A 56,445-nucleotide genomic window follows, 5' to 3' on the forward strand; every position below is an offset into this window, starting at 1 on the left:
TTTTTCTCGCCGATAAAGCCGATTTCGCGGCGATGAACAAAGCGTGGGATGCGTGGGTGGTGGCAGGCCATGCGCCGGTACGTTGCACCGTGCAGGCCGGGTTGATGAAACCGCAATATAAAGTTGAAATTAAGATTATCGCAGCGGCGTAATTACTCGTCGTCTTCGTCTTCAAAGCGCGCCACGATCCGCTCGCCGGTATGGCTGGCGCGCAACTCTTCCGCGACCTGGGCAATCGCCTGACCGCTGCTCATCCCCTGCGACATCAGTTCCTGAATACGCTCTACGGCTTGTTGCTGTTGCTCATGGGAGAGCGAAGGTAAACCTGCAAACATGACTGACTCCTGCTACATTATTGGCTGTAATTATTTCATGTCGCCCCGCCATTCACCAGTGGCCGGCAGACTTTATCGATCGAGGAAGATGTTGTCCCCTTCTATTATGACACTGCCCTGGCGTGAAGATGCCGCAGAACACTGGTTTTCTGCGCTCAGCGCGACGCCCTGGGCAATGCTGCTGCATTCCGGCTATGCCGACCATCCCTACAGCCGTTATGACATTGTGGTCGCGGATCCGCGCTGCACGCTGGTGACCCGAGGCGATACTACCACGCTGCGTCACGGCAGCGATGTGCGTGAATCCACCGAAGATCCGCTGACGTTACTGCAACAGGCGCTGGACGACTGCGGCATTTATCCGCCTGCTGATGAGGCGTTACCGTTTCTCGGCGGTGCGCTGGGGCTGTTCGGTTACGATCTCGGTCGTCGCTTTGAACACCTGCCGTCCGTTGCGGAAAACGACATCGCGCTTGCCGATATGGCGGTGGGGATCTACGACTGGGCGCTGATTGTCGATCACTCGTTAAAACGAGTAACGCTGTTAAGCTATGGCGATCCCGCTGCACGTCTGCAGTGGCTCGAATCACAAACGCGCCCGACTGAGGCGGATTTCGCCCTGACGTCGCCGTGGCGTTCTAATCTGAGCCGGGAAAGCTATGGCGAGAAGTTTCGCCAGGTGCAGGCGTATCTGCACAGCGGCGACTGCTATCAGGTCAATCTGGCCCAGCGTTTTCAGGCCCGCTGTGCAGGTGATGCCTGGCAGGCGTTTGTGCGCCTGAATCGTCAGAACCGCGCGCCGTTCAGCGCATTTTTGCGTCTTGACGACGGCGCAGTGGCGAGCCTCTCCCCGGAGCGCTTTATTCATCTGCAACAGGGCGCGATTCAGACCCGCCCTATCAAAGGCACGCTGCCGCGACTGAGCGACCCCGCGGCCGACAGCAAGCAGGCGGAAACGCTGGCGGCCTCACCGAAAGACCGGGCGGAAAATCTGATGATTGTTGACCTGATGCGCAACGACATTGGCCGCGTGGCAGTTCCGGGCAGCGTGAAGGTGCCGGAACTGTTCGTCGTTGAACCCTTCCCCGCCGTACATCATCTGGTCAGTACCATCACCGCGACCCTGCCTGCGCATCTGCATGCCACGGATCTGCTGCGCGCGGCGTTTCCGGGCGGGTCAATTACCGGCGCACCGAAAGTGCGGGCGATGGAAATTATCGACGAGCTTGAGCCGCAGCGGCGTAATGCGTGGTGTGGCAGTATTGGCTATCTCAGCTTCTGCGGCAATATGGACACCAGCATCACCATCCGCACGCTGACAATGATTGATGGCAATGTGTACTGCTCCGCAGGGGGCGGGATTGTCGCTGACAGCGAGGAAAGCGCGGAGTATCAGGAAACCTTTGATAAAGTGAATCGTATACTGCAACAACTGGAGTCGTAACAGATGCAATCCCCTGACCTCAGCCTGGACGATTTTATCTCCCGTTTTCAGTTGCTGCGCCCGCAGACGCGGCTCGGTACGCAGAATCAGCGACAGGCGGCAGTGCTGATCCCGGTGGTGCGTCGTGCGCAACCTGGGTTGTTACTGACTCAGCGTTCACCGCTGCTGCGCAAGCATGCCGGTCAGGTGGCATTTCCTGGCGGCGCGGTGGATAGCACCGATGCGTCACTTATCGCCGCTGCGCTGCGTGAAGCGCAGGAAGAGGTCGCCATCCCGCCTGAGACGGTGGAAATTCTCGGCGTGCTGCCGCCGGTCGACAGCGTGACGGGGTTTCAGGTCACGCCGGTGGTGGGGATTATTCCCCCGGATCTGCACTATCACGCCAGCGTCGATGAAGTCTCTGCGGTGTTTGAAATGCCGCTCGCCGAGGCGTTGCGCCTGGGCCGCTATCACCCTCTCGACATTCACCGGCGCGGAAATTCGCACCGCGTGTGGCTCTCCTGGTATCAGCACTATTTTGTCTGGGGCATGACGGCGGGGATCATCCGTGAGCTGGCCCTGCAGATCGGTGAAACTCCTTAGCTATACTTATCTTGTGATCCCGAAAAGGGCGGCATCTCAGCATTAGTAAAATCAGGGTTAAACATTAGTTTTATTCATGTGAATAATTGAGCTGATCCCGCCGTTCCCTCTTACACTATGCCCAGTGATTACATCGTTGCCGGAAGGTCCGGCAACCCTGTCAGGAGTGTTATCGTGATTAGTATATTCGACATGTTTAAGGTGGGGATTGGTCCCTCCTCTTCCCATACGGTAGGGCCAATGAAGGCCGGGAAGCAGTTCGTCGATGATCTGGTCGAAAAAGGACTGATTGATGACGTCACCCGTGTGGCGGTTGACGTTTACGGCTCGCTGTCCTTAACCGGTAAGGGCCACCATACCGACATCGCTATCATCATGGGTCTGGCGGGTAACCAGCCGGATACCGTGGATATTGACGCGATACCGGCGTTTATCCGCGACGTACAAACGCGCGGTCGTCTGCTGCTGGCGCAGGGGCGTAAAGAGGTGGATTTCCCGCCGGATGACGGCATGCGTTTTCGCAGCGACAACCTGCCGCTGCACGAGAACGGCATGACGGTTCACGCGTACGCGGGCGACAACGAAATCTACAGCAAAACTTACTACTCCGTCGGCGGGGGTTTTATCGTTGATGAAGAGCATTTCGGCAAAGACGTCGTCGGCGCAGTGGACGTGCCCTACCCGTTCAAATCGGCGCAAGAGATGCTCGGTTATTGCAAAGAAACTGGCCTGTCACTCTCCGGCATGGTGATGAAAAATGAACTGGCGCTGCACAGCAAAGACGAGATTGATGCGTACTTCGCCAACGTCTGGCAAACCATGCAGGCCTGTATCGACCGCGGTATGAACACCGAAGGCGTACTGCCTGGCCCACTGCGTGTGCCACGTCGCGCCTCGGCGCTGCGCCGCCTGCTGGTCTCCAGTGATAAGCTCTCCAGCGACCCGATGGTCGTGGTTGACTGGGTGAACATGTTCGCGCTGGCAGTGAACGAAGAAAACGCCGCCGGTGGCCGGGTGGTCACTGCGCCGACTAACGGCGCCTGCGGTATCGTTCCTGCGGTGCTGGCCTATTACGATCACTTTATCGAACCCGTCAGCCCGGAAATCTACACCCGCTATTTCCTCGCCTCCGGCGCCATTGGCGCGCTGTATAAGATGAACGCGTCGATCTCCGGTGCGGAAGTCGGTTGTCAGGGTGAAGTGGGTGTGGCCTGTTCGATGGCGGCAGCCGGTCTCGCGGAACTGCTGGGCGCCAGCCCGGAGCAGGTTTGCGTGGCGGCGGAAATCGGTATGGAACATAACCTCGGCCTGACCTGCGACCCGGTGGCCGGTCAGGTACAGGTGCCGTGCATTGAGCGTAACGCTATTGCGTCCGTGAAAGCGATCAACGCGTCGCGGATGGCGATGCGTCGTACCAGCGAGCCGCGCGTTTCTCTCGATAAAGTCATTGAAACCATGTACGAAACCGGCAAAGACATGAACGCGAAATACCGTGAAACGTCGCGTGGCGGCCTGGCCATCAAAGTACAATGTGACTGACCCCGCATCTTTCTCACGCCCGTCAACCTGACGGGCGTTTTTTTATCTCCTTCATCCTGCTCTTTTTTTTTAGCGCACTACACTTTCACTGTTGCGGTTGTTAATTCCCTTTACAGCACGATAACAGGCATCAGCAATGCAAAATGCTCAGCGGGCCATTAAACAGTACCGACAAAAGCGCATTATTATCTGTCTTGCGGTCGCGTTATTAACGCTATTAACCACACTGGCAGTGCGATTTATTTCGCAGCGCAGCCAAAATCAGCACCAGTTGCAAATTTCCGCGATTCACGCCGTAGAAACCATTGATAAGGTATTGTTACCATTAGAAAAACAACGTGCGGAATTGCTTCAGCTCGTCGGTCAGCCTTGCGCAGCGGTCAACCTGACATTGCGTACAGAAGCGGCTGCATTGCAGACGTTGCGTTCTATTGCGCTGGTGAAATCCGGCACGCTGTATTGTTCAAGCGTACTGGGTGAACGCAATGTCGTTATTCACGACGTGGTGAGCACGTTGCCCAGCGATTCGCCACAACTCCTGCTGTTTACCGATAACACCCTGATTAAAGGTCGTCCGCTGCTGTTGCAATGGTATCCCGCCGTAAATGATGCCGGTAGCGGCGTGCTGATGAGCGTGAATATTGATCTGCTCAGCACGCTGATGCTGGAGCCGCAAAAGCCGCTCATCAACAGCATCAGCCTGACGGTGAAAGACCGCCATCTGTCGGATGCGAGCGGCGTCATGACGGCGCTTAATGTGCCCGCGTCCGATCAGGTTTTTAGCCTGCCCTCGACGCATTTTCCGTTTACCGTCAATCTCATCAGCCCGGGCACCACCGAACTGGCGCTGAAATCCCTGCCCACCCAGTTACCGCTGGCGCTGATCCTCAGTCTGTTACTGGCGGGCATCGCCTGGCTCGTCACCGCCAGCCGGATGAGTTTTTCGTGGGAAATTAATATGGGGGTGGCGTCGCAGGAATTTGATGTCTGGTGCCAGCCGTTGCTGAATGCCGCCGACCACCAGTGCGTGGGTGTGGAGATCCTGCTGCGCTGGGACAACCCGCGGTTAGGGCCGATCCCGCCGGATGTGTTTATCCCGCTGGCGGAAGAACATCATCTGATTGAAACACTGACACGCTATGTGATTAGCGAGACCGTGCGGCAGATTGAGGTATTTCCCAAAAGCCCGCTGTTTCACGTCGGATTTAACGTGGCGGCGAGCCATTTCGTCGACGGTAAATTGCTGCGCGACCTGAATCATTACTGGTTCAGCGCCCATCCGCATCAACAACTGATTGTGGAGCTGACGGAGCGGAATGACATTCACGATGTGGATTACCGGTTGATCAGAGAATTGCATCGCAAAGGTATCAAACTGGCGATCGACGATTTTGGCACCGGCAACAGTTCGTTTTCCTGGTTGGAAAAACTGCGCCCGGACGTGCTGAAAATCGATAAGTCGTTTACCCATGCCATCGGCACCGACGCGGTGAACTCGACAGTGACGGACATTATTATCGCGCTGGGTCAGCGGCTGAAGATTCAACTGGTTGCAGAAGGGGTGGAAACGCAGGAGCAGGCGCAGTATCTGTTCCTGCATGGCGTACATATTCTGCAGGGGTATTTGTATGCGCGCCCGATGCCGCTGAGCGCGCTTCCGCAGTGGCTGGCAGAGTATCTGCCGCGGCTGCCGTCGCAGCATGAGGGGCATCCTGGCCCCTCAAGCCGCAGCATTGAGGATTACTCTTCTTCGTCGTCGTGATGCGCTTGCTCTTTAACAATACGCACGAGATCAACACGGTAGTCGTTTGCCGCCACAATGGTGATGCGCAGCGGCGGCAGTTCAATCATGTCGCCCACCTGCGGGATCTGCCCGTTGACGGCGATCACCAGCCCGGCGACGGTCGCCACTTCCTGGTCGTCATCAACCAGCGTGTCCATGCCCAGCATTTGCTGCAGAGCGTGGAGATCGGTGGAACCTTTGACCAGCCAGCCGTCGCCATCGGTGATAATTTCCGGCGTTTCGTCGGCATCCGGGAATTCCCCGGCAATCGCTTCCAGCACGTCCAGCGGCGTAACCAGCCCCTGTACCACGCCGAATTCGTTGGTGACAATCACAAAGCTGCCACGCGCCCGGCGCAACACCCCCAACAGGTTGATCGGGTCGAGGGTTTCCGGCACCACAATCGCCGGAGAAGCCGAGGCGATAGCGGCGACGTCTTCGCCGGCTTCCAGCGCCACCAGCATCTCTTTGGCGCGCACAATACCGATGATTTCATCCAGTTCGCCACGGCACACCGGGAACAGGCTGTGCGGCGACGAGAGCAGTTGCTCGCGGATTTCAGCGGTACTCAGGTTAGCATCAACCCAGCTTATTTCCCCGCGCGGGGTCATGATGCTGCGCAGCGAGCGCGAGGCCAGCGTCAGTACGCCGTTGATCATATAGCGCTCTTCTTCGGCGAACGCCCCTTCCGTGACCGGCACCGGCGACGACGGGCTGTCGGCATCATGCTGAGCGGAGGCCTGTTTGCGACCGCCCATCAGGCGCAGGATCGCATCCGCCGTTCTGGCGCGCAGCGGCAGCGTCGACTGGTGACGAATAAAGTTACGGCGGGCAATCTGGTTAAACAGCTCGATGATTATCGAGAAGCCAATCGCCGCATACAGGTAACCTTTCGGAATATGGAAACCAAAGCCTTCCGCCACCAGGCTGAGACCAATCATCAGCAGGAAACTCAGACAGAGCACCACCACTGTCGGATGTTGGTTAACGAAGCGGGTCAGCGGTTTAGAGGCCAGTAGCATCACTGCCATCGCAATCACCACCGCCGCCATCATCACCGGGAGATGGTTGACCATCCCGACCGCCGTGATGACCGCATCCAGTGAGAACACCGCATCCAGCACCACAATTTGCAGCACGACGACCCAGAAACTGGCATAGCCTTTGCCGTGGCCTTCGTCATGCTGGCGATTTTCCAGCCGTTCATGGAGTTCGGTTGTCGCTTTGAACAACAGGAATATCCCCCCGAGCAGCATGATCAGGTCACGGCCGGAAAAACTGTATTCCCAGATGCTGAACAATGGTCGGGTGAGCGTCACCATCCACGAAATCACGGAGAGCAGCGCCAGACGCATCACCAGCGCCAGTGACAGGCCGATCAGGCGCGCTTTATCACGCTGTTTTGGCGGCAGTTTGTCAGCCAAAATCGCGATAAACACCAGGTTATCGATGCCGAGGACAATTTCCAGCACCACCAGCGTCAACAGGCCGACCCAGATGGAGGGATCCATTAAGAATTCCATGTCTGACTCCTGCTATGGGCGCACGTTGTCGTTCCGGGAGTTCCGGCAGGCGTGACAAAAACGGGTGAGAAACGAGGCTGGCGCGAGGCGCCGGTTTGCCAGGTGGCGAAGCACCTGAAAGAGATGTGGCGTCGGTGACGGTCCATATAACGGGTTACCCCTGTACTCCTGTCTGATTAAACTGGAGGTAAACATATCAAAGAATATCGGTTTGACGCAAAGATTTACCTGAATTTGCAAAAAACACGATTTTTTGCACCGCAAAATTATTAATCGTCTATAACTAAATTACGGATCTTCATCACATTAATTATTTTTTCACTATCTAAAATAGTTCGCGGAAGTCTTAGTTTTTTATGCTCGAACCCTTGTCTGAATCGATTCGGTTACTGACAAAGTCTCAAGGTGCATCTAAAGGCAGTGGTGCATAAATAGATAATAAGAGGAGGTAGCAAGTGACGATTGCTATTGTGATAGGCACACATGGTTGGGCTGCAGAACAACTGCTGAAAACAGCAGAAATGTTGCTGGGCGAGCAGGAGAACGTCGGCTGGATTGATTTCGTCCCAGGCGAAAACGCAGAAACGCTCATCGAGAAATACAACGCGAAGTTGGCAAATCTCGACACCAGTAAAGGCGGCCGAAACCGGCAACCTGACAGCGCTCTCCTGGATCCACGTCTCTTCCCTCTTCCTGCAGGCAATGCGTATCGCCATCCCGGCGGTTATCGTGGCAATTTCTGTCGGCACGAGTGAAGTTCAGGGCATGCTGAACGCGATTCCGGAAGTGGTGACCAGTGGTCTGAACATCGCCGGTGGCATGATCGTGGTCGTTGGTTATGCGATGGTCATCAACATGATGCGCGCAGGCTACCTGATGCCGTTCTTCTACCTCGGTTTCGTCACCGCGGCATTCACTAACTTCAACCTGGTTGCTCTGGGTGTTATCGGCGCAGTGATGGCTATTCTGTACATCCAGCTGAGCCCGAAATACAACCGCGTCGCGGGTGGGTCAGTGCAGGCCGCTGGTAATAACGATCTCGATAACGAACTGGACTAACAGGTGAGCGAAATGGTTGATATCACTAAAACTACTACCGAGAAAAAACTCACTCCGGGTGATATTCGTGGCGTGTTCATCCGTTCTAACCTGTTCCAGGGTTCATGGAACTTCGAACGTATGCAGGCGCTGGGTTTCTGCTTCTCGATGGTACCGGCAATTAAACGCCTGTACCCGGAGAACAACGATGCGCGCCGTCAGGCGATTAAGCGTCACCTGGAATTCTTCAACACCCATCCTTACGTTGCGGCCCCGGTTCTGGGCGTTACGCTGGCGATGGAAGAGCAGCGCGCTAACGGTGCGGAGATCGACGACGGTGCCATCAACGGTATCAAAGTGGGTCTGATGGGACCGCTGGCCGGTGTGGGCGACCCGATTTTCTGGGGTACGGTACGTCCGGTATTTGCGGCGCTGGGTGCCGGTATCGCGATGAGCGGCAGCCTGCTCGGTCCGTTGCTGTTCTTCGTTCTGTTCAACCTGGTTCGTCTGTTGACCCGTTACTACGGTGTGGCATACGGTTACCGTAAAGGGGTGGATATCGTTCAGGACATGGGCGGCGGCTTCCTGCAGAAACTGACAGAGGGGGCGTCAATCCTCGGTCTGTTTGTCATGGGGGCGCTGGTTAACAAGTGGACGCACGTGAACATCCCGCTGGTGGTTTCTACCATCACCGGTCAGGATGGCCAGACGCGTGTCACCACCGTGCAGACCATCCTTGATCAGTTAATGCCGGGCCTGGTGCCTCTGCTGCTGACCTTCGCCTGTATGTGGCTGCTGCGTAAGAAAGTGAACCCGCTGTGGATCATCGTTGGCTTCTTCGTCATCGGTATCGTGGGCTACGCTATCGGCCTGTTGGGTCTGTAATCTGTTCGCTGTATGCCGGGGGCCCTGCGCCCCCGGTTTTTTTTATCCGGAGGCTTAATGACAATCACGGACTGGATACTGATTATTTTTATCGTCGCCCTGCTCGCTTACGCCCTCTATGATCAGTTCATCATGCCGCGCCGCAATGGTCCTCTGCTGCTTTCCATTCCCCTGCTGCGCCGTAACCGCGTGGACGGGATTATTTTTGTCGGTCTGGTCGCCATACTTATCTACAACAACGTGACACAACATGGCGCGATCGTGACCACCTGGCTGCTCAGCGCGCTGGCGCTTATGGGACTGTATCTGTTCTGGATCCGCACCCCGAGAATTCTGTTCAAACAAACGGGATTTTTCTTCGCCAACGTCTGGATAAATTATAACCGCATTAAAGAGATGAATTTATCTGAGGACGGCGTGCTGGTAATGCAATTAGAACATCGGCGGTTGCTTATTCGCGTTCGAAATATCGACGATCTGGAAAAGATATATAAACTTCTCGTTTCAACTCAATAAGTTAAAGACATAGCCATCGCTATATTTCACTGAATTTTCCGCGGTGAACAATATAGCAATGGCTATAACCCTCACGTTCTTTCCTCCTATTTTTTAACGATTTCATTACCAATAAATTTAAATGAAAATCGTTATCAATAAGTAATATAAATAATGATTTCCTGTTGTTGTTTTATATTCAAAAAATATGTTAAGGTTGCGCCCGTCGTTGGGGAGTAGCCGATTTCCTTTCCCGGAGATGTACGTATCAACATACTCGTTGCAAAACGTGGTACGTACGGATGACCAGCCCGCTGGTGATCAGGCGAGACCATAGACGCATCGACTGCTGTTTACTGGGGGCAGTGATGTGTCATATGGAGATACCCCGGTCAGGACACACCCATGAATTTGTCTGCCACTATTCTTCTCGCGTTTGGCATGTCGATGGACGCTTTCGCCGCGTCTATCGGGAAAGGCGCGACGCTGCATAAACCTAAATTCTCTGAAGCCCTGCGTACGGGTCTTATTTTTGGCGTCATCGAAACGCTGACTCCGCTGATCGGCTGGGGACTCGGCATGCTGGCGAGTCAGTTTGTGCTGGAATGGAACCACTGGATCGCCTTCGTGTTGCTGGTCTTTCTTGGCATACGAATGATTGTGGAAGGGGTTCGTGGCGATGATGACGAAGAAACGCTGGCACCGAACCGTCATGGTTTCTGGTTGCTGGTGACCACCGCGATTGCCACCAGCCTGGACGCCATGGCCGTCGGAGTGGGCCTCGCCTTCCTGCAGGTCAGCATTGTGACCACCGCGCTGGCTATCGGCTGCGCCACGCTGATTATGTCGACCCTCGGGATGATGATCGGACGTTTTATCGGCCCGTTGCTCGGCAAACGGGCGGAAATTCTCGGCGGGATTGTGCTGATTGGCATTGGCTCGCAGATCCTCTGGAGCCACTTCGCCGGTTAAGCGTCGCGCTGCCAGGCGTGGATTGCGAAATCGGTCTGGCAGTGGAATTGCGCCTGCTGTTGCAGCGTTTCCCAGACCTCTGGTCTGGCGCGCCAGGCAAACGGCGTCATCTGCAACAGCGCCACCGCTTCCTGACCTGACAGCGTCATCGGATACGCCACCTGTTGGTGCTGCTGCAGCGCGAAACCTTCCAGCTGTTCGCTGTGCGGCGCATGCAGATGAACTTCCTCGTAAATCAGCCCTTTTAATTCCATTAAATGACACGGCCCCGGCGTGGCAGTGAAAACCCAACCGCCAGGTCGGACGACGCGCGCCAGCTCCTGCGGATTGCAGGGCGCATAAATCCGCACGACCGCATCTATACTGTTATCACCAAACGGCAGGCGCTCACTGGAAGCTACGCAAAAATTCACCTGTGGATAACGCTTCGCTCCGGCGCGTATTGCCGCCTTTGAGACATCCAGCCCCCAGGTCTGCGGGACGATCGCCGCAAATGCGTGGGTGTAATACCCTTCTCCGCAGCCAATATCCAGCAGTTGCGTCGCGCCCGTCTGTGCCAGTTGCTGGCAGATGGCATCGCGCAGCGGCTGGTAGTGCCCGGCATCCAGAAACGCGCGGCGCGCGTTCATCATTTCTTCGCTGTCACCCGGATCACGCGAGCGTTTATGCTGAACGGGAAGCAGATTCACATAGCCCTCTTTCGCCAGATCGAACTGATGCCGTTGCGGGCAGATATAGCTGTTTTCACGGCGCGTCAGCGGGTCGTGGCAAAGAGGACAACGGTAAGACATGACAACTCCGGGGACATTCAACGAAGGGCGAAGTGTACCGCCATCGCGCGGTAATTTCGAGAAAATTGCGGCCATTAAAAAGCCCCGCAGATGCGAGGCTTTATGGCTGATGGTGCGCGTGGGACGCGCAACAAGATCAGTGGTGCTGGATTCAGATAGCAGTTACGTTAACTGCAGCCGGGCCTTTCTGGCCGTCCTGAATTTCAAACTCAACGTTCTGGCCTTCGGCCAGAGTTTTAAAACCATTACCCTGAATAGCAGAGAAGTGTACGAATACATCTTTGCTGCCGTCAGCCGGAGTAATGAATCCAAAACCTTTAGATTCGTTGAACCACTTAACTTGACCTTTAATCTTTGCCATTTGCAAAATTCCTTAGAGTGTTTTCTTCGCCCGAAGGCACTTACATAGATAAAACTGAGACATGACTGCATGAGGCACTAATTAAGGTTCGGCAGAGAAGCGGTATTCAACGTCAACGTGTTTACTCAGGACTTCTTTACTGAAAATGCCATACATAAACAGAACTGTACCTCGTTTAACCCAAAACGTGTTATCACACACAACGTTAATAATGGCAAGCCATTTTTAAACGTGTCACGATCGGTCGCACAAAATCGTTGTCCGTCTTTCGATCCTCTGCACATTTATGCGCAATGTTCTCAGCTAAACCTCCACCAGCAAGTGTTTGAAAAACGTGCGCACGTGCTGATAATCATAGACATTTTCACCATAGACCAACACTCGCGCTTCGTCCAGTTGTCCCTGTTTATATCAGGTCAATTTTTTATATCCTTCACTGATTTGTGCATAGTCATGCGCGCCCTGTTTAACAAAAAATGTTAAAAAAGGCGAAATGAGCCGTGCTATCGGTTTCGCTTACAGCGGGAATGAGTACCAAAGAATAAATGCTATCCTGCACCATAATAATGAAATTTTAATGACAATGCTTCATCGCGATGCATATAAAAACGTTTCGCTAAAAAATAGCTTTGAATATTAAAAAAGTGGAAATAAAAGTTTCAGCGGGTGATTTAATGCATAAACAAACAATAATAACCGTTAATTTAAACTTAAACGAAACGGTAAAAGAAAACAGTGACTGGAACAGTGCACCATAACGGTGCGAAAGGATGGCGTCTTTCCCGGTATCCGGCAGGTTGTCGCTACCGGGAAGACGTGCAGAGAAGATTAACGCTCAGCAACCAGACGAATCATGTCATCGTCCTGCGGCTTCACGTCCGCCTGAACAGCGGGTTCCTCTTTCTCCGGTTCGTTGGCTTCACAAAGGCGTCTCAACAGCACAGTCTGACGCTTCTGCTGATCCAACAGCGCTTCAAGCAGTTCAATCTGCTCGTTTGCGCGTGAGCTGGCCCGGTTGACGAAAAACCACAATACCAGACCTATTACCAGCAACAACACAGACACCGCCAGCGATGCCAGATTCAAAACCCCGGAATTCAGTAAGTCACTCATTTCACCACCTCAAAAATAACAGGCCATTCTACCACTCGCATTCAGGAAGGAAATCATTCGAGCATAAAATGTCTTACCAGGGGATGAACTTGTTGATGGTACAGATCCCACTGAAGAACTGTACATCCTGGTCGCACATCACGTTGATGGTCTGCGTCCAGAGCAGCACACACAGCAGCAAGATGACAGCCAGGATAACCCACCGATATTTTTTCACTCCACTCTCCGCGATAATTCATACTGAATTCAGGTTACCACCGTCACCTTAAACGATGGCTCACTGTAATCCGTTCTGATCATTTTAGGAATCATTGACTTGTTTCAGTCAACCGCTGCGTTACCCTGTTTACGCGATGATTCATAAAAAGAGGCAGCAATGCGTTTAATTATTCGTTCAATTATTGTGCTGGCTATCGCGTGGATCGCTATTTTGCTCAGCGGTTATGGCGTGCTCATTGGCAGCAAAGAAAATGTGGGTGGATTGGGCTTACAATGCAAGTATCTTACCGCGCGCGGCATCAGTACCGCACAGTATGTTCATACTGACAGCGGGATCATCGGGCTGACGAACTGTCCGGTGCTGCGAAAAAGTTCGACTGTCGTCGATGAAGGTTAACAAAAACGCCGCGTAACGCGGCGTTTCTCATTTCAGGAAAAACCTCAGAACGGGTAGTCGTTATAGCCCATTTGCTCCGAAATTTTCGCTGCCGCACCGTGCAGCATTTTCACATATTCGTGCAAACGCTCTTCGGAAAAACGCAGCGTTGGGAACGAAATGCTCAGGCCCGCAATCACCACGCCAAAGCGGTCAAAGACCGGCACAGCGATGCAGCGCAGCCCTTCTTCCTGCTCTTCGTTATCTTCACCGTAGCCCTGCTCGCGCACTTTATCGAGTACCGGCAGCAGATCTTGCGTGCTGGTGATGGTGCGCCCGGTGCTGCGCTTATACTCCACGCCATCAAGAATTTGCACCGCTTCGTCTTTGTCACGCCAGGCCAGCAGGACTTTACCAATCGCGGTGCTGTACAGCGGGTTACGACGTCCGACGCGCGAATACATACGCAGGTTATACATTGAATCAATTTTATGGATGTAAACAATGCTGTCTTCATCCAGCGCGCCGAGGTGAATGGTCTCCTTCGTCAGACGCGACAAATCACGCATCTGAATGTCTGCGCTGCGGATCAGATCCACGTTTTGCAGCGCGCGGGCACCCAGTTCAAACAGTTTGAGCGTCAAAGAATACTTTTCAGACTCGCCTTCCTGTGCCACGTATCCCAGTGATTTCATGGTCTGTAAAAAGCGATACACCGTGCTTTTCGACATCATGACGCGCTGCGACAGTTCGGTAATACCAATTTCGCGCTCTTCCCCCAGCGCCTGCAGAATGCCAAAGACTTTCAGAACTGAAGAGACAGAATCTGGCTGCTTATCCAAATCTGCGACTGCCATTTATCACCTCACCGCGAGTGTTTTATAAAAATCAGAACGAGTTTTTAGTATAAATTTGTGAGACCCCGACCGCAATGCATCTTCTTTAATCTGGTTACAAATCTGCGAGCTGAGACTGAATAATCAATGCTAAAATCATTATCCGATCAATAATTTCCCTTAATACACATTTTTTCTATGGATAAAAATCCCTCTGATGGGTTGCCCCTGCCACAGCGGTACGGCGCCATCATTACCATTGTCATTGGTCTGTCGATGGCGGTGCTGGATGGCGCTATCGCAAACGTCGCCCTGCCGACGATTGCCACCGATCTACACGCGTCGCCTGCGGCGTCCATCTGGGTAGTGAACGCCTACCAGATCGCCATTGTGATTTCGCTGCTGTCGCTTTCGTTTCTTGGAGATATGTTCGGTTACCGCCGGATCTACAAAGCAGGACTGGTGGTGTTTACCATCACGTCGCTTATCTGTGCGCTCTCGCACTCACTGGAAATGCTCACACTGGCGCGCGTCGCACAGGGGCTGGGCGGCGCGGCGCTGATGAGCGTGAATACCGCGCTTATCCGGCTTATCTACCCGCAGCGTCATCTCGGGCGCGGTATGGGGGTTAACTCATTTGTGGTTGCGGTCTCGTCCGCCGCCGGGCCGACCATCGCGGCGGCTATTTTATCCGTCGCCTCGTGGCAGTGGCTGTTTCTGATCAACGTGCCGCTGGGCATTATTTCGTTGATTCTGGCGATGCGTTTTCTGCCTGCCAACAATGCCCGCAGCCAGGCGTCGCGCTTTGATCTCCCCAGCGCGGTCATGAACGCCCTCACCTTCGGGCTGCTCATCACCGCGCTCAGCAGCTTTGCGCAAGGGCAATCGCTCCGTCTGGTGCTGACTGAAGTGGTAGTGATGCTGATTATCGGGTTCTTCTTTGTCCGTCGCCAGTTACGGCTGCCGGTGCCGTTGTTGCCGGTTGATCTGTTGCGTATTCCGCTGTTTTCCTTGTCGATCTGCACCTCCATCTGCTCCTTCTGCGCGCAGATGCTGGCGATGGTCTCTCTGCCCTTCTTTTTACAATCGGTGATGGGCAGAAGCGAAGTGGAGACCGGGCTGCTGCTCACCCCCTGGCCACTGGCGACAATGGTGATGGCGCCGCTGGCGGGCTATCTCATTGAGAAAGTGCATGCCGGATTCTTAGGCGCGCTCGGCTTGCTGGTGATGGCCTGCGGGCTGTTTGCACTGGCGATGCTGCCAGCCGCCCCTGCCGACTGGGATATCGTCTGGCGGATGGTGCTGTGCGGCGCTGGTTTCGGTCTGTTCCAGTCACCCAATAATCACACAATTATTCTCTCGGCACCGCGCAACCGTAGTGGCGGTGCCAGTGGGATGCTCGGCACCGCGCGTCTGCTCGGGCAAAGCACCGGGGCGGCGCTGGTCGCGTTACTGTTTAACCTCGCCGGAGAACATGGCACCCACGTGTCGTTACTGCTCGCCGGTACGCTTGCCGTGGTGGCCGCTATTGTCAGCGGTCTGCGCGTCACGCAACCCCGGGCCGGGGCATAAAAAAAGCGCGTCAATAGACGCGCTTCTACATTGCCCAACGCTTACTTCAGGTATTCGCCGCTACGCAGCGCTTCAATACGTTTGTCCAGCGGCGGGTGCGTCATGAACAGCTCACTCAGCGACTTCGATTTGCCGTTGATGCAAAACGCCATCATGCTGCTGGCTTCCTGCGGCTCATAGCTGGTTTTCAGACGCTGGAGCGCGGCAATCATCTTCTCGCGACCCACCAGTTTTGCCGAACCGGCATCCGCATGGAACTCGCGATAGCGGGAGAACCACATAGTGATGATGCTGGCCAGAATACCAAACACCAGTTCGAGAACTGTTGCCACCGCGAAATAAATCAGCGGGTTGCCGTTGCTCTCTTCACCGTCGTCACGGTTACCGCCAAGGAAACCGGCCGCAATCTGCGCGATCACGCGTGAGATGAAGATGACGAAGGTGTTCACTACCCCCTGAATCAGGGTCATGGTGACCATATCACCATTGGCGACATGGCTGATTTCGTGCGCGATAACCGCTTCCGCCTCATCACGGCTCATGTTCTGCAACAGACCGGTGCTGACCGCGACCAGAGAGGCGTCACGACGTGCGCCGGTAGCGAAGGCGTTGATGTCTGGTGCGTGGTAAATCGCCACCTGCGGCATGCCGATACCGGCCTGACGCGCCTGCTGGGCGACGGTGTTCATCAGCCAGTTTTCCGTTTCATTACGCGGCTGCTCAATGACTTCCCCACCGACCGATTTCAGCGCCATCCATTTCGACATCATTAACGAAACGATGGAACCGCCGAAACCAAAAAGCAGAGCCATGATTAACAGCCCTGTCATGCTGCTCGACCGAATTCCTGTCAGACTTAATACCAGCCCGAACACCACCATGACGGCCAGGTTAGTCAGCAAGAAGAGCGCGATTCGCATCATAATTTTCTCTTAACCTCTTTATAACAACACGCACTATGCGATTACCCACATCGTATGGGTATTGCGCGTATTTTCAAGCATTGGCAGGCGCTAAGTCACGAGAAAAACACAACTTTACATTTTGTAGTATGTTGTTTACGTGTAAAAAGAGAGGAAAAAAACAGGCACAATTGCTTGTGCCTGTTGAGGTTTATTTCGCGGGTGCAGGTTCTTCTGCGGGACGCTCTTTTTCCAGTTTCGCCAGGTCGAGCGCGATATGAACAGTTTCGTCCAGATACGGATCGGGTTCCTGATAATCCTTCGGCAGATCGTCCAGTTTTTTCAGCGGCGGCTTCCCTTCACGCTTGAAGCGATCGTTAATCCGCGCCAGGCGCGTTGCATCATCTTCTTCGTTCTCTTTTTCGCGCTGCGCGTAATTGAGAGAGACAATGTTGCGTTTCGCTTTCATCGCGTTAAAGCGCGCGATGTCTTTCATGATGTACTGGAACTCAGGATCTTTGGCGATACGTTCATCATGCAGCTTCAGCAGCTCTGGCCCAAACGGCGTCATGTCGCCCGTTTTGACGAAAGTCGCAGCGTTGATGCTGTCCCACGGTAACGCGTTATCTTCAAACTTCTCGCCCGTTTCCGTTTCTTCATTGCCTGTCGGCATCAGAATATCAGGCGTCACGCCTTTACGCTGGGTACTGCCGCCATTGATGCGGTAGAACTTCTGAATGGTGTACTGGACAGAGCCCAGCGCAGGCCAGTCAGGGCGCAGCATCTGATCGTAGATACGGTTCAGCGAACGGTACTGCTGCACGGTGCCTTTACCAAAGGTCGGCTCGCCGACAATCAGCGCACGGCCGTAGTCCTGCATCGCCGCGGCAAAAATTTCAGAGGCAGAGGCGCTAAAGCGGTCAACCAGTACCACCAGCGGGCCTTTGTAATACACCACGCCATCAGTGTCGCTGTCTTCACGCACTTTGCCGTTGTTATCACGCACCTGTACCACCGGGCCGGACGGGAAGAACAGCCCGGAGAGCGAAACCGCCTCGGTCAGCGCGCCGCCGCCATTGCTGCGCAGATCGATAATCACGCTGCTGACGTTTTGTTTTTCCAGCTTCTGCAGCTGTACTTTCACATCATCGGTCAGACCGACGTAGAAACCGGGGATATCCAGCACGCCGACTTTCTGGCTGCCAACGGTTTTAACCGACATTTTGACCGCGCGATCTTCAAGACGAATGCGCTCGCGAGTCAGGGTTACGATGCGGGTTTTGGTGCCCTTACCGGCTGGCAACACTTCCAGGCGCACTTTGCTGCCCTTTGGTCCTTTGATCAGCGCCACGACGTCATCCAGGCGCCAGCCAATCACGTCAACCATCCCTTTACCGGTCTGGCCCACGCCGACAATACGGTCACCCACACTGATCGCTTTGCTTTTCGCCGCCGGGCCACCAGCGACCAGTGAATTAATCACTGTATAGTCGTCATCCATTTGCAGCACCGCACCGATCCCTTCCAGCGAAAGGCTCATTTCGGTGTTGAACTGTTCGGTATTGCGTGGAGAGAGGTAATTGGTGTGCGGATCGATTTCGTGTGCGAAGGCGGTCATCGCCAGCGAGAACACGTCTTCACTGTTGGTCTGCACCAGTCGGCGGATGGCGAACTTGTAGCGACGGGTCAGCGTTTCGCGGATCTCTTTTTCATCTTTCCCCGTCAGCTTCAGGCTCAGCTCATCATACTTCACCTTGCTGTCCCACAGGGCGTTCAGCTCGGCAACATCTTTCGGCCACGGCGCTTTGCTGCGATCGAGGTTGAAGGTGTCATTGCCGGTGAAATCCATCGGCTGGGCGAGCACTTTCAGCGCATACTGGTAGCGCTCAAAGCGGCGCTTCTGCGCCAGATTATAGAGATCGTAGAACACATCGAGCTTGCCGGTTTTCAGCTCTTCACCCACGTCTTTGCGACGGGCGGTAAACTGTTCAACATCGCTTGCCAGCAGCACGTTGTGGCTGAAATCCAGCAGGTTCAGGTAGCGATCGAAAATCTTAGCGGAAAACGCCTGATCGAGATCGAACTGGCGGTAGTGCGAACGGGTAAAGCGTGAGGTGACACGCTCACTCACCGTCGCGTGCTGCGCTTCTTCCTTCAGAACGGGAATCTGATCAGCACGCGTAATATCGTCCACAGCGAACGCGTGGCCTGTTATTGCCAACAGCCCTGCGAGCGCGGTGACCTTAAAAAAAGTGTTCATGCCTGGCGCGGCCTCCGTCTCAGAACACGAGGTGTTCTGCGCGTACAATCATTGACATACCAGAAGTCAGCTGTACACGAACGCCATCTTTGGTGATCTCCAGTACAGTGGCGTCCATTGCGTTGTTGCCTGCTTTCACCTTCAGCGCTTGCCCCACTGTCAGCACGGACAGATCGGATACCGGGGTCAGACGCTCTTCACGCGGCGGGCGCGGAGCGGCTTTTGCTGCTGCCGGCTTCGCAGCGCGAGGCTTGCGATCGCCCTCTTCTTTGCGACGAACGGCAGGACGCGGTTTACGCTCGCGACGCGGCGTTTCTTCCTGGCCCGCAGCCGCAGCAGCTTCGCGTTTTTTCGCCTGCTGTTCTGCACGCTGCGCCTGAACGCGCGCTTTGGCTTCTTCAAGCTGCTGGCGAGCGTGAGACACGTGCTGCTCGTCCAGTTCCCCACACGGGTTACCGTCGAGATCGACACGGGTTGCGCCCGGCTTGATACCGTACAGGTAACGCCAGCTCGAAGTATAAAGACGTAATGCGGAACGAAGTTGGGTTTTGCTGAGGTTCATTTCGCCCTCAACACGCTCAACAAGATCCTGAAAAATACCAATTTTCAGGGGGCGCGCTTCGCCTTCAGCACTAAAGCAGTGCGGAAAACGTTCGGCCAGATAAGCGATAACTTCTTTACTGCTGTTCAACTTAGGTTGATTTTCCATGAAATTTCCTGATTACAACGGACGTAGCCAACAAGCCGCAGGCATGAACAGGCGTCATTATAATGACGCCATCGTTAATTGCTACGTTATCCGTTGATTATCCTGCGACGGGCGCAAAGAATTTTTGATAATCGGTGGCCTCAAGCAGCGTTTCGAGATGCCCGACCAGTTCGCGCAGCCCCTGTTCATCCTCTTCGGTGAAGCGGGAGAAGGCGATACTGTCGATATCCAGTACACCAATAATCTGATTTTTTACGCTGATGGGCAGTACGATTTCGGCATTACTCGCCGCGTCACAGGCGATGTGGCCGTCGAACGCGTGAACATCGGCCACGCGCTGAACGCGATTTTGCGCCACCGCCGTACCGCAGACGCCACGCCCAACGGGAATACGCACGCAGGCGATTTTACCCTGAAATGGTCCAAGCACCAGCGTGTCACCGTCCAGTAAATAAAATCCGGCCCAATTGACCTCATCCAGACGCTCGTACAGCAATGCGCTCAGGTTAGAGATCATTGCCAGAAAACTGGTTTCACCTGCCATCAACGCCTGAAAATCGCGATTCAAATCTGCGTAAAATTCTGTTTTGGTCATTTTATAATCACTTGGTTATCTTACTTCGAACCCGGTAGTGTGCCCGGAGCATAGCCCTATAAAATAAACATTAAATGCGGCCGGGCTCAAGATGAATCCATTCATGAGTTAAGATAGTTTTACACATTCATCTTCGTACGTGATAAATGGCACTGAAATCACCCCACATTGCGCCGGAAACGAAAATCACCGTTCACTCCATCAGTGAGCCGCTTCCCCGTGCCCATTATCAGCGCTGCCCGGAGTGCGACACACTGTTTTCGCTGCCGCTGATGCAATCACACCAGAGCGCATACTGTCCTCAGTGTAATGCTAAAATTCGCGACGGGCGCGACTGGTCGTTAGCGCGTTTAGGCGCAATGGCGATTGCGATGTTGCTGTTGATGCCGTTTGCATGGCAGGAGCCGCTGCTGCGGCTACATCTGCTGGGAACGCGTATCGACGCCAATTTATTGCAAGGCATCTGGCAGATGACCCGTCAGGGCGATCCGATTACCGCGTCGATGGTCTTTTTCTGTACCGTCGGCGCGCCGGTGGTGCTGGTGGTGTCCATTGCGTATCTGTGGTTGGGTAATGTGCTGGGGATGAATCTGCGCCCGGTGCTGTTGATGCTGGAGAAACTCAAAGAGTGGGTGATGCTGGATATTTACCTCGTCGGCATCGCGGTGGCATCCATCAAAGTTCAGGATTACGCCTTCCTGCAACCTGGCAACGGGCTTATCGCTTTTATCAGTCTGGTGATCCTGAGTCTGTTGACGATGATTCATCTCAACGTAGAACAACTCTGGGAGCGATTCTACCCGCAGCGCCCTGCCACGCGCTCCCATTCGGCGTTGCAGGTTTGTCTCAATTGCCACTATACCGGGTTGCCCGATGAACGCGGACGCTGCCGCCGTTGCCATACGCCGCTCCATTTCCGCCGGAAAAACAGCCTGCAAAAAAGCTGGGCGGCGCTGATTGCCTCACTGATTCTGCTCATTCCTGCCAACGTCCTGCCGATATCTGTTATTTATGTGAATGGCGCGCGCCAGGAAGATACCATTCTCTCGGGGATTATTTCGCTGGCCCACAGTAACGTCGCGGTGGCTGGCGTCGTCTTTTTCGCCAGTATTCTGGTGCCATTTACCAAAGTGATCGTGCTGATTACGCTGCTTATCAGCATTCACTTTAAATGTGAACAGGGGTTGCGCACCCGCATTTTGCTGCTGCGCTTTGTGACCTGGATTGGCCGCTGGTCAATGCTGGATTTGTTCGTTATTTCACTCATGATGTCGCTGATAAATCGCGACCAGCTCCTTTCTTTTACTATGGGTCCCGCTGCGTTTTATTTCGGCTCAGCGGTAATATTGACTATTCTTGCAGTTGAATGGCTGGACAGCCGCTTACTTTGGGATGCACATGAGTCAGGAAACGCCCGCTTCGCCGACTGAAGCGAGAATTAAAACAAAACGTCGCATTTCGCCTTTCTGGCTGCTTCCGGTCATCGCGCTGATGATTGCCGGGTGGCTTATCTGGAGCAGCTATGAAGATCGCGGTAACACGATAACCATCGACTTTATGACCGCTGACGGTATCGTCCCCGGCCGTACGCCCATTCGCTATCAGGGGGTTGAAGTCGGTACGGTACAGAACATCAGCCTCAGCAAGGATTTGAACAAAATCGAGGTTCGCGCCAGCATCAAAAGCGACATGAAAGATGCGTTGCGTAAAGAGACGCAATTCTGGCTGGTCACGCCGAAAGCGTCGCTGGCGGGAGTTTCTGGTCTCGATGCGCTGGTCGGCGGTAACTATATCGGCATGATGCCCGGTAAAGGCGAGCAGGAAGATCACTTCGTCGCCCTTGATACGCAGCCAAAATACCGGATTAACAACGGCGAGCTAATGATCCACCTGCACGCGCCGGACCTGGGCTCGCTGAACAGCGGTTCGCTGGTCTATTTCCGCAAAATTCCGGTGGGTCGTGTTTACGACTACACCATCAATCCCAACAAACAGGGTGTGACCATCGATGTGCTGATCGACCGCCGTTTCACCAGCCTGGTGAAAAAAGGCAGCCGCTTCTGGAACGTCTCCGGTGTGAAAGCGGATGTCGATTTCAGCGGTGCGAAACTTCAGCTTGAAAGCCTGGCCGCACTGGTCAATGGCGCGATTGCCTTTGACTCGCCGGACGACTCCGCCGCCGCGAAGCAAAACGATGAATTTGGCCTCTATGCCGACCTGGCGCATAGCCAGCGCGGAGTGATTGTGAAGCTCGACCTGCCTGACGGTACCGGGCTGAACGCAGGCTCCACGCCGCTGATGTATCAGGGGCTGCAGGTGGGGCAACTCACGAAACTGGATCTCAACCCGGGCGGCGCAGTTACCGGCGAGATGACTGTTGACCCCAGCGTGGTGAATCTGTTGCGTGAGAATACGCGCATTGAGCTGCGTAATCCGAAGCTGTCGCTGTCAAACGTCAATGTCAGTTCTTTGCTCACTGGCAGCACGTTCGAACTGGTGCCCGGCGAAGGCGCGGCACGTAACCACTTTTCGGTGCTGCCCGCCAACAAAACACTGTTACAAACGCCAGATGTCGCCACGCTGACGCTGACCGCGCCGGAAAGCTACGGCATTGATGCCGGGCAACCTGTCATCCTGCATGGTATTCAGATTGGTCAGGTCGTTGAGCGGACGCTGACGACGAAAGGCATCACCTTCGCTGTGGCTATTGAGCCGCAGTATCGCGAACTGGTGCCTGGCGACAGCAAATTCGTGGTCAACAGCCGTATTGATGTAAAAGTCGGGCTGGATGGTGTGGAATTTTTAGGTGCCAGCGCCACGGAATGGGTGAACGGCGGCATCCGTGTGCTACCGGGTGAAAAAGGTGCGCTTAAAGCCAGCTATCCGCTGTTTGCTAACGTGGAAAAAGCGGTGGAGAACAGCCTCGGCGATCTCCCCACCACAACACTTTCCCTGACTGCCGACACCCTGCCGGACGTCCAGGCAGGCTCAGTGGTGCTGTACCGTAAGTTTCAGGTCGGCGAAGTGATCACCGTGCGTCCGCGCGCTAACGCGTTCGATATCGATCTACACATTAAACCGGAATACCGCAACCTGCTCACCAGTAACAGCGTGTTCTGGGCTGAAGGCGGCGCAAAAGTGCAGCTTAACGGTAGCGGTCTGACCGTACAGGCCTCGCCGCTATCGCGGGCGCTGAAAGGCGCCATCAGCTTTGATAACCTGAACGGCGCGGGCGCCGGAGTCAGAAAAGGCGACAAACGCCCGCTCTACCCGACCGAAACCGCAGCACGCGCTGTCGGCGGCCAGATCACCCTGCATACCTTTGATGCCGGGAAACTGGCGGAAGGCATGCCGATTCGCTATCTGGGGATCAACATCGGTCAGATCCAGTCGCTGGAGCTGATTACCGCCCGCAACGAAGTGCAGGCAAAAGCGGTGCTTTACCCGGAATACGTCGAGACCTTTGCCCGCGGCGGTACGCGTTTCTCGGTCATCACGCCGCAGATTTCCGCAGGAGGCGTTGAGCATCTGGATACACTGTTGCAGCCTTATGTCAACGTTGAGCCGGGTCGCGGCAAGCCACGCCGTGATTTTGAAATTCAGGAAGCAACGATTACCGACTCCCGCTACCTCGACGGTCTTAGCATTGTGGTGGAAGCGCCGGAAGCCGGCTCTCTGAATATCGGTACGCCAGTGCTGTTCCGCGGTATTGAAGTCGGTACGGTCACCGCGCTGCGTCTGGGTTCGCTGTCTGACCGTGTGATGATTGAACTGCGTATCAGCCAGCGTTATCAGCATCTGGTACGAAATAACTCGGTGTTCTGGCAAGCCTCGGGCTACAGTCTGGACTTCGGCCTGGTAGGCGGAGTGGTGAAAACCGGCACCTTCAACCAGTTCATCCGCGGCGGCATTGCCTTCGCGACGCCGCCGGGTATTCCACTGGCCCCGAAAGCGCAGGCGGGCAAGCACTTCCTGCTGCTGGAAGCCGAACCGAAAGAGTGGCGCGAATGGGGAACCGCCCTGCCGCGCTAAACACCACGCCCCGGTGTCCCCCGCCGGGGCGTTTGTGCTAAACTGCGCACCCGTTTTTTTGCTGGTGGTGCGCTCCGTGGCTCAAAACTCCGTTTACCTTCCCGATGACTTTCTGGCGCAGATGCGTGCTGCGATGCCCGCGACGCTGTCATTAGACGATTTCATTGCCGCCTGTCATCGCCCGTTGCGCCGCAGCATTCGCGTCAATACGCTGAAAATCAGCATCGCCGATTTCCTCACTCTCGTCGCCCCCTATGGCTGGCAGTTAACGCCAGTCCCATGGTGCGAGGAAGGTTTCTGGATCGAACGGGAAGACGAAGACGCCCTGCCGCTCGGCAGTACAGCGGAGCATTTAAGCGGGCTGTTTTATATTCAGGAAGCCAGCTCCATGCTGCCGGTCGCGGCGCTGTTTGCCGATGGCAATCAACCGCACCGGGTAATGGACGTTGCCGCCGCGCCGGGCTCCAAAACGACTCAGATCGCCGCCCGCATGGGCAATCACGGTGCCATTCTGGCAAACGAATTCTCCGCCAGCCGGGTGAAAGTTCTGCATGCCAATATCAGCCGCTGCGGCATCCGCAATGTGGCGTTAACCCATTTCGATGGCCGCGTGTTTGGCGCGGCCTTACCGGAAGCGTTTGATGCGATCCTGCTGGATGCGCCCTGCTCCGGTGAAGGCGTGGTGCGTAAAGATCCCGACGCGCTGAAAAACTGGTCCATCGCCAGCAACCAACAGATTGCCGTCACCCAGCAGGAACTCATCGACAGCGCCTTTCATGCGTTGCGCCCCGGCGGGACGCTGGTTTACTCCACCTGCACGCTGAATCGTGATGAAAACGAGTCGGTGATTGCGTGGCTGCTGGCCCGTTATCCGCAGGCAGTAGAGGTCGTCTCGCTGGAAGGTTTATTCCCTCAGGCGCGCGAGGTATTGACAGACGAAGGCTTTTTACACATTTTCCCGCAGGTGTTTGACTGTGAAGGGTTCTTCGTCGCACGGCTGCACAAAACCGCGCACGTCGAGCCGCTGCCCGCACCGGGCTATAAAGTGGGTAAATTCCCGTTTGCACCCATGAAAGGCCGCGAGGCGTCTGCGGTTACCGATGCTGCGGCCGCAGTGGGTCTTCGCTGGGACGAAGCGCTAACACTCTGGCAGCGTGACAAAGAGATCTGGCTTTTCCCGGCGGAAATCGAACCGTTAGTCGGCAAAGTGCGTTTTTCCCGCATCGGCCTGCGGCTGGCGGAAACGCATAACAAGGGGTATCGCTGGCAGCACGAAGCGGTTATCGCGCTGGCTGAGAGCGATGACTCCGCCTTTGAACTCAGCGTAGCGGAAGCCGAGGAGTGGTATCGTGGTCGCGATGTCTACCCGGAAAACACGCCGACAACGGATGACGTCATCGTCACTTTCCAGGGATTTCCTCTCGGACTGGCAAAAAAAATCGGTTCACGGCTGAAAAACAGCTACCCGCGTGAGCTGGTGCGTGATGGCAAGTTATTTACAGGCAATGCGTAACGACGCACAAAAAAGCAGCAAATTCTTACTGGTAATCTTCTCTCAGTTGACTAGGATGAGAAATGGGCGATCAGACTGGTCGTACCACGACACCGTATTTCAAGGAGAAGATGATGAGCAAAACCAGCGTACGTATCGGGGCCTTCGAAATAGATGATGCCGAGCTGCATGGCGAAGAGCATGGTGAGCGAACGTTAAGTATTCCCTGCAAATCCGACCCGGATTTATGCATGCAACTTGATGCCTGGGATGCCGACACCAGCGTGCCTGCCCTTCTGAATGGTGAACATTCCGTCCTTTATCGCAAACATTACGATGAACAGTCCGATGCCTGGGTCATGCGTCTTGCCTGACTCAAAAAGAACCCGTCGCTGAGGCGGGTTATTTAGTTGCCGGTTTCCCCTGCCTGACTTCCTCTCCTACAATGAACTCAGGGTGTACGGCTTTGAGGGAGTGATGTTCGCACTGGTTTTATTTGTCTGTTATCTCGATGGCGGCTGTGAAGATATTGTCGTGGATGTGTATCGCACCGAGTCGCAATGTGTCTTTGCTATGCAGGATCAGCGCCTGCGCCAGGGAGGTTGCTTTCCGGTTGAAGATTTTATTGATGGTTTCTGGCGTCCGGCCAGTGAGTTCAGCGACTTCTGATCACTGAAGCTGCACCAGGGTCAGCTCGCCGCCAAAGACCGCGCCGGTGTCGATGTAGTGCTGATTCCCTACGTCATAGCGTTCCTGTAGTGGTGTATGGCCAAACCAGAAGTGATCGGCACCGGTAATCGGCATATGACGCCCGGCGAAATGATCGCTCAGTCGCTGGCGATTCCACAACACCTGCTGCGGATCCACCGCTTTCTGCCAGGCATACTCTGCGGCAGGGTAATCGGCATGCGCAACAATATTCACGCCGCTTACGCAATCCACCTCAAAAATATACGGAAGCTGGTGGCATTTTTGCAGCAAACGCTTAATATCCACCTGTGCTGCCGGGGTGCTGTCTAAAAACCAGTCGCCGCCGTTCATATACCACAGTGACATATCGCCGTTATCCACAGCATCCATTGCCATTTGTTCATGATTTCCCCGGATCGCGGCAAACCAGGTTTCATTTAATAACCCCAGACACTGATAACTCGCCGCGCCACGGTCGATTAAATCCCCGACCGATATTAGTAAATCCTGATACGGGTTAAATTTCCGCACCTTAAGTTCCGCCATCAATGGTTGCCAGCAACCGTGCAGATCACCGACCAGCCAGATATGCCGCCAATGTTTACCCTCGATTCGCTGATACATGTTTTTTCCTCCCTCATTAAGTATAGAAAAAACAAAAATGGCGATAAGTAACAACTAAAGCGAAATTTCCTCAACCATTACTAAACAGAACGGGAATATAGTCTGACTGAGCGTTAATACAATCGTTATCACCCGGTAAAATAGCTAAAGAATAATGATGAGGTATTTTCCCGTGACTGATAACAGTCTGCACACAGAACAGGCTTTTACACATCGCTCCAGCCTGATTTCCGCTCTGGTGACGGGCGAACTAACGCCGGCTCCTATCTGGAAAAAAAGAAACTATCGGCTCAAATTTTTGCTGCGCACACTGCTGTTTTATACGCCGACGCGTCGCATGCTGAGGAGCCTGTCGCAACGACCTAATTTCGGGCAGTTGCTGAAAGCGCAGGTGACGCTACCGAGCAAGCCGCATCGTCAGTATCTTACGCTCGGTATGAACGCCTGCCAGCGCGCCGATGCCGTGGTAAGTCATTATGAATTTATCGACACACTGACCGGCTCACGACTCGCACAGGCGCTGATGTCCGCAGATGAAACAACGCTTATCGTACTGGAAGGCAAGGACGCGTCACATTTTACGCTCTCTGCCTCCTGCGCCAGCAAAGCCGAGCGTGAAGGGGAAACCACCCTCTGGCTGCATGATGCCAGCCGCACGCTGCTCGCCAGCGTAACCTTCAGCGTAGTGAATAATCATGGTGAATGGCAACTGGTGATCGGCGGGTTACAGGGCCCGCGCCGTAATGTTTCGCACGAGGTCATCAAACAGGCCACGCGAGCCTGTCACGGCATTTTCCCCAAGCGCCTGCTAATGGAGTTTATCTGGCTTTTTGCCAGCCATAGCGGGATTTCCACAGTGTATGGCGTCAGTGACAACGGACATGTTTTCCGTGCGCTCCGCTATCGTCTGAGCAAAGGCCGCCATTTCCACGCCAGTTATGATGAGTTCTGGGTATCCGTTGAGGGTGTGAAAGAGAATCGCTGGCGCTGGCGTTTGCCGTGTGAGATGGCGCGTAAACCGCTGGAAAGTATTGCCAGTAAAAAACGCGCAGAGTATCGACGCCGTTTCCAGTTACTGGACAGTCTTGCTGACCAGGTTGCTGCACTAACGAAATAACCTTCCCAATGCCTGCTTCTGTTCCGAAGCAGGCCTCAGTGCTTAATACAATGAAGCTTCGCCCACAGGACGCGTTTTGAAGCGGCGATGTACCCATAAATACTGTTCAGGTGCGCGCAAAATTTCCCGCTCGATCACTTTATTCATGTAGCACGCGGCGGCCAGTTCGTCATCCACCGGGTAGTCATCCATCGCTTTGCTGATATAGAGGCGATAGCCCTGCTTACAGGGTTTGCGCACCATGGTGATGGTCAGCAGCGCGGAGCCGGACAGCTTCGACAGCACATAAGTGCCATTCGTCGTGGCGGCGTCAGGCACAGAGAAAAACGGCGCGAAGACGCTCCCTTTGCGACCATAATCCTGATCCGGAGCGAACCAGACCGCTTCACCGGATTTCAGCGCCTGCACCAGGCCGCGAAGATTACGCCGGTCAATCATCGCCTTGTTCGAACGCAGACGCCCTTTCGTCTGTACCCATTCCATCAACGGACTGTTGTGCTGGCGATAGGTGGCCATCATTGGGCGACAAAGCCCCATCACACGGCCGCCCAGCTCCAGTGACATAAAATGAATACCGACCACCATCACTCCTTTCCCGGCACCGAGCGCGCGAGTCAGGTTGTCGTATCCCTCAACGTCGAACCATTTCTTCACCCGGGCATCGCTCCAGAACCAGGCCATGCCGGTCTCGATAAGCCCCATGCCAAGTGAATGGAAATTCTGCTCCAGCAAACGCTCCCGCGCCGCCGTGCTCATTTCCGGAAAACAAAGTTCGATATTTCTGTCAGCAATGTGCGCCCGGCGTTTCAGAAAGCGACGAGACGCCGTTCCCATTGTTGAGCCAAGAAATGAGAGTACCGGATAGGGAAGCTGGACAAGGAGCCAGAGAATACCAAGACCAAACCAGGTGAACCAGTAACGGGGATGGAGTAGCGATCGATCAAATGCAACGGACATAAAATTTTACCGTGAGCGTCAAAAAATTGGGTAACGCGTAAGAAAAAAATGAGTCCGCTCATCAGTCTTTTATGCGATACGTATAGCGCAAGTGACAGTGAACCAGTTGATCATCCCAACGTCCCCATGACAAGGTGGTGACCACACATAAAACCTGCAACTGAGGCTGTAGCTACGCTGCGCACAGCATGCGCCTTTTAAGGTGAAAATAACAGAGCGCGATTGTAATTTTCAGAAAACATTACGCAAGAATAAGTTGAGTCTTAAAACAAATTTTTTCAGAGCTTTCGTTCTTTCATGAAGTATAAAACGTTGCGCTGCTGAAATAGACAAGTCAGTAAGATGTGATTTTCCCTGGGATATTATGTCGGGAAAAGTAACAGGTGCGCGAATATCTGTCATTTATCATTCTGGCATTGTCATGACCCGGCAGATTAGTGCCAGGAAAGCTCACCTTTTTGCAAAGAGAGTAAACACCGTCACTTTGCGATAGAATGAGCGCATCATCACAATGAATCTTATGCTTAACCGCATGAAAATTAAGGAGTCATGACGAGTGTTGTTCAAAAAGCTAAACAAGCAATACCGGCATATCACCGCGCGTCATAACATTGACTGGGCATCGGATGCGCCACAGGAAGGGACCCCTGTCAGCAGTATCATCATCCCTACCGTGGGTGAAGATTTTATTGAAGAGGCGCTGCTCAGCGCAAAATTCGCCTCACTAAACGCCGCCACGGCGAAAGAAATCGTCATCGTTACCGATCAACCTGTTGAGAAATTTAGCGACCTGCCTGCCAATACGCGGGTTGTCCGTTTAGAGATTAGCGTTCCGAATCCGAACCACAAATATGCGCAAATCTATAAAAGCAGAATGCTCAAGATTCAGGCGCCTTTGCAGGCTTCACCGGATTCAACTGGCGTGTTAATGATTGACTCCGACCTCAATTTATTACGCGACCCGGCTTACAGGGTCAAAGAGGGGCGTCTTTACTCTTGTTTCAGAAAGGGAAGAATGGGCGCAAAATTCGAAAATGGACGTTATAAAAACGTCCCGGCCTATTATGCGTCAACGATTCGTCCCTCGCTGGAAGATCATGTGAACAGCACCTTCCTTGCCGCGACATATTCCACTTTCCAGCGGCTGTGTCCACTGTGGCTCAACCTGTTCAACGATACCTGGGAAATGATCCCGGACGATCAGCCGCCGACGGATCAACCACCGCTCGCTGCCGCGCTGGATTTACTGGATTTTATCACCGTGAATCTGGGTGACTGGACGAACTGGCCGGTGTCTAAAAAAATCGGTGGAACACCGTCCATTATCCCGAAAGAGGTGATTGGCGCTCATGGCGGCTTCCCGCTGTCAGAATGGCAGAAATATCTGGAATCTCCGGATGCGCCATTACTCTTCAAAGGGCAGGATTATACCCGCAAAGTGCGCTATCTGAGCGATGCGGAAAAGCAGGAACAGGCACGCTAATCCCGTACGACCGCCAGCTTCTGGTATTGTTACCAGAGGCTGTGCGCGAATGGATGCGGCAGGACACCGGAGGAAAGGAAGCTGAAGATGTCGCAAACGCCGGTTCAGTTTCAACCGATTTCTGCGCCTGGCGCGCTGTAACATGCACCGTCGGATCTATAAGAAATCCAGGTAAAAACCTAATCGAGTCTGTTTAGTTCATACTTACTGAGAATGCAACAACTACCAGAAAAGCTATATATAAAACAGATTGAGTAAATACAGCAATTGATTGATAAACAATTGAATGCACTGCTTTTTTATTTCCACCTTCATTAGGCTCATCCGCATGCTTTAATACTTTATGCAGATAACTCCTGAGAAATTTTGAAGGAAATAAACCCACATAACCATCAATGATTTTCTTGAAATTTGGTTCAAATTTGCTTTCATACCCTGTCTTTTCAGCAATATCATCCCTTTTCTGGCATGCTTCATCATATTCTTGTTGTTTAACTTTCATCAATTCCACAGCACGTAATGACAGTTTTGCTGCCCCTTCAACACCTATGGAGTATATTTTCGCCACTACACCACACAAAGAAGAAAGCGCCAGCAATATCACTGCAAGCTTGAACCCTCCTTTGCCAATATAGGGTATTATTTTATCCAGATTAGCTATTATTATTGAAGCAGTTGCACCTGTTCCAACAAGTAACCACATGCTGAATTTGTCTATAACATAAGTTGCTTCAATTGTTGCCTGACTCATGCTATCCAGCATACCTCTTTGAAAATTACTATGAATTAACGAATCCCACTGTTCCATGCCTGTATGTGATTCATTTTGTTGTTCCATTTTGCCCCTCTCTTTATTCTTGATAAAACATAAAAATATTGACACGAGCTGAGGAAATCAGAATACCTTGTTGTATACCATGGCGATAGCATTTCCAGCGTTGAATAAGCAATTCCTCTGCTAAGTGCTTTCAAACCCATCCCAGCACTATGAGTTGCGGCAGCGCTTTGTTCGAAAGATTTTGCATCGGTTCCAAGTCCGGCAGACATTAGACAAAAACCCGCAGATGACGGGTCTTTGGGGTTGTCAGCTTAGAATGTAGATAGGGTTACATATATCTGGTCATCGCCCTGCTCCTCTATCCCAATTTTGACAGAGTTGCCATTATTGAGGATGGCATGTGCGCGATAGAAAACCTCACTAACCTTTTCGTCAATCTTTACAGACATACATTTAACGTCGCGAGAATTATAATTTTCATTTATTATTTGCGTGACAATATCACAAGATGCCATTTCAAGTTGCTCGTTATAATCTTCTGTATATGTAACATACATGGAGAATACGAATGTTAAAACCCAACACACAGCATAATATGGCTTCACCACTTTCCTGAGAATAAACAACCGTTGGATCAAGTACAGAGGTAAGAAGACTATTCCCAATAAAATATTTGGTTTTTTGTAACCTGCCGACTCAACTACCGAGGCGTCATAATAAACCAGCACACCGTGAGAAGTTCTGGTGGCGCTGCATGGTATACCTCAGAAATAATGCTGCATATAAACACAGTGTTATTTCAAGAGATAATCAGTTAATGAAGAGACTGGATGCCAGAAGCTAACTCACTGGAAGATGGAAAATTCAGTTTTGGGGAAAATATGACCGAGGAAATGTCTTTGCCGACGCTAGCGCCTGCCTTGTTGAGAAATCGTTTAATAATAGTCCCATATCAAATTGGTAATTTAACAGGACGTTGACAAAATCAAAAAACGTTTCGAAAATTTTACCTGTCTGGTCTTGTGTCAGACACGGCGCAGCACCGCGGGCCAGTATGTGCTGCATCACCCCCTCAATGGCGATGCTTATCAATACTCCATGATAATAGATGTTGCGGTGCGGGGTGCCTCCCCGTGAGTCTTTGGACAGCTTCCATGACACGCGCTGCGGCCTACACTCTGATCTTGCACATCTGCTGGTTACGCCCCTACGCATAGTGGGATTCACCGCAACAGAAAGCACACGACATTTTCAACAGTGTGCTTTTGATTGAGCACGGTCTACACAGAGACGACCATCGTACACAGCATTTTCCAATAAACCGAGCTCATTCAAAAGGCCCACTGATATTAAAACCAGAAAGTGCCTGCCCCCTCAACTTGTCTTCGCTGCTCTACTGACCCAACAAAAGGCAGGCACTTTCGGCTTGTAATGCACTGGCGCGATCAGTGGGAATCGAACCCCGCACCACAACACCAGGGTTGTCGCTCTTCCGATGAGCTAGTGGCGGTTTGGTGGCCCCTGCTGGGTTGGAACAGGCGACCTGGTGGCTAAGAATCTGCCCTCTGCCCGCTCCGGGTAATCCCTTCATCGCTGGACAGAGAGCATATTTATTACCTACACAATTCATTAACTCACGACAACGATTCCAGGCATTAGCGCTTCGTTAGTGAACCCCGGCGATACTACGAACGGGAAATACCTTCGACAATAACAATACAGTAACAATTAGCGTCATCTGAACTCAACATGCCACTAACTGTAACAGAAAGAAATTTCGGCCATTCTCCCTATATAGACACACATCTGCGTTTTGACATATGCCTCTGAAACGATAAAAGCCGCTTAAGAGTAGTTTGAGTTGAATGCTGGCATTACCAGACGCGATAAATCCTTCCCGTCTCGATACCTTCAACGCTTCGCTGGTATGCCAGCGCCACCCGGACTGCCGGTACGCTTTCAAATCCCGGGAAGTAAGGGCCATAGCTCTCTTCTGCTTCGGTAAGCATTGTCGGGCTTACTGCGTTAATGCGTAAGCCTGTCAGCTCATTTGCCACCGCGCGGATAAAGCCTTCCAGAGCAGCATTCACGGTGCTGGCATTCACGCCATCACGAATGGAGTGCTGTGCCAGAATGCCGGTAGTCAGTGTGAAGGATCCACCCGGGTTTAACCATTCCTTACCAGCCATTACCAGCTGCACCTGCCCCATCAGTTTATCCTGCAATCCGGACAGAAACTGCGCGGGGGTCATGTCATTAAATAGCCCAAAGTGAACATTCCCGGTTGCCGCAACAATAGCATCCACACGCCCACTCTTTCTGAACATCGTGTTTATACTCTCCTCGTCCCTAAGGTCTACCTGCAGGTCTCCCTGGCTTTTACCCACGCTGATTACTTCATGTCGCTGTTTCATGTTCTCCACGATACCGCGTCCAACGGTACCGCTGGCACCAATAATCATCACTTTCATTTGTGTTTCTCAGTTAAAGGGTTATCGCCACCAGCAGCTGAAATATGCTCCACCAGAAATGAGAAAGTCAGCGTCTTAACGTTGGCATGAATAAATATCGTGGCGCCGGGTGCCTCCCGGTGAGCCTTTGGTCAGCAGCCATGACTCGCGCTGGGGATTTACCGTTCTGACAGGTGATCACTTGCTGATTACGCCCCTCCGCTTAGGGGGATTCGCCACGGCGGTAGAAAATAACAACGCTAAGTGAAACAGATTTTAAATGAATTGAAGTCACACTTTATCGCCTTACCTGTCAGGGAATAAAAAGTCCGAAACTGCCCCAGCCTTGATGATCGGGGAGGCGTTTTGTTCTGAACACATGAGCTCAAGAATAACTTGTATCCGCCAGAAAATAATTGGGATATTTTTCAGTGAATTTCCGCCCACGATTCACGTGATACAGAGCCTTTCTGGTCGGTTATATCGGGATGCATACGGCGAAGACTTCGCTCAGAAGCTACCTGGCCACACCTCTGAAACCACCACAAAAATGTACCTTGATGAACGCGGTGAGAAAGCATATTTGATGCTCTGATTTTCTGTAAAAGAAATGTTAAGGTGCTTTTTGTTGTGATATAAGTGAAAAAGACCGGAATACGGAAATTCGGACAAATTTCGGAAAATTTCGGATTTGCAATCGTAACCCATTGATAAATAAGACAAATAAAAAGAGACCGAATACGATTCCTGTATTCGGTCCAGGGAAATGGCTCTTGGGAGAGAGCCGTGCGCTAAAAGTTGGCATTAATGCAGGCTAAGTCGCCTTGCCCTTTAAGAATAGATGACCGTGCCAGGTTTTCCAGTCTGCGACTAAAGTGGTCAGAAAATTGCGTCTGGTAAACGGTCCGGGAAAGAAAAAACCGCACGTTTTCATGATGAAAGCCTGCGGTTTTTTATTGGAAAACAGCCAGATATTTTTTGTTAACTAGCAGAGCGTTTGCGCACGTTCAATAAACGGCGCCAGACTCATTCTCTTGCCGGGCTGACCCGGTTCATCAACCCGAATAACGTCAATCGGCTGTCCGCTGGTTTTGCCTTCCGCTACCTGTTTTTCGGCAGCCTCGTTGAGCGGGTATTGCATTAGCGTACTGGGGTTAATGACAAACAGCGCATTGCCGGGACGGCAGGTCAACATCACCTCTTCCCGATTGAAAGCCCACTTGTCTTTGCCCATTTCAAAACGGCTGACGGTAATCACCTGTGGAGCGGCAAGCGCTGCAGAGGAGGCCGCCATTAACAGTAAAGAGAGCGCAATTTTCTTCATCATTGTATCGTTCGTATCAGAAAGGTTCCCAAGTCGCAAACAGGCTGACCGCCAGTAACACCAGCGCGCCAAGCACAACTTCAGCCTGCGTGGTGAGAATAAACCACTGTTGCGCCCGTCCCCCGTTCGTGGAAAGTCGTGGCACCAGAACATACCTGTTCACCAGTGCAATTACCACCATCAGCGCCACCAGCGCACATTTCGCTAACAGCATATCGCCATAGTCGGAATCCGAGATAAACGTTCCCTGAACCAGCCAGGCATTGATAATACCGGTAAGGATCACACCCGCCACGGCAAAATGCCCATAGCGCGAGAAACGCATCATGGTATCAATCGCCAGTTGTCGCCACTGGCCCTGCGTCAGACGCAGGCAGTAGAGGAATGGCAGCAGACCGCCAAACCAGGCAGAAGCGCAGAGCAGATGCACCGCATGATTAAACCGCTGCGCGACACCGGGCAATCCCGCGTGCATTGCCGCATGGCCGATACCCGCCAGCAGGATGAGCTGAAAACCCAGCAGGAACAGCAAAAAGCGCATACTGCGTGCAGGCTTCAGCAGGAGGACAACCAGCGAGAGCCACGCCAGAATAATTTGCCACAGCCAGAGGTTGCCAAAGCGCGTTCCCATTACCGCCAGCCAGACATCAGGCCGGAAAACATCCTGCCAGCCGCCAGCCATCAATCCGCCCTGCACCATCAGCATTAACGCTGTGCTGACAGCACTCACGGCGAGCGCAGCTCGCATGATCCTGCGAAAACGCCGCGACAGCAAAGGGCGCAGACGAGCTGGCGCCCACCAGCCACTGTACAGCGCACCACCAAATGCCACCATCAAAGTAGCAAAATGGATAAAGCGCAGTGCAACCCAGAAAGACGCCAGCATCATTTATTTCACACTGAAATGGTATTGCCCTTTCGTTTTGTGGCCGTCAACGGAAACGACGTGCCAGTCCACGGTATAGTTACCCGACGCCAGCGGTTGTTCGAGAGGAACCACCAGTTGAGTATTGTTTTTGCCATTCACGGTGGCCGGCCCGGTAGCGACTTTTGCCTGTGCTGGTCCGGTAAGCGTGAGGCCGCTGAAATTCGCTTCCACGCCTTCAGAGAAAGTCAGCATCAGCTCGCGGGGAGTCTCTGGCGCCTGGCGGTCAGCCGCAGGTGACTGGTTTTTCAGATGCGCATGCGCCAGCGCGCCGGTGGTGGTCAGCAGGCTGACCAGAAGGGCTGACGTCTGCAGCAGTCGCGATGTGGTGGATCCCATATTCTTCATTCCTTTTTGTTATACATGCCGGACAGAGAATAACCTCGTATAATGCGGGAGTCGAGACTCCCTTGCCCGGACTTGTTATTCTTCGCCACTCCGGGTAATTTCTGCGTCGTAAAAAGAGGAGAACGCTGTGTACGCGAATCTGGCAAAACTTCCCCAGGAAGAGATGGATAAAATCAACGTTGACCTGGCTGCCGCCGGGGTGGTGTTTAAAGAGCGTTATAACATGCCGGTTGTGGCAGAAGTGGTTGAGCGTGAACAGCCTGAGCATCTGCGCAACTGGTTTCGCGAACGGCTGATCGCGCACCGACTGGCATCTGTTTCTCTCTCCCGCCTGCCCTATGAGCCGAAAATAAAGTAATCCTTACTACCAGTTACGCTTTATCGACGCCGCTGCGGCGGCATTGCGTGAAGTGTTTTTCTTCCCTGAATTATCGCTGACCGGGCAAAAGCATGCCGAGGGTTGGCAAGGCGACATCATTCCTTTACGCTAACCCTTTTCAGGCCAGGAGTGAGCCATGCTGCGCGTTATTGATACGGAAACCTGCGGTCTGCAAGGCGGGATTGTCGAAATTGCCTCTGTGGACGTTGTTGATGGTGTCATTACCAACCCGATGAGCCATCTCGTGCGCCCGGACCGCCCTATCAGCCCGCAGGCGATGGCGATCCACCGTATTACCGAAGCAATGGTTGCCGACAAGCCATGGATTGAAGAGATCGTTCCGCATTATCAGGGCTGCGCATGGTATGTGGCGCACAACGCCAGTTTTGACAGCCGGGTATTGCCGGAGATGCACGGCGAATGGATTTGCACCATGAAGCTGGCGCGTCGGCTGTGGCCTGGCATCAAATACAGCAATATGGCGCTGTATAAATCCCGCAAGCTCAGCGTGACGCCGCCGCCCGGCCTGCATCATCACCGCGCGCTGTATGACTGCTATATCACCGCCGCTCTGCTCATCGACATCATGAATGTTTCCGGCTGGACGCCTGACGAAATGGCGGATATTACCGGGCGTCCGGGTCTGATTACCACCTTTAGTTTTGGCAAATACCGTGGTAAACCGGTTGCCGAAGTGGCGCAGGACGATCCCGGCTATCTGCGCTGGTTGTTCAATAACCTGGATCGGATGAGCCCGGAACTGCGCTTAACGCTCAGGCATTATCTGGGGGAATGATTATTCCGCCGCATGACCCGGCAGCGTCTCCTGCGCCAGCGCGATCAGAAAGGTATATTCCATTGCCACGCCTTCATAGCTTTTGAATCGCCCGGATTTCCCGCCGTGGCCGGAATCCATGTCCGTGCAGAGCAACAGCAGGTTCTCGTCCGTTTTTAGCTCGCGCAGCTTTGCCACCCATTTCGCGGGCTCCCAGTACTGCACCTGCGAATCATGCAGGCCGGTCGTCACCAGCAAGTGCGGATACGCTTTCGCCTCGACGTTATCGTAAGGGCTGTAGCTTTTCATGTAGTGGTAGTATTCCGCATTCTTCGGATCGCCCCACTCTTCAAATTCACCGGTAGTCAGGGGGATGGATTCATCCAGCATGGTGGTCAGCACATCGACAAACGGCACCTGGGCGATAACTCCCCGGAACAGCGATGGCCGCTGATTAATCACTGCCCCCATCAGCAGACCGCCCGCGCTGCCGCCCATGCCAAAACAGAGATCCGGATGACCATACCCTTGCGCCAGCAACGCATCGCAGACATCCAGATAATCATTGAAAGTATTTTTCTTGCACAGGAATTTGCCGTCTTCATACCATTTCTGACCCAACTCGCCGCCACCGCGAATATGGGCGATCGCGAAGACAAATCCCCGGTCAAGCAGACTCAGACGGCTGGTACTGAAATCCGCATCCATACTCGAGCCGTAAGAGCCATAGCCGTATACCAGCAGCGGATTGCTGCCTTTGCGAAAATGTGCTTTGTGATAAACCAGCGACACAGGCACTTCCACCCCATCGCGCGCATTCACCCACAGGTGTTCACTGCGGTAGACGCTGCTGTCAAACCCTTTCACTTCCTGCTGTTTCAGCACCCGTCGTTCGCCGGTATCCATATCCAGCTCAAACAGCGTGTCGGGCGTGGTCATCGACGAATAGCCATAGCGCAGGCGTGAGGTCTCCGGTTCCGGGTTGTAGGCAAGCCAGGTGACATAAGCGGGATCGTCAAAGGCGATACCGGTCACTTCGCGCGTTTTACGGTTGATTTGCCGCAGGCTGGTTAACCCTCGCTGGCGTTCTTCAACCACCAGCCAGTCGGTAAACAGCGTAAAGCCTTCCAGCATCACTTCATCGCGCGCGGGGATCAGTGTCTCCCACTGCCCTTCATCACGCACCGTGGAGCGGTACAGGCCGAAATTCTTGCCATCGCGGTTGGATCGCACATAAAAACGGTGCTGATAGTGGTCGAGGCTGTACTCATGATCTTTGCGTCGCGGGAGAAAAACTGTTGGCTGCGCATCCGGCAGCTCAGCGTCCAGCAGCAAAACTTCACTGGTCGTGGCGCTGGCTAAATAGATCAGCACAAAGTGGCGCGACGTGGTTTTATGCAGGCTGACGTAAAAAGTCTCATCATGCTCTTCGTACACCAGTGCATCACTCGCCATCGGCGTGCCGACGGTGTGCCGCCACACCTGATACGGCAGCAGCGTGACCGGATGTTTACGCACGTAATAGAGCGTCATAGAGTCATTGCCCCAGACCACATCCGGCGTGACATTATCCAGCAGTTCGGGATACCAGTTACCGCTCACAAGATTTTTCAGCCGCAGCCCGTATTGTCGCCGCGAAAGATAGTCTTCCGCCAGCGCCATAATGGTGTTATCGGGCGAAATCGCCATGCTGCCGAGGGTATAAAACTCGCTATGCGCGGCGCGCTGGTTGGCATCAAGAAGCTCTTCCCATTCCTCCCACTCCGCTTTAATCGCTGACTGTCGCTGATAGATGGCGTACTCGCACCCCGGTTCATAACGATACCGGTAGCGGTAACCGTTGCGGATATAAGGGGCAGAGATCTCCTGCTGCGGGATGCGGTCGACAATCTCTTTGAGCACCCGATCCTGCAGGGCACTCTGGGAATCCATCACCTGTCGGCCATAGTCGTTTTCCTGTTTCAGGTACTCAAGCACTTCCGGCTGCGAACGGGAGTCGTCACGCAGCCAGTAGTAATTATCGATTCGTGTGTCACCATGTAAAGTCATGGCGTGAGGGCGTTTTTTCGCTTTGGGTAACATCGCTTTGTACTTTTTATTCCACATCCTTTAAGGGTGGCAAAAGTCAGCGATGATGCAAGCGAAACATGTCACGGAACCGTTAAAGTGCCTGTTTTTGTTGCTGAAGATCCTGTTCGATGCTTGTACGAACGTCCTGCGGGATGTTTAACGCATCGCCAAGCGCGTTCAGATAACTGCGTTCCATAAAATGATCGATGTCGATGGCGGCACAACTGAGGAAGTAGAGTTCCAGCGCCTCCTCTTCATTCTGCACATCGCGCGCCAGCAGTTGCGGGTCGAGCGGTTGTTCGATGGCCTGCGCCACCAGCGCCCTGCCTTGCGCCTCAACACCCGCTTCGCGCATCTGTTGTTCAATCGCCGCACGCTCTTTGTCGTCAATGTGCCCGTCGCTTTTTGCCGCAAACACCAGTGCCAGGATCAAGCGCCCGGTACGCGCATCCAGAGAGGCGGGTTGAGCTTCAGGCACTGGTGCTGTCTGCGTAGCGCCGCCCATTCGATCTTTATATTTGTTCCACAGCACCGTTCCGGCAATCGCGCCACCGCCTGCCAGCAACGCACTGGTGCCATATTTCGCCAGCAGTTTGCGCGACGACTTGCTGGAAAGCAAAAGCCCTGCCAGCCCGCCCAGCGCACCAGGAACCAGCAGTTTGCTTAACCCCTGATCGCCACCGGTGGAGGCGGTGCCGCTGTTTTGCCCCAGTAACGACTGCAATTGATTTAACCAGTTAGACATTTTTCACCCCGAAATGGACAAACGTAATCCACAGAATAAACACGGACTTGTCAGGAAATGTCTGTTCCGGCTAAAGAAGCGCAAATAAGTCATGCCGTGGTCAGCAAGACAGACGCAAACGTTTTCGTCTATAATGCGCCATCGCTTTTTACCTCGGATAAACGTTATGACTTTATTAGGAACGGCGCTGCGCCCTTCAGCCACGCGCGTGATGTTGTTAGGTTCTGGAGAACTGGGTAAAGAAGTCGCTATCGAGTGCCAGCGACTGGGCCTGGAAGTGATCGCGGTCGACCGTTATGCCGATGCCCCGGCGATGCACGTCGCGCATCGTTCGCACGTCATTAATATGCTTGATGGCAACGCCCTGAAAGCGCTGGTTGAGCAGGAAAAACCCGATTTTGTCGTGCCTGAGATCGAAGCTATCGCCACCGATATGCTCATCGAACTGGAGGCGGCCGGGCAGAATGTGGTCCCCTGCGCCCGCGCGGCGAAACTGACCATGAACCGGGAAGGCATTCGCCGCCTTGCCGCCGAAGAACTGGCGTTGCCGACCTCCCCCTATCGTTTTGCTGACAGCGAAACCGCGTTCAGAGACGCGGTGGACGCGATTGGATACCCCTGCATTGTCAAACCAGTCATGAGCTCGTCCGGCAAGGGCCAGAGTTTTATTCGCTCTGCTGCGCAGTTGAGTGATGCCTGGCAGTATGCCCAACAGGGCGGCCGTGCCGGTGCCGGGCGCGTGATCGTTGAAGGGGTGGTGAATTTTGATTTCGAAATCACTCTGCTCACCGTCAGCGCCATTGATGGCGTTCATTTCTGTTCGCCGATCGGCCATCGTCAGGAAGATGGCGATTACCGTGAATCCTGGCAACCGCAACAGATGAGCCCGCTGGCGCAGGCGCGCGCCGAAGAGATCGCCCGTAAAGTGGTACTGGCGCTTGGCGGTTACGGCTTGTTTGGCGTTGAGTTGTTTGTTTGCGGCGACGACGTCATTTTCAGCGAAGTCTCCCCGCGCCCGCACGACACCGGTATGGTGACGTTGATTTCTCAGGATCTGTCAGAGTTTGCCCTGCACGTTCGTGCGTTTCTTGGTCTGCCCGTTGGCGGCATCCGTCAGTACGGGCCATCGGCGTCTGCCGTCATCCTGCCCCGGTTGACCAGCCAGAACGTTACCTTTGATAACGTGCAGGCGGCGGTTGGCGCTGGGGTGCAACTGCGTCTGTTTGGTAAGCCGGACATTGACGGTTCGCGTCGCTTAGGTGTGGCGCTGGCCGTGGCGGAAAATGCTGAGCAGGCGGTGGCGCTCGCCAAAACGGCGGCGGCGTCTGTGGTCGTGAAAGGGTAATAAAAACGCCCGGTGGCGCAACGCTACCGGGCTATTTGCGGAAACTTACTTCGCGCCGTCTACCGCTTCGCGCGCCAGTTTCGTAATACGATCCCAGTCACCCGCTTCCAGCGCATCTGCCGGAACCAGCCAGGATCCGCCGATGCACAGCACGCTTTTCAGCGCCAGGTAATCACGGTAGTTCGCCGGAGAAATACCACCGGTTGGGCAGAAACGGATGTTACTGAACGGACCGGCAATCGCCTGCAGCGCTTTCACGCCGCCGTTGGCTTCCGCCGGGAAGAATTTAAATTCTTTCAGACCGTAATCCATGCCCAGCATCAGTTCAGAAACGGTGCTGATACCTGGGATCAGCGGAATGGTGCCTTCCGTTGCCGCTTTCAGCAGCGGCTCAGTCAGACCCGGGCTGATGGCGAACTGCGCGCCAGCGTCCGTCACGTCTTTCAGTTGTTTGACGTTGGTGACGGTACCCGCACCGATGATCGCGTCAGGCACTTCTTTGGCAATGGCGCGGATCGCGTCAAGCGCACAGTCGGTACGCAGAGTCACTTCCAGTACGCGGACACCACCGGCAACCAGCGCTTTCGCCATCGGCACCGCATGTTCCAGTTTTTTCACTACGATAACCGGTACTACAGGCCCGTTGGTCAGGATTGCTTCTGCTGTTGTTTTCCAGTTTTTCATCAGAGTTTTTCTCTCGCCAGATCGATAATTCTTGTCGTCTTAAAACGTGATGCAGGTTGCACCCTGCTCTGCGCCGGACAGTTTTTCACGCAGTGCGCCAAACAGTTCGCGGCCGGTACCTGTGCGCGAGGCGCTCAGGTCAGGAATATGCGGCTGACGGGCAGCCAGTTCGGCGTCATCCACCAGCAGCGTCAGTTCGCCGGTCTGCCCGTTAACACGGATCATGTCGCCGTCGCGGACTTTGGCTAACAGACCGCCATCGTACGCTTCCGGGGTGACGTGGATAGCTGACGGCACTTTGCCTGATGCGCCGGAAAGTCGCCCGTCGGTCACTAACGCTATTTTGAAACGGCGGTCCAATAATACACCTAAAGGCGGCATAAGTTTATGTAATTCTGGCATGCCGTTCGCTTTTGGTCCCTGATGGCGCACCACGACGACACAGTCTTTGTCCAGCAACCCGGCTTCAAAGGCAGGCAGCACGTCATGCTGGCTCTCAAAGACCACCGCAGGTGCTTCGATAACCTGGTTCTCTACCGGCACAGCAGAGGTTTTCATCACCGCGCGGCCAAGGTTGCCACTGAGCACTTTGGTGCCGCCATGGTGTGAGAACGGTTTGTCGAACGAGGCGATGATGTCGCTGTCGAGCGAGGCAGCCGCCCCTTCGCGCCACTCCAGCTCGCCGTTGTTCAGCCACGGCTCCATGGTATAGCGTGACAGGCCAAAGCCCGCCACGGTGTTGACGTCTTCATGCAGCAGACCGCCTTTCAGCAGTTCGCGCACCAGCACCGGTACGCCACCCGCCGCCTGGAAATGGTTGATATCCGCCGGGCCGTTCGGATAGAGACGTGCCATTAACGGGACCACATCGGAAAGTTCAGAGAAGTCGTCCCAGTTGATGATAATACCCGCCGCGCGGGCCATCGCCACCAGATGCATGGTGTGGTTCGTCGAGCCGCCGGTCGCCAGCAGCGCAACGATGCCATTGACCACTACTTTTTCATCAAATAACTGACCGAGCGGCATCCATTCGTTGCCATTGCCAGTCATGCGAGTCACCTGACGCGCGGCGGCAGCCGTTAACGCTTCGCGCAGCGGCGCATCCGGGTGAACAAACGACGAGCCCGGCAGTTGCATGCCCATAAACTCGACGACCATCTGGTTAGTGTTCGCCGTGCCATAGAAAGTGCAGGTCCCCGGCGCGTGATACGACGCCGCTTCAGACTCCAGCAGCGCCATGCGGTCAACTTTACCTTCCGCATACAACTGACGGATGCGCACTTTTTCTTTGTTGGGCAGACCGCTGGCCATCGGGCCGGACGGAATAAAAATAGACGGCAAATGACCAAACGACAGCGCAGCCATCGCCAGACCCGGGACGATTTTGTCGCACACGCCGAGATACAGTGCGCCGTCGAACATGTTATGAGAAAGCCCCACTGCCGCCGACATGGCGATCACTTCGCGGCTCAACAGAGACAGTTCCATACCGTCCTGTCCTTGCGTCACGCCGTCGCACATGGCTGGCACCCCACCCGCCACCTGGCCGACGGCGTTCGCGCTGTGCAGCGCTTTACGAATGATATCCGGGTAGTGTTCGTACGGCTGATGCGCCGAGAGCATATCGTTATAGGAGGTAATGATAGCGATATTGTTACGCAGCATGCTTTTCAGCGCGGCTTTATCGTCCGGCTGGCAGGCAGCAAAACCGTGCGCCAGGTTTCCGCAGGCCAGTTGAGAACGATGCACCGTCGTCGTCTTCGCCTGGTGGATCCGTTCGAGGTACGCCGCGCGGGTCTCTCGCGAGCGGTCAATAATTCGCTTTGTTACGCGTAACATTATCGGGTTCATAGAAGCTCCTCAAATTTATCTGTCCGGGCTGCGGGATTAACAAGACAGTCAGTAATGTTTAACAATGCTGAAACGCTTGAATGCCGGAGCTCAGGGGCAAAATCGCTTCAGTCAGTGTAATAAAAAAAACTCCGCGGGGAAATCCACGCGGAGCTTATTAGTGCAAAAAATCACCGTTAATGTGTATCAGATCATGTTACCGGTAAAATAACACTTCTGAAGAAGCGAACTCTGGCTTACTCAAACTCATTCCAGGAACGGCCATCACGGGTGATCATCGCCACGGAAGCGACCGGCCCCCAGGTACCTGCCTGATACGGTTTCGGCGCATCCTGATCCGCCGCCCAGGCTTCGGTAATGGAGTCGACCCATTTCCAGGCCTCTTCCACTTCATCACGGCGCACAAACAGCGCCTGAATGCCACGCATGGTTTCCAGCAGCAGGCGCTCGTAGGCATCTGCCAGATGCGTCTGATTGAAGGTTTCGGAGTAGCTCAGATCCAGCTTGGTGATCTGCAGGTTATGTTTGTGGTCCAGACCCGGCACTTTGTTCAGCACCTGGATATCCACCCCTTCGTCCGGCTGCAGACGGATCGTCAGTTTGTTCTGTGGCAGATCCTGCCATGACTCTTTGAACAGGTTCAGTTCAGGCGTTTTGAAGTAGACCACCACTTCTGAACATTTGGTCGGCAGACGCTTACCGGTACGCAGGTAGAACGGCACGCCCGCCCAGCGCCAGTTGTCGATGTCAACACGAATGGCAACAAAGGTTTCGGTATTACTGCTCTTATTGGCGCCCTCTTCTTCCAGATAACCCGGCACTTTTTTGCCTTGCGCAAAACCGGTGGTGTACTGACCACGGACGGTTTTTTCACGCACGTTGGAGCGATCGATGCGGCGCAGCGACTTCAGCACTTTCACTTTTTCGTCACGGATGCTGTCCGCACTGAGATCTGACGGTGGCGACATCGCAATCATGCACAGAATCTGCAGAAGGTGGTTCTGAATCATGTCGCGCATCTGCCCGGCCTGATCGAAGTAGCCCCAGCGGCCTTCAATGCCCACTTCTTCTGCAACGGTGATTTCCACGTGATCGATCGTGCGGTTATCCCAGTTGTTAACGAACAAAGAGTTGGCGAAGCGCAGCGCCAGCAGGTTCAGTACCGTCTCTTTACCGAGATAGTGGTCGATGCGGTACACCTGGCATTCGTCAAAATACGTCCCTACCTGATCGTTAATTTCGCGGGAGGTTTCCAGCGAGGTGCCGAGCGGTTTTTCCATGACCACGCGTGCCGGTTTGGCGTTCAGTTTCGCTTCGCCGAGACCTTTGCAAATTGCGCCAAACGTGCTTGGCGGCATGGCGAAATAGTTAATGGTCACGCGCTCTTTTTGATCGAGCATTTTGCCAAGGCGGGAAAAGGCTTTAGTGTCATTGACGTCCAGATTGCAGAAATCCAGTCGGCCGCTCAGCGTATCCCATAAACCTTCATCAATTTTTTCCTTCATGAAGGTTTCCAGGGCTTCACGCACAACGTTGGTGTACGCGGCTTTATCCCAGTCTGCACGTCCGACCCCAATGATGCGAGTATCAGGGTGAATTTGCCCTGATTTTTCGAGTTGATACAGGGAAGGCAGCAATTTACGACGAGCCAGATCTCCCTTGGCGCCGAAAATGACCAGATCGCATGCCTGGGCTGTTTGCGTTACCGCCATGTCATTCTCCTTAGTTGATTTCCCGGCACTGACGCCAGGACTTCGTTGTAATTTTATTACGATGCACTGTACTGTGTTTACGTATTTCCCGAAACCCCATTCCGCGCTTTGCGATGCTAAAGCGCATCCTTTGAAAAAGTGCGCGCGCAGATTTCAGGCAAGTGGCTAATTTTGTTCGTTCTTTCGCCCTGAATATCGTCACTAAAACACGACTCTGATCAAGTAATGAAAAAAAACAACATTTCCGCTCGTTGTTCCTTACCTTTACCGTCTTCCGGGGGGTATATTCTTGCTAATTCGCATGACGATTTCACCCATTTCAGAAATCGCTTTAGTTGATGAGCGTTTAATAATGAACATGCTTGAAAAAATCCAGTTCCACCTTGAACACCTTAGCAAATCTGAACGCAAAGTGGCTGAAGTCATTCTCGCCGACCCGGCTCAGGCCATTCATTCAAGCATCGCCACCCTTGCATTGCAGGCTGGCGTCAGTGAACCCACGGTGAACCGTTTTTGCCGTAGCCTCGAAACCCGCGGTTTTCCGGATTTCAAACTGCATCTGGCGCAAAGCATCGCCAACGGCACGCCCTATGTTAATCGCAATGTCGATGAAGATGACAGTGTTGAAGCTTATACCAGCAAAATCTTCGAATCGGCGATGGCAAGCCTGGATCACGTTCGCCAGTCGCTGGATATGGGCGCAGTGAATCGTGCCGTTGACATGCTCACTCAGGCGAATAAGATCGCCTTTTTTGGTCTCGGCTCCTCCGCTGCCGTCGCACACGACGCGATGAACAAATTTTTCCGCTTCAACGTCCCTGTCATCTATTCCGACGACATCGTTCTGCAACGTATGAGTTGTATGAATTGCAGCGACGATGACGTCGTGGTGCTGATTTCCCACACCGGCAGAACCAAAAGCCAGGTCGAACTGGCGCAACTGGCAAGGGAAAACGACGCCATGGTGATCGCCATTACGTCTGCCGGTACACCGCTTGCCCGTGAGGCCAGCCTGGCCATTACACTGGATGTTCCGGAAGATACTGACATTTACATGCCCATGGTTTCGCGCCTGGCACAATTAACTGTTATCGACGTACTGGCGACCGGTTTTACACTACGCCGGGGGGCAAAATTCAGAGATAACTTGAAGCGAGTCAAGGAAGCGCTGAAAGAATCGCGTTTTGATAAGGAATTGCTGCTGCGCAGCGATAATCATTAAAAATCGAAAACCAGGTTGTAACTTATTTGTACATTCGGTTAAGTTCCTCCAGAGTTAACGTGGAGAACGAACCCGAATTCCTTTTCACGCAACACCAAAGTTGTATCAGTCAACGGAGTATTACATGTCCAGAAGGCTTCGCAGAACTAAGATAGTCACCACGTTGGGCCCGGCAACTGACCGCGACAATAATCTCGAAAAAATTATTGCGGCGGGCGCTAACGTAGTTCGTATGAATTTCTCTCACGGCACCCCCGAAGACCACAAACTGCGTGCTGATAAAGTGCGTGAAATCGCAGCCAAACTGGGCCGCCACGTTGCCATCCTCGGCGATTTGCAGGGGCCAAAAATTCGTGTTTCGACCTTCAAAGAAGGCAAAGTTTTCCTCAATATCGGTGATAAATTCCTGCTTGATGCCAGCCTCGGTAAAGGCGAAGGCGATAAAGAAAAAGTTGGCATCGACTATAAAGGTCTGCCAGCGGACGTGGTCCCTGGCGATATTCTGCTGCTCGACGACGGTCGGGTGCAGTTAAAAGTGCTGGATGTTCAGGGAATGAAAGTGTTCACCGAAGTGACCGTCGGTGGCCCGCTCTCTAACAACAAAGGCATCAACAAGCTCGGCGGCGGTCTGTCTGCCGAAGCGCTAACCGAAAAAGACAAAGCGGATATCCTGACTGCGGCGCAAATCAGTGTTGACTACCTGGCGGTCTCCTTCCCGCGTTGCGGCGAAGATCTTAACTACGCTCGCCGCCTGGCGCGCGATGCCGGTTGCGATGCCAAAATCGTCGCCAAAGTCGAGCGTGCGGAAGCGGTCTGCACCCAGGACGCGATGGATGACATCATTCTGGCCTCTGACGTGGTGATGGTTGCCCGTGGCGACCTCGGCGTGGAAATCGGCGACCCGGAGCTGGTAGGCATTCAGAAAGCCCTGATCCGCCGCGCCCGTAAGCTGAACCGTGCGGTGATCACCGCAACGCAGATGATGGAGTCGATGATCACCAACCCAATGCCGACCCGTGCGGAAGTCATGGACGTGGCGAACGCCGTGCTCGACGGCACCGACGCCGTCATGCTTTCTGCTGAAACCGCAGCCGGTCAGTATCCGGCGGAAACCGTTGCCGCGATGGCGCGCGTTTGCCTCGGCGCTGAAAAAATCCCAAGCATTAACGTTTCTAAACACCGTCTCGACGTTGAGTTTGATAATGTCGAAGAAGCGATCGCTATGTCGGCGATGTACGCAGCTAACCACCTGAAAGGCGTGACGGCGATTATCACCATGACGGAATCCGGTCGTACGGCGCTGATGACCTCGCGTATCAGCTCCGGCCTGCCAATTTTCGCCATGTCCCGCCATGAACGTACGCTGAACCTGACTGCCCTTTACCGTGGCGTGACGCCGGTCTTTTTCGACAGTGTTAATGAAGGCGTTTCTGCCGCGAACGATGCGGTGAATCTGCTGCGCGACAAAGGATATCTGATGTCCGGCGACATCGTCATCGTCACCCAGGGCGACGTGATGAGCACCATCGGTTCCACCAATACCACCCGCGTGATGACGGTTGAGTAACCCCTTCGCCGCCAGAACGAGAAAGCGCCCTGACGGGCGCTTTTTTATTTCTTCGGAAACAGCTCTTTGCGCTTGTAGGGCTCAATTTCACCCGGTTTGCGCGTTTTCAGCAATTTGAGGATCCAGGTGTACTGCTCAGGATGAGGAGTGACGAAAATCTCCACCTCTTCGTTCATCCGGCGGGCGATGGTGTTGTCATCCGCTTTCAGCAAATCATCCATCGGCGGACGCACTTCCACCGTCAGGCGATGGGTTTTACCATCATAGACAGGAAACAGCGGTACCACCCGGGCGCGGCACACTTTCATCAGGCGACCAATTGCCGGTAACGTCGCTTTATAAGTGCCAAAGAAATCGACGAATTCGCTGTGCTCCTCGCCGTGATCCTGGTCCGGCAGATAGTAACCCCAGTAGCCCTGACGCACCGACTGGATAAACGGTTTGATACCGTCGTTACGCGCATGCATACGGCCACCAAAACGGCGCCGTACGGTATTCCAGACATAATCAAAGACCGGGTTGCCCTGATTGTGGAACATGGCCGCCATCATCTGCCCTTGTGAAGCCATCAGCATTGCCGGGATATCGACAGCCCAGCCGTGCGGCACGAGAAAAATCACCTTCTCGTTATTGCGCTGCATCTCGTCGATGATCTCTTTGCCGCGCCAGTCCACGCGCCGCATGATCTTCTTTGGGTCACGCAGACCGAGCTCGGCCATCATCACCATCGCCTGCGGCGCGGTGGCGTACATTGCGTCGATCATCGCTTCCCGCTCCTGCTCGCTCTTTTCCGGGAAGCAGTAAAGCAGATTGATTTGCGCACGACGGCGTGAACTGCGGGCCAGTCGCCCGACCAGCGTACCTAACTTACCCAGCAGCGGATCGCGAAAGGATGGTGGCGTCAGCGCTATGCCCGCGAAGGCGGCAACGCCCAGCCATGAGCCCCAGAAGCGCGGATGCAAAAAGGATTTTTCAAAGACAGGAATAAACTCACTATTATTTTTTTTCGTTTCCATGCAGGTTCACAGTTGCGCCAGCAATTAAAGATAATGGGATAGTGTAGCGAGGTGTCCGCTATCGCACAAAACAAAAAGCCGGTGCGCGAAGGCACCGGCCTGAGAAAAGACAGGTTCTAATCGAAACGCAGCTGCGGCATCACCTCTTTCGCCTGCGCCAGGTAGTCGCGGCGATCGGCGCCGGTCAGCCCTTCGGTGCGCGGCAGTTTCGCCGTCAGCGGGTTGACAGCCTGCTGGTTGATCCACACTTCATAATGCAGATGCGGCCCCGTCGAACGCCCGGTGTTACCAGAGAGCGCGATGCGGTCACCACGTTTCACTTTCTGACCCGGTTTCACCAGCATTTTACGCAGGTGCATATAACGCGTGGTGTAGGTACGACCGTGGCGGATAGCAACATAATACCCTGCTGCGCCACTGCGTTTCGCCACTACCACTTCACCATCACCGACAGAAAGCACCGGCGTACCTTGCGGCATCGCGAAATCAACGCCACGGTGAGGCGCGACGCGGCCCGTTACCGGGTTCTGGCGACGCGGGTTAAAGTTCGAGGAGACACGGAACTGACGCGCGGTCGGGAAACGGAGGAAGCCTTTTGCCAGCCCGGTACCGTTACGGTCATAGAACTTGCCATCTTCAGCGCGGATAGCGTAGTAATCTTTGCCCGCAGAACGCAGACGTACGCCCAGCAACTGGCTCTGTTCACGTTTGCCGTCCAGCATTTCGCGGGACATCAGTACCGAGAACTGGTCGCCTTTTTTCAGCTTGCGGAAATCCATCTGCCATTGCATGGCTTTGATCACCGCGCTCACTTCACTGCTGGTCAGGCCCGCAGCCCGTGCGCTGGCGACAAAACTGCCGCCGACGGTACCGTTCAGAGTGCTGTTAACCCAGTCACCCTGCTGCATTTCGCTGCTCATTTTGAAACCGGTCGCGGTACGATCATACGTGCGGGTTTCACGGCGGGACATTTCCCAGGTCAGACGCTGCAGATCGCCGTCGGCGGTCAGCGTCCAGGAAAGCTGTTGACCAATCTTCAGGTTACGCAGATCTTTATCGGCACTCGCCAGTTGGGTGATATCACCCATATCAATACCATACTGATTCAGAACGCTGCTTAACGTATCGCCGGTTGACACTACATATTCATGCACACCGGCTTCGCTGGCGATTTTGTCGTCCAGCTCATCCTGGGGAATGGCTTCGTCTTCCTGGGCGGACTGATCGATAGGTTCACTGGCTTCGGGCAACAGCGAGCGGATTTCGTTGGTTTCCAGCTCAATGGTTCTGACAATCGGTGCGGATTCGGGATGGTAAACATAGGGTCGCCATACGGCGACCGCTAAAGTAAGAACGGTAAGCGACCCCAGCATTACGCGGTGAGGTCGCGGCAAGTTATTAAATGCCAGGGCGACAGAGCGGGCTATCTGTTGCACGTATTCACTTCCTCATTAATCTCCCTTCAGGCAGCTCGCATACTGGTTCGCCAGTTGGGTAAGAAACTGCGCGTAGCTCGTTTTACCCAACGTGATACTTGTTCCAAGAGGGTCTAAAGTTCCCATGCGCACGGACGTCCCTCTGGCAACAGCTTCTATGACGGCTGGCCTGAATTGTGGCTCAGCAAAAACGCAAGTCGCTTTCTGCTCAACCAACTGTGTTCTTATTTCGTGTAAACGCTGTGCACCAGGCTGTATTTCCGGGTTGACGGTAAAGTGACCAAGCGGGGTCAAACCGTAGTGTTTTTCGTAGTAGCCATAGGCATCATGAAAAACGAAATACCCTTTTCCTTTCAGCGGCGACAGCGCAGCAGTAACCTGTTTATCGGCGCGAGTTAAATTATCTTCAAACGCTTTCAGGTTTTCATCGAGCCGTGCTCGACTTTGCGGCATAAGTTCCACTAATTTGTCGTGGATTGCAACCGCTGAGAGGCGCGCTATCTCTGGCGAGAGCCAAAGATGCATGTTGTAGTCGCCATGATGGTGATGCTCGTCACTTTTTTCATCCTGCCCGTGATCGTGTCCGTGATCGTCATCGTCGTCATCAACGCCTTTTATGAGTAACGGTTTCACGCCATCGAGGTGCGCAATCGTTACCTTCTTGTTCGCCGCAATGCTTTGCGTTGATTTATCCATAAACGCTTCCATCTCCGGACCAATCCAGACCACTAAGTCTGCATTTTGTAAGCGTTTTACATCAGACGGGCGAAGTGAATAATCATGCTCGGAGGCGCCATCAGGAAGCAGCACCTGCGTCTCGGTAACGCCGTCTGCAATGGCTGATGCGATAAACCCTATTGGCTTAAGTGATGCTACGACGGCAGCGTTTACCGGCAGGCTCGCACCAGCCAATAACGCAGCAGAAATGCCTGCGCAAAGAAGCGTATTTTTATGTAACATAATGCGTCTACTATTCGTATTGTGTGTGGGAAATGTGATATTATAACATTTCCATTCGAGCGCAACCCTTTTATTGAAATGACGAATCTTGTAACGCTGGACAACGTCTCGGTCACTTTTGGTCAACGACGCGTGCTTTCTGACATTTCCCTGGTGCTAAAACCGGGGAAAATTTTGACTCTGCTTGGCCCTAACGGCGCCGGGAAATCGACGCTGGTGCGTGTGGTTCTTGGACTCATTACGCCGGATGAGGGTGTGGTGACACGTGAAACTACACTGCGCATCGGTTATGTGCCGCAGAAACTACATCTCGACGCCACGCTGCCACTGACCGTCAGCCGCTTTTTGCGTCTGCGCCCCGGTACGCGCAAAGCGGATATTCTCCCTGCCCTCAAGCGCGTACAGGCGGGTCACCTCATTGATGCTCCGATGCAAAAGCTCTCAGGCGGTGAAACGCAACGTGTACTGTTGGCGCGGGCGCTGCTGAATCGCCCGCAGTTACTGGTACTTGACGAACCCACGCAAGGGGTTGACGTCAACGGCCAGGTGGCGCTGTACGATCTCATCAACCAGTTGCGACAGGAGCTGGACTGCGCGGTGCTGATGGTCTCCCATGACCTGCATTTAGTGATGGCGAAAACCGATGAAGTGCTGTGTCTTAACCATCACATCTGCTGCTCCGGCACGCCGGAAGTGGTCGCGCTGCATCCGGAGTTTATGTCGATGTTCGGCCCGCGAGGCGCTGAGCAACTGGGCATCTACCGCCATCATCATAATCATCGTCATGATCTGCAAGGTCACATCATTCTGCGTCGGGGAAATGGTCGTCCATGATTGAATTATTATTCCCCGGCTGGCTGGCCGGGATTATGCTCGCCTGTGCGGCAGGTCCGCTTGGCTCGTTCGTCGTGTGGCGCCGCATGTCGTACTTTGGCGATACCCTCGCGCACGCCTCGTTGCTGGGCGTCGCTTTCGGCCTGTTGCTGGATGTAAACCCTTTCTATGCGGTGATTGCCGTCACCCTGCTGCTGGCCGCCGGTCTGGTCTGGCTGGAGCGCCGTCCACAGCTCGCTATAGATACTTTACTGGGGATTATGGCGCACAGCGCGCTGTCGCTGGGTCTGGTGGTGGTGAGCCTGATGGCCAACGTGCGGGTCGATTTAATGGCCTACCTGTTTGGCGATCTGCTGGCCGTCACGCCGGAAGATTTGCTCTCTATTGCGCTGGGCGTGATAGTGGTGGTGGGCATTTTACTGTGGCAATGGCGCAATCTGTTGTCGATGACCATCAGCCCGGACCTGGCGTTCGTTGACGGTGTAAAGCTGCAGCGCGTAAAACTGCTGCTGATGCTGGTAACGGCATTGACCATTGGCGTGGCGATGAAGTTTGTCGGCGCGCTGATCATCACGTCGCTGCTGATTATTCCTGCGGCGACCGCGCGGCGTTTTGCTCGCACACCTGAACAGATGGCCGCGGTTGCTGTGGGTGTGGGCATGATTGCGGTAACCGGCGGCTTAACCTTCTCGGCGATTTATGACACGCCAGCAGGACCGTCAGTGGTGCTCTGCGCGGCGCTGTTGTTTATTTTCAGCATGATGAAGAAAACCGCACAGTAACGGGTATTTCCCCGGTGGCGCTACGCTTACCGGGGCTACAAAAACCATTGCTGCTTATGGCAATTCCGGTGGTTTAATACCGAAGTGATCCCACGCCCGCACGGTTGCCATGCGCCCGCGCGGCGTGCGCTGCAAAAATCCCTGCTGGATCAGGTACGGCTCCAGCACATCTTCAATGGTTTCACGCTCTTCGCCAATCGCGGCGGCGAGGTTATCCAGCCCGACCGGCCCACCGAAGAATTTATCAATCACCGCCAGCAACAGCTTGCGGTCCATGTAGTCAAACCCTTCAACATCAACGTTCAGCATATCCAGCGCCTGAGATGCAACGTCCAGCGAGATAGTGCCATCATGACGAACCTCGGCGTAATCACGCACGCGGCGCAGCAGGCGGTTCGCAATACGCGGCGTACCACGGGAACGGCGAGCCACTTCCAGCGCACCCTCTTCGCTCAGCTCCAGCCCCATATAGCGCGCGCTGCGGCCAACAATATGCTGCAGGTCCGGTACCTGATAAAACTCCAGCCGCTGGACGATGCCGAAACGATCACGCAGCGGCGACGTCAGCGAGCCCGCGCGAGTTGTCGCGCCAATCAACGTAAACGGCGGGAGATCAATTTTAATGGAGCGCGCCGCTGGCCCTTCGCCAATCATGATATCGAGCTGGTAGTCTTCCATCGCCGGATAGAGCACCTCTTCCACCACCGGGGAAAGACGGTGAATTTCGTCGATAAACAGCACGTCATGCGGTTCAAGGTTAGTGAGCATCGCCGCCAGATCGCCCGCTTTCTCCAGCACCGGGCCTGACGTGGTGCGCAAATTCACGCCCATTTCATTGGCGACAATATTCGCCAGCGTGGTTTTTCCCAACCCTGGTGGGCCGAAAATCAGCAGATGATCGAGCGCATCACCACGCAATTTCGCCGCCTGGATGAAAATCTCCATTTGTGAGCGAACCTGCGGCTGGCCGATATACTCTTCAAGCAGCTTAGGACGGATGGCGCGATCCACCACCTCTTCCTCGCTGGTACTGCCTGCTGTGACCAGGCGGTCTGCTTCAATCATCCTTTACCTCACAACGCGGCGCGGAGCGCTTCGCGGATCAGGGTTTCACTGTTGGCGTCCGGTTTCGCAATTTTGCTCACCATCCGACTGGCTTCCTGAGGTTTATAGCCCAGCGCAACCAGCGCGGCAACCGCTTCCTGTTCCGCGTCGCCATCGGTGGCGCTGGCCGGTGACGTCAGCACCAGATCTGCCGCCGGGGTGAACAGGTCGCCATGCAGGCCTTTGAAGCGGTCTTTCATTTCGACAATCAACCGTTCCGCCGTTTTCTTGCCGATGCCCGGCAGTTTCACCAGTGCCGCCGCCTCTTCGCGCTCAACGGCGTTGACGAACTGTTGCGCCGACATGCCGGAGAGAATAGCGAGCGCCAGTTTCGGGCCGACGCCGTTGGTTTTAATCAGTTCGCGGAACAACGTGCGTTCTTGTTTGTTGTTAAAACCAAACAGCAATTGTGCATCTTCACGCACCACAAACTGGGTGAAGATCACCGCCTCTTTGCCAACGTCAGGCAGTTCATAAAAACAGGTCATTGGCATATGGACTTCATAGCCCACGCCTCCCGCTTCGAGTAACACCAACGGGGGTTGTTTTTCAAGAATGATGCCTCTGAGTCTGCCTATCACATGACGCTCCTGAACCTTAAAAGAGTAACTGCTGCCATAATAAAAAAAGGCTGGATAGATATCCAGCCTGATTTGTTATTATCTTAACCGCCCTCGCGCCAGATTTAACCGCGTTTCACTCATTTGCATCGCGTTCTGGCTGACGTGACAGTGGGTGATGGCGATGGCCAGCGCATCGGCGGCGTCTGCCTGCGGATTGGCGGGGAGTTTCAGCAGAGTACGCACCATGTGCTGCACCTGGCTCTTCTCTGCCCCGCCCGTACCGACCACCGTTTGCTTCACCTGACGCGCCGCGTATTCGAACACCGGCAGATCCTGATTCACTGCCGCGACGATAGCCACACCACGCGCCTGCCCGAGCTTCAGCGCCGAGTCGGCGTTTTTCGCCATGAACACCTGCTCGATAGCAAAAATATCAGGCTGAAACTGGGTAATGATTTCCGTCACGCCCGCGTAAATCAGCTTAAGGCGGGACGGTAAATCATCGACTTTGGTACGAATACAGCCGCTACCGAGATAGGTCAACTGGCGGCCCAACTGGCGGATCACGCCATAACCGGTGACGCGCGAACCCGGGTCAATGCCGAGAATAATTGCCATCACGCGCCTCCGGTTAGCGACTTATGCAGCAGCATTATAATGTTGCGGCAACTTCGTCGGAAATTTCACCGTTATGATAAACTTCCTGCACATCGTCACAGTCTTCCAGCATATCGATGAGACGCAGCAGTTTCGGCGCGGTTTCCGCATCCATGTCCGCTTTGGTGGACGGGATCATCGACACTTCCGCGTTATCGGCTTTCAGACCAGCGGCTTCCAGCGCATCACGCAC

The 56,445-nt window shown here is 54.0% G+C and carries 54 protein-coding genes, 4 pseudogenes and 1 riboswitch (2 of these 59 cut by a window edge); of the genes and pseudogenes, 27 read left to right on the plus strand and 31 right to left on the minus strand.

Going from position 1 to position 56,445, the window contains the following annotated elements; all coding sequences use genetic code 11:
* A protein-coding gene (locus QMG90_RS12640) for a RidA family protein (protein WP_049847790.1) crosses the window boundary here: on the plus strand, positions 1 to 152 show its 3' end. 193 nt of this gene lie to the left of the window's left edge; the window shows 152 of its 345 coding nt (coding positions 194–345); the start codon falls outside the window, past its left edge; its stop codon occupies positions 150 to 152.
* Here the strand turns inward: QMG90_RS12640 and QMG90_RS12645 are convergent, their stop codons facing one another.
* Positions 153 to 335 carry a YoaH family protein gene (locus QMG90_RS12645; protein WP_283279986.1) on the minus strand — a complete coding sequence of 61 codons (183 nt, stop codon included), beginning with the start codon at positions 333 to 335 and terminating at the stop codon, positions 153 to 155. It abuts the gene before it with no gap.
* Positions 336 to 423: 88 nt separating this feature from the next.
* On the opposite strand from QMG90_RS12645, the gene pabB reads away from it, so the two are divergent.
* From pabB to QMG90_RS12665, 4 genes are all read left to right on the plus strand, one after another.
* Positions 424 to 1,779: an aminodeoxychorismate synthase component 1 gene (gene pabB / locus QMG90_RS12650; RefSeq protein WP_283279987.1), complete on the plus strand. Its 1,356-nt coding sequence runs from the start codon at positions 424 to 426 to the stop codon at positions 1,777 to 1,779.
* 3 nt (positions 1,780 to 1,782) lie between these two features.
* A complete protein-coding gene (locus QMG90_RS12655; protein WP_283279988.1) occupies positions 1,783 to 2,361 on the plus strand; it encodes a CoA pyrophosphatase in 579 nt (192 codons plus the stop codon).
* Between the two features lie 174 nt (positions 2,362 to 2,535).
* Entirely contained in the window at positions 2,536 to 3,900 is a 1,365-nt protein-coding gene (sdaA, locus tag QMG90_RS12660) for an L-serine ammonia-lyase (protein ID WP_283279989.1), read from the plus strand.
* Between the two features lie 136 nt (positions 3,901 to 4,036).
* On the plus strand, positions 4,037 to 5,662 hold the full coding sequence (locus QMG90_RS12665) for an EAL domain-containing protein (protein ID WP_283279990.1): 1,626 nt from the start codon (positions 4,037 to 4,039) through the stop codon (positions 5,660 to 5,662).
* Here QMG90_RS12665 and yoaE read toward each other — a convergent pair.
* On the minus strand, positions 5,641 to 7,206 hold the full coding sequence (gene yoaE / locus QMG90_RS12670) for a CNNM family cation transport protein YoaE (RefSeq protein WP_283279991.1): 1,566 nt from the start codon (positions 7,204 to 7,206) through the stop codon (positions 5,641 to 5,643). The genes QMG90_RS12665 and yoaE overlap by 22 nt on opposite strands.
* Before the next feature lie 455 nt (positions 7,207 to 7,661).
* Between yoaE and QMG90_RS12675 the strand changes: the two are divergent.
* The 5 genes and pseudogenes from QMG90_RS12675 to mntP all read left to right on the plus strand — a co-directional run.
* Positions 7,662 to 7,844 (plus strand): annotated as a pseudogene (locus QMG90_RS12675) (PTS sugar transporter subunit IIA domain-containing protein); the annotation flags it as partial.
* Positions 7,840 to 8,265 (plus strand): annotated as a pseudogene (locus QMG90_RS12680) (PTS sugar transporter subunit IIC); the annotation flags it as partial. The pseudogenes QMG90_RS12675 and QMG90_RS12680, both read left to right, overlap by 5 nt.
* 12 nt (positions 8,266 to 8,277) lie before the next feature.
* On the plus strand, positions 8,278 to 9,129 hold the full coding sequence (locus tag QMG90_RS12685; RefSeq protein WP_038153561.1) for a PTS mannose transporter subunit IID: 852 nt from the start codon (positions 8,278 to 8,280) through the stop codon (positions 9,127 to 9,129).
* A 57-nt stretch (positions 9,130 to 9,186) separates the two neighbouring features.
* Complete coding sequence (locus tag QMG90_RS12690) at positions 9,187 to 9,645, plus strand: DUF986 family protein (RefSeq protein WP_283279992.1); 459 nt, start codon at positions 9,187 to 9,189, stop codon at positions 9,643 to 9,645.
* A gap of 198 nt (positions 9,646 to 9,843) precedes the next feature.
* Positions 9,844 to 10,028, plus strand: a riboswitch (yybP-ykoY riboswitch).
* Position 10,029: 1 nt separating this feature from the next.
* Entirely contained in the window at positions 10,030 to 10,596 is a 567-nt protein-coding gene (mntP, locus tag QMG90_RS12695; protein ID WP_283279993.1) for a manganese efflux pump MntP, read from the plus strand.
* Here the strand turns inward: mntP and rlmA are convergent.
* From rlmA to mgrB, 5 genes and pseudogenes are all read right to left on the minus strand, one after another.
* Positions 10,593 to 11,387 carry a 23S rRNA (guanine(745)-N(1))-methyltransferase gene (rlmA, locus tag QMG90_RS12700; protein ID WP_283279994.1) on the minus strand — a complete coding sequence of 265 codons (795 nt, stop codon included), beginning with the start codon at positions 11,385 to 11,387 and terminating at the stop codon, positions 10,593 to 10,595. The genes mntP and rlmA overlap by 4 nt on opposite strands.
* A gap of 151 nt (positions 11,388 to 11,538) precedes the next feature.
* The gene (gene cspE / locus QMG90_RS12705) at positions 11,539 to 11,748 is read right to left on the minus strand and encodes a transcription antiterminator/RNA stability regulator CspE (RefSeq protein WP_001062678.1); all 210 of its coding nucleotides are present in this window, start codon (positions 11,746 to 11,748) and stop codon (positions 11,539 to 11,541) included.
* A 12-nt stretch (positions 11,749 to 11,760) separates the two neighbouring features.
* Positions 11,761 to 11,904 (minus strand): annotated as a pseudogene (locus tag QMG90_RS12710) (DUF2627 domain-containing protein).
* Positions 11,905 to 12,576: 672 nt separating this feature from the next.
* Positions 12,577 to 12,861, minus strand: a complete 285-nt coding sequence (locus QMG90_RS12715; RefSeq protein WP_054180619.1) for a YebO family protein — start codon at positions 12,859 to 12,861, stop codon at positions 12,577 to 12,579.
* A gap of 73 nt (positions 12,862 to 12,934) precedes the next feature.
* Complete coding sequence (gene mgrB / locus QMG90_RS12720; RefSeq protein WP_038153554.1) at positions 12,935 to 13,078, minus strand: PhoP/PhoQ regulatory lipoprotein MgrB; 144 nt, start codon at positions 13,076 to 13,078, stop codon at positions 12,935 to 12,937.
* A 159-nt stretch (positions 13,079 to 13,237) separates the two neighbouring features.
* Between mgrB and QMG90_RS12725 the strand changes: the two genes are divergently transcribed.
* Positions 13,238 to 13,477: a YobH family protein gene (locus QMG90_RS12725; protein ID WP_283279995.1), complete on the plus strand. Its 240-nt coding sequence runs from the start codon at positions 13,238 to 13,240 to the stop codon at positions 13,475 to 13,477.
* Between the two features lie 44 nt (positions 13,478 to 13,521).
* Here the strand turns inward: QMG90_RS12725 and kdgR are convergent, their stop codons facing one another.
* Positions 13,522 to 14,313 (minus strand): DNA-binding transcriptional regulator KdgR, encoded by a 792-nt coding sequence (kdgR, locus tag QMG90_RS12730; RefSeq protein WP_283279996.1) that lies wholly within the window; start codon positions 14,311 to 14,313, stop codon positions 13,522 to 13,524.
* A gap of 177 nt (positions 14,314 to 14,490) precedes the next feature.
* On the opposite strand from kdgR, the gene QMG90_RS12735 reads away from it, so the two are divergent.
* Positions 14,491 to 15,864: an MFS transporter gene (locus QMG90_RS12735; RefSeq protein ID WP_283279997.1), complete on the plus strand. Its 1,374-nt coding sequence runs from the start codon at positions 14,491 to 14,493 to the stop codon at positions 15,862 to 15,864.
* Between the two features lie 41 nt (positions 15,865 to 15,905).
* Here QMG90_RS12735 and htpX read toward each other — a convergent pair whose 3' ends face one another.
* From htpX to QMG90_RS12755, 4 genes are all read right to left on the minus strand, one after another.
* Complete coding sequence (htpX, locus tag QMG90_RS12740) at positions 15,906 to 16,787, minus strand: protease HtpX (RefSeq protein ID WP_283279998.1); 882 nt, start codon at positions 16,785 to 16,787, stop codon at positions 15,906 to 15,908.
* A gap of 190 nt (positions 16,788 to 16,977) precedes the next feature.
* Positions 16,978 to 19,026, minus strand: a complete 2,049-nt coding sequence (prc, locus tag QMG90_RS12745; protein WP_283279999.1) for a carboxy terminal-processing peptidase — start codon at positions 19,024 to 19,026, stop codon at positions 16,978 to 16,980.
* A gap of 19 nt (positions 19,027 to 19,045) precedes the next feature.
* Positions 19,046 to 19,735, minus strand: coding sequence for an RNA chaperone ProQ (proQ, locus tag QMG90_RS12750; protein WP_283280000.1), 690 nt, complete (start codon positions 19,733 to 19,735; stop codon positions 19,046 to 19,048).
* A 97-nt stretch (positions 19,736 to 19,832) separates the two neighbouring features.
* Positions 19,833 to 20,330, minus strand: a complete 498-nt coding sequence (locus tag QMG90_RS12755) for a GAF domain-containing protein (RefSeq protein WP_283280001.1) — start codon at positions 20,328 to 20,330, stop codon at positions 19,833 to 19,835.
* Positions 20,331 to 20,476: 146 nt separating this feature from the next.
* On the opposite strand from QMG90_RS12755, the gene yebS reads away from it, so the two are divergent.
* The 5 genes from yebS (at position 20,477) to QMG90_RS12780 (ending at position 26,523) form a co-directional block, all read left to right on the plus strand.
* The gene (gene yebS, locus QMG90_RS12760) at positions 20,477 to 21,760 is read left to right on the plus strand and encodes a membrane integrity lipid transport subunit YebS (RefSeq protein WP_283280002.1); all 1,284 of its coding nucleotides are present in this window, start codon (positions 20,477 to 20,479) and stop codon (positions 21,758 to 21,760) included.
* On the plus strand, positions 21,729 to 24,362 hold the full coding sequence (locus tag QMG90_RS12765; RefSeq protein ID WP_283280003.1) for a PqiB family protein: 2,634 nt from the start codon (positions 21,729 to 21,731) through the stop codon (positions 24,360 to 24,362). Before yebS ends, QMG90_RS12765 begins: the two co-directional genes overlap by 32 nt.
* 76 nt (positions 24,363 to 24,438) lie before the next feature.
* Complete coding sequence (gene rsmF, locus QMG90_RS12770; RefSeq protein WP_283280004.1) at positions 24,439 to 25,875, plus strand: 16S rRNA (cytosine(1407)-C(5))-methyltransferase RsmF; 1,437 nt, start codon at positions 24,439 to 24,441, stop codon at positions 25,873 to 25,875.
* A 113-nt stretch (positions 25,876 to 25,988) separates the two neighbouring features.
* Positions 25,989 to 26,228, plus strand: coding sequence for a YebV family protein (locus tag QMG90_RS12775; RefSeq protein WP_054180631.1), 240 nt, complete (start codon positions 25,989 to 25,991; stop codon positions 26,226 to 26,228).
* 103 nt (positions 26,229 to 26,331) lie between these two features.
* Complete coding sequence (locus QMG90_RS12780) at positions 26,332 to 26,523, plus strand: YdfD/YebW family protein (RefSeq protein ID WP_283280006.1); 192 nt, start codon at positions 26,332 to 26,334, stop codon at positions 26,521 to 26,523.
* Here QMG90_RS12780 and pphA read toward each other — a convergent pair whose 3' ends face one another.
* Entirely contained in the window at positions 26,524 to 27,168 is a 645-nt protein-coding gene (pphA, locus tag QMG90_RS12785; RefSeq protein WP_283280007.1) for a protein-serine/threonine phosphatase, read from the minus strand.
* A 154-nt stretch (positions 27,169 to 27,322) separates the two neighbouring features.
* Between pphA and QMG90_RS12790 the strand changes: the two genes are divergently transcribed.
* Positions 27,323 to 28,285 carry a VirK/YbjX family protein gene (locus QMG90_RS12790; RefSeq protein ID WP_283280008.1) on the plus strand — a complete coding sequence of 321 codons (963 nt, stop codon included), beginning with the start codon at positions 27,323 to 27,325 and terminating at the stop codon, positions 28,283 to 28,285.
* A 42-nt stretch (positions 28,286 to 28,327) separates the two neighbouring features.
* On the opposite strand, the gene lpxP is transcribed toward QMG90_RS12790, so the two are convergent.
* Complete coding sequence (gene lpxP / locus QMG90_RS12795) at positions 28,328 to 29,242, minus strand: kdo(2)-lipid IV(A) palmitoleoyltransferase (RefSeq protein WP_283280010.1); 915 nt, start codon at positions 29,240 to 29,242, stop codon at positions 28,328 to 28,330.
* Positions 29,243 to 29,801: 559 nt separating this feature from the next.
* Between lpxP and QMG90_RS12800 the strand changes: the two genes are divergently transcribed.
* Positions 29,802 to 30,725, plus strand: a complete 924-nt coding sequence (locus tag QMG90_RS12800) for a hypothetical protein (protein WP_283283955.1) — start codon at positions 29,802 to 29,804, stop codon at positions 30,723 to 30,725.
* Between the two features lie 193 nt (positions 30,726 to 30,918).
* Here QMG90_RS12800 and QMG90_RS12805 read toward each other — a convergent pair whose 3' ends face one another.
* Complete coding sequence (locus tag QMG90_RS12805) at positions 30,919 to 31,563, minus strand: hypothetical protein (protein WP_283280011.1); 645 nt, start codon at positions 31,561 to 31,563, stop codon at positions 30,919 to 30,921.
* A 1,814-nt stretch (positions 31,564 to 33,377) separates the two neighbouring features.
* A complete protein-coding gene (locus tag QMG90_RS12810; RefSeq protein WP_283280013.1) occupies positions 33,378 to 33,974 on the minus strand; it encodes a short chain dehydrogenase in 597 nt (198 codons plus the stop codon).
* A gap of 385 nt (positions 33,975 to 34,359) precedes the next feature.
* Here QMG90_RS12810 and QMG90_RS12815 point away from each other — a divergent pair.
* Positions 34,360 to 34,548, plus strand: a pseudogene (locus QMG90_RS12815) (tyrosine-type recombinase/integrase); the annotation flags it as partial.
* 390 nt (positions 34,549 to 34,938) lie between these two features.
* Here QMG90_RS12815 and QMG90_RS12820 read toward each other — a convergent pair.
* From QMG90_RS12820 to yobA, 3 genes are read right to left on the minus strand one after another with little or no spacing between them, the layout of a single operon-like run.
* Positions 34,939 to 35,280 (minus strand): YebY family protein, encoded by a 342-nt coding sequence (locus QMG90_RS12820; protein WP_283280014.1) that lies wholly within the window; start codon positions 35,278 to 35,280, stop codon positions 34,939 to 34,941.
* A gap of 13 nt (positions 35,281 to 35,293) precedes the next feature.
* Positions 35,294 to 36,163, minus strand: coding sequence for a copper homeostasis membrane protein CopD (copD, locus tag QMG90_RS12825; RefSeq protein WP_283283956.1), 870 nt, complete (start codon positions 36,161 to 36,163; stop codon positions 35,294 to 35,296).
* 3 nt (positions 36,164 to 36,166) lie between these two features.
* Complete coding sequence (gene yobA, locus QMG90_RS12830) at positions 36,167 to 36,541, minus strand: CopC domain-containing protein YobA (RefSeq protein WP_283280015.1); 375 nt, start codon at positions 36,539 to 36,541, stop codon at positions 36,167 to 36,169.
* Between the two features lie 136 nt (positions 36,542 to 36,677).
* Here yobA and QMG90_RS12835 point away from each other — a divergent pair, with 136 nt between their 5' ends.
* Entirely contained in the window at positions 36,678 to 36,908 is a 231-nt protein-coding gene (locus QMG90_RS12835) for a DNA polymerase III subunit theta (RefSeq protein ID WP_283280016.1), read from the plus strand.
* A gap of 157 nt (positions 36,909 to 37,065) precedes the next feature.
* Positions 37,066 to 37,725, plus strand: coding sequence for an exodeoxyribonuclease X (exoX, locus tag QMG90_RS12840; protein ID WP_283280017.1), 660 nt, complete (start codon positions 37,066 to 37,068; stop codon positions 37,723 to 37,725).
* On the opposite strand, the gene ptrB is transcribed toward exoX, so the two are convergent.
* Positions 37,726 to 39,786 carry an oligopeptidase B gene (gene ptrB / locus QMG90_RS12845; RefSeq protein ID WP_283280019.1) on the minus strand — a complete coding sequence of 687 codons (2,061 nt, stop codon included), beginning with the start codon at positions 39,784 to 39,786 and terminating at the stop codon, positions 37,726 to 37,728. It abuts the gene before it with no gap.
* Positions 39,787 to 39,865: 79 nt separating this feature from the next.
* A complete protein-coding gene (locus tag QMG90_RS12850) occupies positions 39,866 to 40,519 on the minus strand; it encodes a tellurite resistance TerB family protein (RefSeq protein WP_283280020.1) in 654 nt (217 codons plus the stop codon).
* 166 nt (positions 40,520 to 40,685) lie between these two features.
* Between QMG90_RS12850 and purT the strand changes: the two genes are divergently transcribed.
* Positions 40,686 to 41,864, plus strand: a complete 1,179-nt coding sequence (purT, locus tag QMG90_RS12855) for a formate-dependent phosphoribosylglycinamide formyltransferase (protein ID WP_283280021.1) — start codon at positions 40,686 to 40,688, stop codon at positions 41,862 to 41,864.
* Between the two features lie 45 nt (positions 41,865 to 41,909).
* On the opposite strand, the gene QMG90_RS12860 is transcribed toward purT, so the two are convergent.
* The 3 genes from QMG90_RS12860 to zwf form a co-directional block, all read right to left on the minus strand.
* Positions 41,910 to 42,548, minus strand: a complete 639-nt coding sequence (locus QMG90_RS12860; protein ID WP_283280023.1) for a bifunctional 4-hydroxy-2-oxoglutarate aldolase/2-dehydro-3-deoxy-phosphogluconate aldolase — start codon at positions 42,546 to 42,548, stop codon at positions 41,910 to 41,912.
* A 39-nt stretch (positions 42,549 to 42,587) separates the two neighbouring features.
* Positions 42,588 to 44,399: a phosphogluconate dehydratase gene (edd, locus tag QMG90_RS12865; RefSeq protein ID WP_283280025.1), complete on the minus strand. Its 1,812-nt coding sequence runs from the start codon at positions 44,397 to 44,399 to the stop codon at positions 42,588 to 42,590.
* A 236-nt stretch (positions 44,400 to 44,635) separates the two neighbouring features.
* The gene (zwf, locus tag QMG90_RS12870; protein ID WP_283280026.1) at positions 44,636 to 46,111 is read right to left on the minus strand and encodes a glucose-6-phosphate dehydrogenase; all 1,476 of its coding nucleotides are present in this window, start codon (positions 46,109 to 46,111) and stop codon (positions 44,636 to 44,638) included.
* A gap of 352 nt (positions 46,112 to 46,463) precedes the next feature.
* Between zwf and QMG90_RS12875 the strand changes: the two genes are divergently transcribed.
* The gene (locus QMG90_RS12875) at positions 46,464 to 47,333 is read left to right on the plus strand and encodes a MurR/RpiR family transcriptional regulator (RefSeq protein WP_283280028.1); all 870 of its coding nucleotides are present in this window, start codon (positions 46,464 to 46,466) and stop codon (positions 47,331 to 47,333) included.
* Positions 47,334 to 47,457: 124 nt separating this feature from the next.
* Positions 47,458 to 48,900 (plus strand): pyruvate kinase, encoded by a 1,443-nt coding sequence (gene pyk, locus QMG90_RS12880; RefSeq protein ID WP_283280030.1) that lies wholly within the window; start codon positions 47,458 to 47,460, stop codon positions 48,898 to 48,900.
* Between the two features lie 44 nt (positions 48,901 to 48,944).
* Here the strand turns inward: pyk and lpxM are convergent, their stop codons facing one another.
* From lpxM to znuA, 3 genes are all read right to left on the minus strand, one after another.
* The gene (gene lpxM / locus QMG90_RS12885; protein ID WP_283280032.1) at positions 48,945 to 49,916 is read right to left on the minus strand and encodes a lauroyl-Kdo(2)-lipid IV(A) myristoyltransferase; all 972 of its coding nucleotides are present in this window, start codon (positions 49,914 to 49,916) and stop codon (positions 48,945 to 48,947) included.
* Between the two features lie 116 nt (positions 49,917 to 50,032).
* Positions 50,033 to 51,352, minus strand: a complete 1,320-nt coding sequence (gene mepM / locus QMG90_RS12890; protein ID WP_283280035.1) for a murein DD-endopeptidase MepM — start codon at positions 51,350 to 51,352, stop codon at positions 50,033 to 50,035.
* Between the two features lie 15 nt (positions 51,353 to 51,367).
* Positions 51,368 to 52,312: a zinc ABC transporter substrate-binding protein ZnuA gene (gene znuA, locus QMG90_RS12895; RefSeq protein ID WP_283280037.1), complete on the minus strand. Its 945-nt coding sequence runs from the start codon at positions 52,310 to 52,312 to the stop codon at positions 51,368 to 51,370.
* A gap of 78 nt (positions 52,313 to 52,390) precedes the next feature.
* Here znuA and znuC point away from each other — a divergent pair, with 78 nt between their 5' ends.
* Together znuC and znuB are read left to right on the plus strand one after the other, a co-directional pair.
* Positions 52,391 to 53,146, plus strand: a complete 756-nt coding sequence (gene znuC, locus QMG90_RS12900; protein WP_283280039.1) for a zinc ABC transporter ATP-binding protein ZnuC — start codon at positions 52,391 to 52,393, stop codon at positions 53,144 to 53,146.
* Positions 53,143 to 53,928, plus strand: coding sequence for a zinc ABC transporter permease subunit ZnuB (gene znuB, locus QMG90_RS12905; protein ID WP_283280041.1), 786 nt, complete (start codon positions 53,143 to 53,145; stop codon positions 53,926 to 53,928). The genes znuC and znuB overlap by 4 nt, the downstream gene beginning before the upstream one ends.
* Positions 53,929 to 53,982: 54 nt before the next feature.
* On the opposite strand, the gene ruvB is transcribed toward znuB, so the two are convergent.
* The 4 genes from ruvB to QMG90_RS12925 all read right to left on the minus strand — a co-directional run.
* Positions 53,983 to 54,993, minus strand: a complete 1,011-nt coding sequence (gene ruvB / locus QMG90_RS12910; RefSeq protein ID WP_283280043.1) for a Holliday junction branch migration DNA helicase RuvB — start codon at positions 54,991 to 54,993, stop codon at positions 53,983 to 53,985.
* Between the two features lie 8 nt (positions 54,994 to 55,001).
* A complete protein-coding gene (gene ruvA / locus QMG90_RS12915; RefSeq protein WP_038153498.1) occupies positions 55,002 to 55,613 on the minus strand; it encodes a Holliday junction branch migration protein RuvA in 612 nt (203 codons plus the stop codon).
* Between the two features lie 78 nt (positions 55,614 to 55,691).
* On the minus strand, positions 55,692 to 56,213 hold the full coding sequence (gene ruvC / locus QMG90_RS12920; protein WP_283280045.1) for a crossover junction endodeoxyribonuclease RuvC: 522 nt from the start codon (positions 56,211 to 56,213) through the stop codon (positions 55,692 to 55,694).
* A gap of 34 nt (positions 56,214 to 56,247) precedes the next feature.
* Positions 56,248 to 56,445 carry the end of a YebC/PmpR family DNA-binding transcriptional regulator gene (locus QMG90_RS12925; protein ID WP_054180659.1) on the minus strand. The gene runs 543 nt beyond the window's last position, so 198 of the gene's 741 nt are visible here — the last part of the coding sequence; the start codon falls outside the window, past its right edge — the gene reads right to left on this strand; its stop codon occupies positions 56,248 to 56,250.

Source organism: Trabulsiella odontotermitis, from assembly GCF_030053895.1.
Classification (GTDB): domain Bacteria; phylum Pseudomonadota; class Gammaproteobacteria; order Enterobacterales; family Enterobacteriaceae; genus Trabulsiella; species Trabulsiella odontotermitis_C.

Excerpts from the sequence above, each read along its gene's own strand:
- QMG90_RS12645 (WP_283279986.1), bottom strand. The coding sequence starts at position 335 with ATGTTTGCAGGTTTACCTTCGCTCTCCCATGAGCAACAGCAACAAGCC.
- pabB (WP_283279987.1), top strand. The coding sequence starts at position 424 with ATGTTGTCCCCTTCTATTATGACACTGCCCTGGCGTGAAGATGCCGCA.
- QMG90_RS12655 (WP_283279988.1), top strand. The coding sequence starts at position 1,783 with ATGCAATCCCCTGACCTCAGCCTGGACGATTTTATCTCCCGTTTTCAG.
- QMG90_RS12665 (WP_283279990.1), top strand. The coding sequence starts at position 4,037 with ATGCAAAATGCTCAGCGGGCCATTAAACAGTACCGACAAAAGCGCATT.
- yoaE (WP_283279991.1), bottom strand. The coding sequence starts at position 7,206 with ATGGAATTCTTAATGGATCCCTCCATCTGGGTCGGCCTGTTGACGCTG.
- QMG90_RS12685 (WP_038153561.1), top strand. The coding sequence starts at position 8,278 with ATGGTTGATATCACTAAAACTACTACCGAGAAAAAACTCACTCCGGGT.
- QMG90_RS12690 (WP_283279992.1), top strand. The coding sequence starts at position 9,187 with ATGACAATCACGGACTGGATACTGATTATTTTTATCGTCGCCCTGCTC.
- mntP (WP_283279993.1), top strand. The coding sequence starts at position 10,030 with ATGAATTTGTCTGCCACTATTCTTCTCGCGTTTGGCATGTCGATGGAC.
- rlmA (WP_283279994.1), bottom strand. The coding sequence starts at position 11,387 with ATGTCTTACCGTTGTCCTCTTTGCCACGACCCGCTGACGCGCCGTGAA.
- cspE (WP_001062678.1), bottom strand. The coding sequence starts at position 11,748 with ATGGCAAAGATTAAAGGTCAAGTTAAGTGGTTCAACGAATCTAAAGGT.
- QMG90_RS12715 (WP_054180619.1), bottom strand. The coding sequence starts at position 12,861 with ATGAGTGACTTACTGAATTCCGGGGTTTTGAATCTGGCATCGCTGGCG.
- QMG90_RS12725 (WP_283279995.1), top strand. The coding sequence starts at position 13,238 with ATGCGTTTAATTATTCGTTCAATTATTGTGCTGGCTATCGCGTGGATC.
- kdgR (WP_283279996.1), bottom strand. The coding sequence starts at position 14,313 with ATGGCAGTCGCAGATTTGGATAAGCAGCCAGATTCTGTCTCTTCAGTT.
- QMG90_RS12735 (WP_283279997.1), top strand. The coding sequence starts at position 14,491 with ATGGATAAAAATCCCTCTGATGGGTTGCCCCTGCCACAGCGGTACGGC.
- htpX (WP_283279998.1), bottom strand. The coding sequence starts at position 16,787 with ATGATGCGAATCGCGCTCTTCTTGCTGACTAACCTGGCCGTCATGGTG.
- prc (WP_283279999.1), bottom strand. The coding sequence starts at position 19,026 with ATGAACACTTTTTTTAAGGTCACCGCGCTCGCAGGGCTGTTGGCAATA.
- proQ (WP_283280000.1), bottom strand. The coding sequence starts at position 19,735 with ATGGAAAATCAACCTAAGTTGAACAGCAGTAAAGAAGTTATCGCTTAT.
- QMG90_RS12755 (WP_283280001.1), bottom strand. The coding sequence starts at position 20,330 with ATGACCAAAACAGAATTTTACGCAGATTTGAATCGCGATTTTCAGGCG.
- yebS (WP_283280002.1), top strand. The coding sequence starts at position 20,477 with ATGGCACTGAAATCACCCCACATTGCGCCGGAAACGAAAATCACCGTT.
- QMG90_RS12765 (WP_283280003.1), top strand. The coding sequence starts at position 21,729 with ATGAGTCAGGAAACGCCCGCTTCGCCGACTGAAGCGAGAATTAAAACA.
- QMG90_RS12775 (WP_054180631.1), top strand. The coding sequence starts at position 25,989 with ATGAGCAAAACCAGCGTACGTATCGGGGCCTTCGAAATAGATGATGCC.
- QMG90_RS12780 (WP_283280006.1), top strand. The coding sequence starts at position 26,332 with ATGTTCGCACTGGTTTTATTTGTCTGTTATCTCGATGGCGGCTGTGAA.
- pphA (WP_283280007.1), bottom strand. The coding sequence starts at position 27,168 with ATGTATCAGCGAATCGAGGGTAAACATTGGCGGCATATCTGGCTGGTC.
- QMG90_RS12790 (WP_283280008.1), top strand. The coding sequence starts at position 27,323 with ATGATGAGGTATTTTCCCGTGACTGATAACAGTCTGCACACAGAACAG.
- lpxP (WP_283280010.1), bottom strand. The coding sequence starts at position 29,242 with ATGTCCGTTGCATTTGATCGATCGCTACTCCATCCCCGTTACTGGTTC.
- QMG90_RS12805 (WP_283280011.1), bottom strand. The coding sequence starts at position 31,563 with ATGGAACAACAAAATGAATCACATACAGGCATGGAACAGTGGGATTCG.
- QMG90_RS12810 (WP_283280013.1), bottom strand. The coding sequence starts at position 33,974 with ATGAAAGTGATGATTATTGGTGCCAGCGGTACCGTTGGACGCGGTATC.
- QMG90_RS12820 (WP_283280014.1), bottom strand. The coding sequence starts at position 35,280 with ATGATGAAGAAAATTGCGCTCTCTTTACTGTTAATGGCGGCCTCCTCT.
- copD (WP_283283956.1), bottom strand. The coding sequence starts at position 36,163 with ATGCTGGCGTCTTTCTGGGTTGCACTGCGCTTTATCCATTTTGCTACT.
- yobA (WP_283280015.1), bottom strand. The coding sequence starts at position 36,541 with ATGGGATCCACCACATCGCGACTGCTGCAGACGTCAGCCCTTCTGGTC.
- exoX (WP_283280017.1), top strand. The coding sequence starts at position 37,066 with ATGCTGCGCGTTATTGATACGGAAACCTGCGGTCTGCAAGGCGGGATT.
- ptrB (WP_283280019.1), bottom strand. The coding sequence starts at position 39,786 with ATGTTACCCAAAGCGAAAAAACGCCCTCACGCCATGACTTTACATGGT.
- QMG90_RS12850 (WP_283280020.1), bottom strand. The coding sequence starts at position 40,519 with ATGTCTAACTGGTTAAATCAATTGCAGTCGTTACTGGGGCAAAACAGC.
- purT (WP_283280021.1), top strand. The coding sequence starts at position 40,686 with ATGACTTTATTAGGAACGGCGCTGCGCCCTTCAGCCACGCGCGTGATG.
- QMG90_RS12860 (WP_283280023.1), bottom strand. The coding sequence starts at position 42,548 with ATGAAAAACTGGAAAACAACAGCAGAAGCAATCCTGACCAACGGGCCT.
- edd (WP_283280025.1), bottom strand. The coding sequence starts at position 44,399 with ATGAACCCGATAATGTTACGCGTAACAAAGCGAATTATTGACCGCTCG.
- zwf (WP_283280026.1), bottom strand. The coding sequence starts at position 46,111 with ATGGCGGTAACGCAAACAGCCCAGGCATGCGATCTGGTCATTTTCGGC.
- QMG90_RS12875 (WP_283280028.1), top strand. The coding sequence starts at position 46,464 with ATGAACATGCTTGAAAAAATCCAGTTCCACCTTGAACACCTTAGCAAA.
- pyk (WP_283280030.1), top strand. The coding sequence starts at position 47,458 with ATGTCCAGAAGGCTTCGCAGAACTAAGATAGTCACCACGTTGGGCCCG.
- lpxM (WP_283280032.1), bottom strand. The coding sequence starts at position 49,916 with ATGGAAACGAAAAAAAATAATAGTGAGTTTATTCCTGTCTTTGAAAAA.
- znuA (WP_283280037.1), bottom strand. The coding sequence starts at position 52,312 with ATGTTACATAAAAATACGCTTCTTTGCGCAGGCATTTCTGCTGCGTTA.
- znuC (WP_283280039.1), top strand. The coding sequence starts at position 52,391 with ATGACGAATCTTGTAACGCTGGACAACGTCTCGGTCACTTTTGGTCAA.
- znuB (WP_283280041.1), top strand. The coding sequence starts at position 53,143 with ATGATTGAATTATTATTCCCCGGCTGGCTGGCCGGGATTATGCTCGCC.
- ruvB (WP_283280043.1), bottom strand. The coding sequence starts at position 54,993 with ATGATTGAAGCAGACCGCCTGGTCACAGCAGGCAGTACCAGCGAGGAA.
- ruvC (WP_283280045.1), bottom strand. The coding sequence starts at position 56,213 with ATGGCAATTATTCTCGGCATTGACCCGGGTTCGCGCGTCACCGGTTAT.